At 59.9% G+C, this 57,671-nt stretch carries 49 protein-coding genes, 4 tRNA genes and 2 pseudogenes (1 of these 55 running past the window's edge); 43 read left to right on the top strand and 12 right to left on the bottom strand.

Annotation, left to right across the window (positions count from 1 at the left end):
* Positions 1 to 13: 13 nt before the first annotated feature.
* Positions 14 to 796, top strand: coding sequence for a precorrin-6A synthase (deacetylating) (gene cobF, locus FYJ43_RS08795; RefSeq protein ID WP_326833507.1), 783 nt, complete (start codon positions 14 to 16; stop codon positions 794 to 796).
* A gap of 24 nt (positions 797 to 820) precedes the next feature.
* Entirely contained in the window at positions 821 to 1,690 is an 870-nt protein-coding gene (locus FYJ43_RS08790) for an HpcH/HpaI aldolase/citrate lyase family protein (protein WP_268234110.1), read from the top strand.
* Positions 1,691 to 1,843: 153 nt separating this feature from the next.
* On the opposite strand, the gene FYJ43_RS08785 is transcribed toward FYJ43_RS08790, so the two are convergent.
* From FYJ43_RS08785 to FYJ43_RS08770, 4 genes are all read right to left on the bottom strand, one after another.
* Entirely contained in the window at positions 1,844 to 2,149 is a 306-nt protein-coding gene (locus FYJ43_RS08785) for a hypothetical protein (RefSeq protein ID WP_154563980.1), read from the bottom strand.
* Entirely contained in the window at positions 2,146 to 3,540 is a 1,395-nt protein-coding gene (locus FYJ43_RS08780) for an ABC transporter permease (protein WP_326833552.1), read from the bottom strand. The genes FYJ43_RS08785 and FYJ43_RS08780 overlap by 4 nt, the downstream gene beginning before the upstream one ends.
* Positions 3,541 to 3,637: 97 nt before the next feature.
* Complete coding sequence (locus FYJ43_RS08775) at positions 3,638 to 4,480, bottom strand: ATP-binding cassette domain-containing protein (protein WP_154563976.1); 843 nt, start codon at positions 4,478 to 4,480, stop codon at positions 3,638 to 3,640.
* Complete coding sequence (locus FYJ43_RS08770) at positions 4,480 to 4,722, bottom strand: hypothetical protein (RefSeq protein WP_154563974.1); 243 nt, start codon at positions 4,720 to 4,722, stop codon at positions 4,480 to 4,482. The genes FYJ43_RS08775 and FYJ43_RS08770 overlap by 1 nt, the downstream gene beginning before the upstream one ends.
* 162 nt (positions 4,723 to 4,884) lie before the next feature.
* On the opposite strand from FYJ43_RS08770, the gene FYJ43_RS08765 reads away from it, so the two are divergent.
* The 3 genes and pseudogenes from FYJ43_RS08765 to FYJ43_RS08755 all read left to right on the top strand — a co-directional run bounded on the left by FYJ43_RS08765 (position 4,885) and on the right by FYJ43_RS08755 (position 7,657).
* Complete coding sequence (locus FYJ43_RS08765; RefSeq protein WP_154563972.1) at positions 4,885 to 5,817, top strand: hypothetical protein; 933 nt, start codon at positions 4,885 to 4,887, stop codon at positions 5,815 to 5,817.
* 1 nt (position 5,818) lies between these two features.
* Positions 5,819 to 6,440, top strand: a pseudogene (locus FYJ43_RS08760) (ABC transporter ATP-binding protein).
* A complete protein-coding gene (locus tag FYJ43_RS08755) occupies positions 6,437 to 7,657 on the top strand; it encodes an ABC transporter permease family protein (protein WP_154563970.1) in 1,221 nt (406 codons plus the stop codon). Before FYJ43_RS08760 ends, FYJ43_RS08755 begins: the two are co-directional and overlap by 4 nt.
* A gap of 57 nt (positions 7,658 to 7,714) precedes the next feature.
* Here the strand turns inward: FYJ43_RS08755 and FYJ43_RS08750 are convergent, their stop codons facing one another.
* The 3 genes from FYJ43_RS08750 to FYJ43_RS08740 form a co-directional block, all read right to left on the bottom strand.
* The gene (locus FYJ43_RS08750) at positions 7,715 to 9,697 is read right to left on the bottom strand and encodes a M13 family metallopeptidase (RefSeq protein WP_154563968.1); all 1,983 of its coding nucleotides are present in this window, start codon (positions 9,695 to 9,697) and stop codon (positions 7,715 to 7,717) included.
* A 154-nt stretch (positions 9,698 to 9,851) separates the two neighbouring features.
* Positions 9,852 to 10,937 carry a 2-oxoacid:ferredoxin oxidoreductase subunit beta gene (locus FYJ43_RS08745; protein WP_154563966.1) on the bottom strand — a complete coding sequence of 362 codons (1,086 nt, stop codon included), beginning with the start codon at positions 10,935 to 10,937 and terminating at the stop codon, positions 9,852 to 9,854.
* A gap of 1 nt (position 10,938) precedes the next feature.
* Positions 10,939 to 12,891, bottom strand: coding sequence for a 2-oxoacid:acceptor oxidoreductase subunit alpha (locus tag FYJ43_RS08740; RefSeq protein WP_154563964.1), 1,953 nt, complete (start codon positions 12,889 to 12,891; stop codon positions 10,939 to 10,941).
* Between the two features lie 159 nt (positions 12,892 to 13,050).
* Here FYJ43_RS08740 and FYJ43_RS08735 point away from each other — a divergent pair, with 159 nt between their 5' ends.
* The 5 genes from FYJ43_RS08735 (at position 13,051) to FYJ43_RS08715 (ending at position 16,917) form a co-directional block, all read left to right on the top strand.
* Positions 13,051 to 13,449 carry an NADH-quinone oxidoreductase subunit B family protein gene (locus tag FYJ43_RS08735; RefSeq protein ID WP_326833506.1) on the top strand — a complete coding sequence of 133 codons (399 nt, stop codon included), beginning with the start codon at positions 13,051 to 13,053 and terminating at the stop codon, positions 13,447 to 13,449.
* Positions 13,446 to 14,021 carry an NADH-quinone oxidoreductase subunit C gene (locus FYJ43_RS08730; RefSeq protein WP_154563962.1) on the top strand — a complete coding sequence of 192 codons (576 nt, stop codon included), beginning with the start codon at positions 13,446 to 13,448 and terminating at the stop codon, positions 14,019 to 14,021. Before FYJ43_RS08735 ends, FYJ43_RS08730 begins: the two co-directional genes overlap by 4 nt.
* A 2-nt stretch (positions 14,022 to 14,023) precedes the next feature.
* Entirely contained in the window at positions 14,024 to 14,332 is a 309-nt protein-coding gene (locus tag FYJ43_RS08725) for a 4Fe-4S binding protein (protein ID WP_154563960.1), read from the top strand.
* Complete coding sequence (gene mptB / locus FYJ43_RS08720; RefSeq protein WP_326833505.1) at positions 14,329 to 15,912, top strand: polyprenol phosphomannose-dependent alpha 1,6 mannosyltransferase MptB; 1,584 nt, start codon at positions 14,329 to 14,331, stop codon at positions 15,910 to 15,912. Before FYJ43_RS08725 ends, mptB begins: the two co-directional genes overlap by 4 nt.
* 69 nt (positions 15,913 to 15,981) lie before the next feature.
* The gene (locus tag FYJ43_RS08715) at positions 15,982 to 16,917 is read left to right on the top strand and encodes an enoyl-CoA hydratase/isomerase family protein (protein WP_154563958.1); all 936 of its coding nucleotides are present in this window, start codon (positions 15,982 to 15,984) and stop codon (positions 16,915 to 16,917) included.
* Between the two features lies 1 nt (position 16,918).
* Here the strand turns inward: FYJ43_RS08715 and FYJ43_RS08710 are convergent, their stop codons facing one another.
* Positions 16,919 to 17,806 carry an exodeoxyribonuclease III gene (locus FYJ43_RS08710; RefSeq protein ID WP_154563956.1) on the bottom strand — a complete coding sequence of 296 codons (888 nt, stop codon included), beginning with the start codon at positions 17,804 to 17,806 and terminating at the stop codon, positions 16,919 to 16,921.
* A gap of 241 nt (positions 17,807 to 18,047) precedes the next feature.
* Between FYJ43_RS08710 and FYJ43_RS08705 the strand changes: the two genes are divergently transcribed.
* The 24 genes from FYJ43_RS08705 to tuf all read left to right on the top strand — a co-directional run bounded on the left by FYJ43_RS08705 (position 18,048) and on the right by tuf (position 43,445).
* A tRNA-Tyr gene (locus tag FYJ43_RS08705) sits at positions 18,048 to 18,128 on the top strand.
* 199 nt (positions 18,129 to 18,327) lie between these two features.
* Positions 18,328 to 18,400: transfer RNA gene (locus tag FYJ43_RS08700), tRNA-Thr, on the top strand.
* Positions 18,401 to 18,465: 65 nt separating this feature from the next.
* Positions 18,466 to 18,540, top strand: a tRNA-Met gene (locus tag FYJ43_RS08695).
* Positions 18,541 to 18,594: 54 nt separating this feature from the next.
* A complete protein-coding gene (gene rpmG / locus FYJ43_RS08690) occupies positions 18,595 to 18,765 on the top strand; it encodes a 50S ribosomal protein L33 (RefSeq protein ID WP_154563954.1) in 171 nt (56 codons plus the stop codon).
* Between the two features lie 259 nt (positions 18,766 to 19,024).
* Positions 19,025 to 19,453 (top strand): FAS1-like dehydratase domain-containing protein, encoded by a 429-nt coding sequence (locus FYJ43_RS08685; RefSeq protein WP_154563952.1) that lies wholly within the window; start codon positions 19,025 to 19,027, stop codon positions 19,451 to 19,453.
* Positions 19,450 to 19,866 carry a MaoC family dehydratase gene (locus tag FYJ43_RS08680; protein ID WP_326833504.1) on the top strand — a complete coding sequence of 139 codons (417 nt, stop codon included), beginning with the start codon at positions 19,450 to 19,452 and terminating at the stop codon, positions 19,864 to 19,866. The genes FYJ43_RS08685 and FYJ43_RS08680 overlap by 4 nt, the downstream gene beginning before the upstream one ends.
* Complete coding sequence (locus FYJ43_RS08675) at positions 19,863 to 20,993, top strand: UDP-N-acetylmuramate dehydrogenase (protein WP_326833503.1); 1,131 nt, start codon at positions 19,863 to 19,865, stop codon at positions 20,991 to 20,993. Before FYJ43_RS08680 ends, FYJ43_RS08675 begins: the two co-directional genes overlap by 4 nt.
* An 80-nt stretch (positions 20,994 to 21,073) precedes the next feature.
* The gene (locus FYJ43_RS08670) at positions 21,074 to 22,339 is read left to right on the top strand and encodes an aminotransferase class I/II-fold pyridoxal phosphate-dependent enzyme (RefSeq protein WP_154563950.1); all 1,266 of its coding nucleotides are present in this window, start codon (positions 21,074 to 21,076) and stop codon (positions 22,337 to 22,339) included.
* A 146-nt stretch (positions 22,340 to 22,485) separates the two neighbouring features.
* Complete coding sequence (locus tag FYJ43_RS08665; RefSeq protein ID WP_326833502.1) at positions 22,486 to 23,640, top strand: LCP family protein; 1,155 nt, start codon at positions 22,486 to 22,488, stop codon at positions 23,638 to 23,640.
* A gap of 108 nt (positions 23,641 to 23,748) precedes the next feature.
* Positions 23,749 to 23,821 (top strand) — tRNA-Trp (locus tag FYJ43_RS08660).
* A gap of 93 nt (positions 23,822 to 23,914) precedes the next feature.
* Positions 23,915 to 24,559, top strand: a complete 645-nt coding sequence (gene secE / locus FYJ43_RS08655; protein ID WP_326833501.1) for a preprotein translocase subunit SecE — start codon at positions 23,915 to 23,917, stop codon at positions 24,557 to 24,559.
* 23 nt (positions 24,560 to 24,582) lie between these two features.
* Positions 24,583 to 25,485, top strand: coding sequence for a transcription termination/antitermination protein NusG (gene nusG / locus FYJ43_RS08650; protein ID WP_326833500.1), 903 nt, complete (start codon positions 24,583 to 24,585; stop codon positions 25,483 to 25,485).
* A gap of 130 nt (positions 25,486 to 25,615) precedes the next feature.
* Complete coding sequence (gene rplK / locus FYJ43_RS08645; RefSeq protein WP_154563946.1) at positions 25,616 to 26,047, top strand: 50S ribosomal protein L11; 432 nt, start codon at positions 25,616 to 25,618, stop codon at positions 26,045 to 26,047.
* A gap of 89 nt (positions 26,048 to 26,136) precedes the next feature.
* Entirely contained in the window at positions 26,137 to 26,835 is a 699-nt protein-coding gene (rplA, locus tag FYJ43_RS08640) for a 50S ribosomal protein L1 (protein ID WP_154563944.1), read from the top strand.
* A 348-nt stretch (positions 26,836 to 27,183) separates the two neighbouring features.
* The gene (gene rplJ / locus FYJ43_RS08635; protein WP_015582149.1) at positions 27,184 to 27,798 is read left to right on the top strand and encodes a 50S ribosomal protein L10; all 615 of its coding nucleotides are present in this window, start codon (positions 27,184 to 27,186) and stop codon (positions 27,796 to 27,798) included.
* Positions 27,799 to 27,811: 13 nt separating this feature from the next.
* Complete coding sequence (rplL, locus tag FYJ43_RS08630) at positions 27,812 to 28,207, top strand: 50S ribosomal protein L7/L12 (RefSeq protein WP_154563942.1); 396 nt, start codon at positions 27,812 to 27,814, stop codon at positions 28,205 to 28,207.
* Positions 28,208 to 28,537: 330 nt separating this feature from the next.
* Positions 28,538 to 32,017 (top strand): DNA-directed RNA polymerase subunit beta, encoded by a 3,480-nt coding sequence (gene rpoB / locus FYJ43_RS08625; RefSeq protein ID WP_154563940.1) that lies wholly within the window; start codon positions 28,538 to 28,540, stop codon positions 32,015 to 32,017.
* Positions 32,018 to 32,185: 168 nt separating this feature from the next.
* Positions 32,186 to 36,067, top strand: a complete 3,882-nt coding sequence (locus FYJ43_RS08620; RefSeq protein WP_326833499.1) for a DNA-directed RNA polymerase subunit beta' — start codon at positions 32,186 to 32,188, stop codon at positions 36,065 to 36,067.
* A 216-nt stretch (positions 36,068 to 36,283) separates the two neighbouring features.
* The gene (locus tag FYJ43_RS08615) at positions 36,284 to 37,795 is read left to right on the top strand and encodes a choice-of-anchor M domain-containing protein (RefSeq protein WP_326833551.1); all 1,512 of its coding nucleotides are present in this window, start codon (positions 36,284 to 36,286) and stop codon (positions 37,793 to 37,795) included.
* 374 nt (positions 37,796 to 38,169) lie between these two features.
* On the top strand, positions 38,170 to 38,508 hold the full coding sequence (locus FYJ43_RS12070; protein WP_326833550.1) for a hypothetical protein: 339 nt from the start codon (positions 38,170 to 38,172) through the stop codon (positions 38,506 to 38,508).
* Between the two features lie 299 nt (positions 38,509 to 38,807).
* Positions 38,808 to 39,179 carry a 30S ribosomal protein S12 gene (rpsL, locus tag FYJ43_RS08605; protein ID WP_002514884.1) on the top strand — a complete coding sequence of 124 codons (372 nt, stop codon included), beginning with the start codon at positions 38,808 to 38,810 and terminating at the stop codon, positions 39,177 to 39,179.
* Between the two features lie 3 nt (positions 39,180 to 39,182).
* The gene (gene rpsG, locus FYJ43_RS08600; RefSeq protein WP_004809065.1) at positions 39,183 to 39,653 is read left to right on the top strand and encodes a 30S ribosomal protein S7; all 471 of its coding nucleotides are present in this window, start codon (positions 39,183 to 39,185) and stop codon (positions 39,651 to 39,653) included.
* A gap of 133 nt (positions 39,654 to 39,786) precedes the next feature.
* Complete coding sequence (fusA, locus tag FYJ43_RS08595) at positions 39,787 to 41,880, top strand: elongation factor G (RefSeq protein ID WP_326833498.1); 2,094 nt, start codon at positions 39,787 to 39,789, stop codon at positions 41,878 to 41,880.
* Positions 41,881 to 42,251: 371 nt separating this feature from the next.
* Positions 42,252 to 43,445 (top strand): elongation factor Tu, encoded by a 1,194-nt coding sequence (gene tuf / locus FYJ43_RS08590; protein WP_326833497.1) that lies wholly within the window; start codon positions 42,252 to 42,254, stop codon positions 43,443 to 43,445.
* 168 nt (positions 43,446 to 43,613) lie between these two features.
* On the opposite strand, the gene FYJ43_RS08585 is transcribed toward tuf, so the two are convergent.
* The 3 genes from FYJ43_RS08585 to FYJ43_RS08575 all read right to left on the bottom strand — a co-directional run bounded on the left by FYJ43_RS08585 (position 43,614) and on the right by FYJ43_RS08575 (position 49,230).
* Entirely contained in the window at positions 43,614 to 45,275 is a 1,662-nt protein-coding gene (locus FYJ43_RS08585; protein WP_456064354.1) for an alpha/beta hydrolase, read from the bottom strand.
* A 204-nt stretch (positions 45,276 to 45,479) separates the two neighbouring features.
* The gene (locus FYJ43_RS08580; protein WP_154563934.1) at positions 45,480 to 47,453 is read right to left on the bottom strand and encodes a bifunctional metallophosphatase/5'-nucleotidase; all 1,974 of its coding nucleotides are present in this window, start codon (positions 47,451 to 47,453) and stop codon (positions 45,480 to 45,482) included.
* 85 nt (positions 47,454 to 47,538) lie between these two features.
* Positions 47,539 to 49,230 carry a glutamine--tRNA ligase/YqeY domain fusion protein gene (locus FYJ43_RS08575; protein WP_154563932.1) on the bottom strand — a complete coding sequence of 564 codons (1,692 nt, stop codon included), beginning with the start codon at positions 49,228 to 49,230 and terminating at the stop codon, positions 47,539 to 47,541.
* Between the two features lie 53 nt (positions 49,231 to 49,283).
* Here FYJ43_RS08575 and gltX point away from each other — a divergent pair, with 53 nt between their 5' ends.
* Both gltX and FYJ43_RS08565 read left to right on the top strand, forming a co-directional pair.
* Entirely contained in the window at positions 49,284 to 50,780 is a 1,497-nt protein-coding gene (gene gltX / locus FYJ43_RS08570; protein ID WP_154563930.1) for a glutamate--tRNA ligase, read from the top strand.
* A gap of 219 nt (positions 50,781 to 50,999) precedes the next feature.
* Positions 51,000 to 51,736: pseudogene (locus FYJ43_RS08565) on the top strand (hypothetical protein); the annotation flags it as partial.
* On the opposite strand, the gene FYJ43_RS08560 reads toward FYJ43_RS08565, so the two are convergent.
* Positions 51,723 to 53,627 (bottom strand): 6-carboxyhexanoate--CoA ligase, encoded by a 1,905-nt coding sequence (locus FYJ43_RS08560; protein WP_154564431.1) that lies wholly within the window; start codon positions 53,625 to 53,627, stop codon positions 51,723 to 51,725. The pseudogene FYJ43_RS08565 and the gene FYJ43_RS08560 overlap by 14 nt on opposite strands.
* A gap of 600 nt (positions 53,628 to 54,227) precedes the next feature.
* Between FYJ43_RS08560 and rpsJ the strand changes: the two genes are divergently transcribed.
* The 7 genes in view from rpsJ to rplV are tightly spaced (at most 26 nt apart) and all read left to right on the top strand, a layout consistent with a single transcriptional unit that may run on beyond the window.
* Entirely contained in the window at positions 54,228 to 54,539 is a 312-nt protein-coding gene (gene rpsJ / locus FYJ43_RS08555; RefSeq protein ID WP_002514870.1) for a 30S ribosomal protein S10, read from the top strand.
* 11 nt (positions 54,540 to 54,550) lie between these two features.
* Positions 54,551 to 55,222, top strand: coding sequence for a 50S ribosomal protein L3 (rplC, locus tag FYJ43_RS08550; RefSeq protein ID WP_154563926.1), 672 nt, complete (start codon positions 54,551 to 54,553; stop codon positions 55,220 to 55,222).
* On the top strand, positions 55,219 to 56,124 hold the full coding sequence (rplD, locus tag FYJ43_RS08545) for a 50S ribosomal protein L4, sunset domain variant (protein WP_154563924.1): 906 nt from the start codon (positions 55,219 to 55,221) through the stop codon (positions 56,122 to 56,124). Before rplC ends, rplD begins: the two co-directional genes overlap by 4 nt.
* Positions 56,121 to 56,429, top strand: coding sequence for a 50S ribosomal protein L23 (gene rplW, locus FYJ43_RS08540; protein ID WP_326833496.1), 309 nt, complete (start codon positions 56,121 to 56,123; stop codon positions 56,427 to 56,429). The genes rplD and rplW overlap by 4 nt, the downstream gene beginning before the upstream one ends.
* Before the next feature lie 26 nt (positions 56,430 to 56,455).
* A complete protein-coding gene (gene rplB / locus FYJ43_RS08535) occupies positions 56,456 to 57,292 on the top strand; it encodes a 50S ribosomal protein L2 (RefSeq protein ID WP_154563922.1) in 837 nt (278 codons plus the stop codon).
* A gap of 15 nt (positions 57,293 to 57,307) precedes the next feature.
* Positions 57,308 to 57,589, top strand: coding sequence for a 30S ribosomal protein S19 (gene rpsS / locus FYJ43_RS08530; RefSeq protein ID WP_002516048.1), 282 nt, complete (start codon positions 57,308 to 57,310; stop codon positions 57,587 to 57,589).
* Positions 57,590 to 57,606: 17 nt separating this feature from the next.
* On the top strand, positions 57,607 to 57,671 hold the start of the coding sequence (rplV, locus tag FYJ43_RS08525; RefSeq protein WP_154563921.1) for a 50S ribosomal protein L22. The gene runs 397 nt beyond the window's last position; 65 of the gene's 462 nt are visible here — the first part of the coding sequence; its start codon is at positions 57,607 to 57,609; the stop codon falls past the right edge of the window.

The following is a 57,671-nucleotide window of genomic DNA, read 5'->3' as shown; positions in this document are numbered from 1 at the left end:
CCTAGGAGGCATCGTGTCCCGTCATCTTGATCTCATCGGCATTGGGCCCGGCAACCCGGACTGGCTGACGCTGGCCGCCGTCGACGCCATTGAGCACCTTGACGTGCTGTTCGTGGTCCTCAAGGAGCATGACGTCGACGATCTCGTTGAGTTCCGCCGCGAACTGCTGCGTCGTCATCGCCCTGGCGCCGAGGCGGAGGGTATGCGCATTGTCGAGTTGCAGGATGCGCCGCGCCCCTGGAAAACCGCTGACAACTACAAGGAGGCCGTCGCCACGTGGCGTCGCCAGCGACTCGACCAGTGGACCCACGCTGTGGCTGACAACCTTGCTGACGGCCAACGCGGTGGATTCCTGGTGTGGGGTGACCCGGGCCTATTTGAGTCGACGTTGGCAATTGTGAAAAAGCTTATCGCTGCCGTTGACGTTGACGGTGGCGTACCGATCGAACTCAACGTGATACCTGGTATATCGAGTTCGCTGTCGCTAGCATCGCGTCACCAGATTCCGCTCAATCGGCAGGGCCGCGCGCTGCAGATCTCGCCGGCCCGGTTGCTGGCCGACGGGATGCCGGAGGGGGTTGACGACGTCATCGTTATGCTTGACGGGCGTCAGACTTTTAGCCTTATTGACCCCACTGGCATTGATATTTACTGGGCGGCCTATATCGGTACGCCTGACGAAATTCTTATCAGTGGGGATCTCGCCGAGGTCCGTGATGAGATACTGAGCGCCCGTGCTGACGCCGAGAAGCGTTTGGGATGGGTGTTTGACACCTATCTGTTGCGTCGTCGCTGACACCAGTGCGGCACAATTGGGGGCATGGATTCTTTGCGCCCTCGTCGTTCTGTTTTATTCATGCCCGGCGCTAATGCCAGGGCGCTGGAGAAGGCCCGCAGCATTGACTGCGACGGCATCATTATTGATTTAGAAGACGCGGTGGCCCCCGATCTCAAGGTTGAAGCCCGTGAGCGCGCGGCTGGCGTTGTGAAAGAGCATCCGTACGGTTACCGGGAGGTTGCCATCCGTGTCAACGGGATGGACACCCAGTGGTATCGCGATGACCTGGCTGCCGCAGTTGCCGCTGGCCCGGATGCTATCGCGGTGCCCAAGGTTGGCTCTGCTGAGCAGGTTCGTTCCATCGTCTCCGACATGGAGGCGGCTGGGGCCGATGAGAGTGTCAAGCTGTGGGCGATGATCGAGACTCCACAGGCGGTGCTGGATTGCCGTGACATCGCGGTGGCTTCCGACCGGTTGACGGTGCTCATCATGGGCACCAACGACCTCACCAAAGAACTGCGCGCATCCCATGTACCGGGTCGCGCGCCGGTGACGACGGCCCTGCAGATGTGCCTGTTGGCTGCTCGGGCGGCCGATGTCGTCATCCTTGACGGGGTCTATAACGATGTTCGTGACGTCGAGGGATTCACCGCCCAGTGCCGTGAAGCCCAGCTCATGGGATTCGACGGCAAGACGCTCATTCACCCAGGCCAGGTCGGCCCGGCCAACGAGGTTTTCGCACCCGACGCTGAACAGGTCGCGGAGGCCCGCGGCATCATCGACGCCTGGGAGAGCGGGAATGGCTCGGGTGTTGTTACCTACCATGGCCGCATGATTGAGAACCTTCACGTCGATACTGCCCGACGAGCCCTGGCGATGGCAGAGGCGATCGAGTCACGCGGACAGGAGTGAGCGTGGGGTACCCGATGTGAGCCGTTCGCGCCGTGGGCAGCACAAAATGCCCATCCGAAGGCGAGGATGGCCCCAGGCGCGAATCCTATGAAAACGAGGTGTCTGGCTAACGGCTGCAAGCTGAGATCCCGCGGGTGTTGCCACACCGCACGATTATTGGATGAGTGATGCACGGTAGGCCTTGAGCCGAAAATAGATAGCTGAGACGAGGAGGGTGAAGGCAAATATCGCGGCTGCGACGATGCCTAGCCGTGGCAGCGACGCGACACCCATCGTCGCGTCGATATTGCCTTGGGGGTTGGGTGCGGCCCGGAAATATACCGACCCGAAGAGACCAGTTCGGTAAGCCGACTCGTCGTGCACCGAAAACATCAGGATCAAGATGGTTCCGGTGGCCAGTGTTAGTGTCGCAATGATCGCGATGATTAGGCTTGTCAGGTAGACTTTAGGGTTCTTCATCGGGCTGCCTTCCGTTGATCCGAAATGGTGACGATGCTGTAGGTGATGAGTAAGGCTGCGCAGGCGATACCAAGGCCGATAGATGCTGCGGCAGGAAGATGGAGGATTCCGCAGAATACGACGAGCGCCATTCCGATGGTCAGCACAATCGCGCAACCCAGCAGGATCGACAGGGGATTGTCGTCGCGAGCAGGGACAAAAATCCCGACACCAATGGTGATAAGGGCTGATCCGCATACTCCGGCGGTAGCGAGGATGGTGGAATGTGCCGGGTGATTGGTGAAGATGTCGATCAACACTGCCACGACAAGCATCGGGGCGACGAGGGCGTATTGTGCGGCGAGCAGCCGAAGGTAGAAGCGCGATGCTGGTAGCCGCGGTTCAAAGATGCGGAAGCTCGGTGCGAGGGTGGCGTATTGGAAGAATCCACCGATGGTCAGGGGTTCCACCCCCCATACTGATGACGGGCCTGCGACACGGGTGGCCAAAAGCGCGACGAATCCCGCTGAGAGCAGAGCCGCCTGCAGGGTGTACCGGCTGCGGAAGAGAGCCCGGAACTGGGGCGCCGTATCGAAGAAGGACGCATTGAGGCCGACGACGGGAAGCATGACGAAGCGGTGCCGTATGTCTAACGGCGATGTCGGCAAGACCATGACCGGCAGGAAACTCACCACGATCAGAGCGAGGAAACAACCTGTGGTTGCTGGAGAGCCGTAATACAGATTGATGTCGTGGAAGACGAGGGGCCAGACGGTGAACGGTTCTGGGGAGGAGGTGATGGCAGCTAGCATGGTGGGCATCGACTGCCACAGTGCGAGGACGATGAGGAAGAACATCACTGCAAGGATTGGTTGACGGGCGCGACGAAACGGGGTTCGGGCGAGCGCGAGGTCACAACACCGGTGGGATAGTTCCAGGGTCGCATAGGTGGCGGTTGCTGGCATGACGACGCATGTGATTAATCCTGGGACGGCTGAGATGCCGAAATTCACGAGAGACGAGACGCTGGTGGTGAACATGCCGATGATCACGATGATCAGAGTGGCTAATGCGTCGAGGACCCCCACGGCACGCTGACGCTCTCGGTTCGTGATCGGAAGATGGTGGGTGATAGCCATCATAGTGCCGGCGTCAGCCATAAGTATCTTGACGATGAGGAAGGCGACTGCTGTCCACACCACGGAAGACAGGGAGTTGATGGTCAGGACAAGGTCACGGATCGTTGCCCCATTCGCCACGTCTCGGGTCAGAATAATCGCAAGAACAGTCGCGATGAGAAGAAAGAGCACCAAGCAAGCGAAGACGCCGAGGCGGATAGCACGTGATTTGAGGACTCCTTTTCCAATGACAACGCGGATCAGATACGCCCCCATTAGGCGCATTACAATGATGGTTCGCGAAACGGTTTCGCCGAGCTGACGTCGAGGTGTGGGTGCGACGGTGATTCGGGTCAGAATGAGTGGATCGCCATTGGCTACCCGGGAGGTTTCAGTCTCGTCCATTGGTGTCATCGTTTAGTCCCATATACCCAACAATGAGATCACGGATAGTGGCACGGTTGGCGCGCAATTCGTCGACACTCGAGAATTCAACGAGATTCCCGTAATCGAGCATCGCGATGTGGGTCGCGCAGCGGTCTAGCATGGCGAAATCGTGGCTGCAGATGATCTGCGTACCGCCTTGCCGGATGTGGCTGAAAAGGGCGTCCTCGATTGCCATCTGGGCCTCGATGTCGATGCCGTTAAGCGCCTCGTCGATGATGATGACGGGCGAGTGGGCGAGCAGGGCAGCCGCGATCTGAGTCTTCTTGAGCATGCCATGGGAGTAGGTCTCCATGAGCTCGTCCTGGCGGCCGGCCATTCCTAAACGTTCAAAGATGTCAGCTGTAGCACCACGAAGACGCGGTTTCTTGACACGCGATGGGCACCTGAGGGACAGGGTATAAGAGATGAATTCTGCCCCGGTGAGGAATTGCGGCAGGTGGTCGTTGTCGGCGCAGTAGGAGATCGCCCTGCACGCTACTCGGGAACCGCAGGGGTAGCCGAGAACAGTGGTCGTCGCCGTCTTCGGGGCAGCGAGGATGCCCTGCACGATCTTGCACAGGGTGGACTTTCCCGATCCATTGGGACCGATGAGTGCAAGACAGGATCCTTGGGCAATTGACAGAGTGACATCGTTGAGGATCGGGGAATCAGAGTATTGAAAATTTAAATGCTCGATCTCGACGACAGGTTTGTGGTGAGGACATGGGTCTTCCAGCATCGATGTGTCTGAGGGAGCTGGCCCCTCTCGCGGGGAGGTGGGCCAGCCAACGCCATGGGGTGGACGCATTAGCGTGCACACTCCATAGAAACGGAGATGCCGTACTTGACCCATTTCCAGTGGCCGGTGAACTTCCCGTGCTGGTTGACGACGCACCAGATAGCCATAGCAGCAAGGATGGAAGCGCCCAGCCCGATGAGCACTGCGATGAACACGAGCCACCAAGCGTCGTGACGAAGGAGAGCTGAATCGAACTTGTTCTTGAAGATTTCGCTGGTTGACTGCAAGGCAAAGGCTTGTGATTCGGGCATGACGTGATCTTCCCTGATACCGAATATCGTGTTGCGCGGTTTTGCCGTGGCCGCAGCTGACCGCAGGATAACTCCTCAACGGGTCACAGTCTGCGGGGTGTCGATTTTTCTGTTGACCTCGACACATCGGGACACAGTTGTGAGCCCAGTGTCAACGTCGGCATGACAAGTTCGTTCACCGGTGACGCTGTCGCGATCGTCGGGGTAAGCCTGTTGCGTCATAGTGTTTGCGGTATGTCGTTTCAACGATTCTTGGCGGGGGTGGCAGCCATCTTGCTTCTCCTGCCTACTGCGTGCTCTGATGATGCACAGGCACCCGTTGTCGATAACCTCGGGACGGTCCTCAGCCCCTCCAACTCCCTCATTCGCGAGCCGGCGAATTCGTCAGTCAATGGGACACTCAAGAGCACATATGAGTACCTCCGGCTCATCGACGGTCACGATCTACCCGACGACGATGGCTACGCTCATGATCATCTGGTCGCGGCTTTGCGCCCGTATTTGGTGAATGGTGGAGACAGTCGGCAGGCCCACGTCAACCAACTCATGGCGGCGTCATCCCTGAAAACCCTCAACACGTTGTCCGACAAGGAGAGATCAGAGGTCGACAAACGTACCCGCCCGCCGAAGGGCTGCATCACGAGAAAGACGGTGATGACGGATCTGCCCATCGCGGCGATGAGGCGGGAGATCGGCCTGTCCAACGACGGGTTGTGCCTCACACCGTGGAAGGTCAAGACGACTTCTTCCGAGGAGGCTCGGTGGGCGATGCAGGCGCTGGCCAGTGCCGACCTATTCAGCAATGCTAAGGACGCCGAGAAATGGGGGTGGGAGTCGATCTCGGACGGGTATTTGCGCCATCTCGAGACCTACAGTGGCCCGAGTACGACTATCGCGATGGCCTTGTCGGCGGCGAATACCGTCTCTACATTGTCTCGTTCCCAGTTGCAACGCATCGGCGACAGTCTCGCGGATGCGCCATGTCCGAGGAAGGACCTTGGTCCGGTGCTCATTCGCAATGGAAAGCCGGTCAAGGACAAGTGCAGTATCGAATCGGCGTACCTGTTGAGGTATTCCGGGAATTGGGCGTGGTGACATGACGGTTTCTTGGCAAGGTGTGACCAAGACATTCCCCTCGGGCGATTCCGCGCGTGGGGGTTGCACGATTCATTGCGCCGATGCGACTGTTGACGCAGGTCAGGCATGTCTCATCAAGGGAGCATCCGGTCAGGGTAAGTCGACCATGATGGCCATGATCGGTGGCCTGCTTCCAGTGACGAGCGGGCACATCACCATTGCTCATGGTCATGGCGACCGTGATCCTGAGCAGGCTCGCCGTGAGGGGGCTGGTTGCCTACGCCTTCCAGTACCCATTCCTCACCCCGTACTTCACTGTCTGGGAGAACGCCGCTCTGTGCGCCGAAGCCGAGATCGCGTATCAGTTGCTGGCCTCTTGCGGCATGGCTGACCTGGCCAATCAGCAGGCCAGCACGTTGTCCGGTGGGCAGCAGCAGCGGGTGGCCGTCGTCCGGGCTGTGGCGTCGCGGCCCGCAGTCTTGCTGGCAGATGAGCCGACGGCATCCCTTGACGACGACAATCGGTGGGCCGTGGAGAAACTGCTTCAGGACTACTTGGATGACGGAGGAACGATCATCATGGCATCGCACCAACCGATCGACCTTCCACATCTGAGCGTCACGGTGGAGGCGACACGATGAGCATGTCAGCATCGCGTCACGCCTGGGTGTCCTTGCGACGCTCCAGCTTGCCCCGACAGCGCTGGTTCATCATCGTCCTGGCCTTGCTGGGAGGATGCGCTCTAGCGATGAACACCATCGTCGCAGGCCATGTTCGTGACCAGATTGACGCCGCTGACGCGGGCAAGAGACTCAACTATGTTGTTGTTGACAGTACGGGGCGTGGGTCTAGTGGCCCGATTAACGCGGCAGCTCGCCGGCAGATGATGGGCATGGACCATGTGGCGAAGGTCTACGAGTGGTCGCAGGCGGGACTGCTCTGCGACGACGACAATGGGCTTCCGCAGATCGTATGGGCCACGGCACAGATTCCCGATGTTCCTCCCGCCACGGTGGCCTTTGACGGCCCCACCAGGCCAGTGCGGCCAGGGGAAATCATCGTGCCAGATGCGGTAAACGGTCATGATCTCAACGCTTTGCTGGGGACGACGATCAATGTGTCGTATCAGCGCAAGACGAAGGCATCTGAAGCTGAGGCTGTCCCGACGAAGCTCAAGGTTGTTGGCCTTTACGACTCCAGCCGTCCGAACAATGACGGTCCCGATACGGTCTACGTTCATGTCGACGACGCCAAGAATTGGGAGGCTGCCAACGCAGGGATGTCCCCTCAAGCGTTTGATAAGCAGGGCGTGTCGAGGGCCTATGTCGAGGCTGATTCGCGCGCCCACGTCGCTGACGTCCATCGGCAGCTAAGCCAGGCAGGATTTTCGGCAACCAGCCAGGCTGATGTGGTCGGATACGCCGATCAGATGACCTCCGATGTCCAGCGGATGCAGACGATCCTCATCGTCGTCATCTGTGTAGCGGCATTGGTGCTTGGGGTCAGTGTTGGCTCGACGATCTCGCGTCAGCGGGGGTCTCAGATTGCAGTATTTAAGGCTTTCGGCCGCTCGGGGGAGTGGATTCTCGGTTGCCTAGAAATGGAGGCCTTTCTCATTGGTGTGGTGATGGCGCTGGGAATCGTTGTTGTTGGGCTGGTGCTGTGTGGTGTAGCGATGGCGTTGACGGCTGCTGGGGTGGGTCCGGTGGCGATGTCCCCGGTGCCGCTGGCCGATGTGCTGGAACAAGGAGCATGGTTCCCCCTGCTCCTTCTTGCTGCCGTGCCGCTGGGGTGCTTGCCGCGCACTATTGCTTCGGTGAAGTCTCACAAGCCTTACGAGTTGCTGCGCGAACAATGACACTGACGATGCGACCTGAGCATGAGAAATGCCCCCGGGTTAGCGGGGGCATTATCATCACCAGATGGTGACCCGCTTCTCGGGGGCCAGCCACATCGGGTCGTTTTCGGTGACGTCGAAGGCGTCATAGAAGGCGTCGATGTTGCGGACGATCTGGTTACTGCGGAACTCGGTGGGTGAGTGCGGGTCCGTCGCAATCTGTGTACGCAGGGATTCGTCGCGCTGCTTTTCCCGCCAGATCCGGGCGTAAGACAGGAAGAAACGCTGCTGCCACGGCAGGCCGTCGATCGGTTCGGGTTCGGCTCCCGCAAAAGAAATCTGCAGGGCCTTGAAGGCGATTCCTGCCCCGCCGAGGTCGCCGATATTTTCGCCGATGGTCAGGGATCCGTTGACGTGAGGGCCGTCTGGCTGTAGCTGCAGCGGCACAAGGGCGTCATACTGGTCGATGAGACCCTTGGTGCGCTCCTCGAAGGCGGAACGGTCCTCAGCGGTCCACCAGTCGCGTAGCCTTCCAGCCCCATCGCAGGTCGAGCCCTGGTCGTCGAAACCGTGACCGATCTCGTGGCCGATGACGGCCCCTATCCCGCCGTAGTTGACGGCGTCGTCGGCCTCGACGTCGAAGAATGGCGGTTGCAGGATGGCCGCGGGGAAGACGATCTCGTTGCGCAATGGGTGATAGTAGGCGTTGACCGTTTGAGGGAACATCAGCCACTCGTCAGGATCCATCGGCCCCGAGAGTTTCTCGATGGTGTAGTCGAGCTGGAATGAGCTGCACGCCATTGCGGCGTCAACGAGGTTACCGTGCGGTAACTGGAATGCCGAGAAGTCCCGCCAGCGTTCTGGGTAGCCGATCTTCGGGCGGAAGGCTGAGAGCTTGTCAAGGGCTTCAGCTCGGGTTGACTCGCTCATCCATGTCAGTGTCGAGATGGACTGACGGTATGCCGCCAATAAGTTGGCGACGAGGTTGTCCATCCGCTCTTTGGCTGCTGGAGGGAAATGCCTAGCGACATAGAGTTTGCCGACGGCCTCGCCCATGGTCGATTCAACGAACGAGACGCCGCGCTTCCATCGAGCCTTGAGCGCAGGGGTGCCGCTAAGGACGCGACCGTAAAAATCGAAGTCTTCATTGACGAAGGCTGAGCTGAGGTAAGGGGCCAGGGAAGAGATGGCGTGCCAGCGAGCCCACGCCTTCCACTGGTCAAGGCGTCGGTCAATCAGCATCGGCTCAACCTCGTCGAAGAACGACGGCTGGTTGTCGACGATGGTAGCCAGCACGTCGACGGGGATGCGCGCACCCTCACGCCACAGATCGAGGTGGAGACCCGGATGGGTGCTCGATAGCTCGCTAAAGGTCTTGGGATTGAAGGCTGCCTTCATATCCCGGCAGCGGACCTGATCCCAGTGATGGGATGCGATTTCGGTTTCGAGATCCATGACGGCCCGCGCCTGGTCGGCGGCATTGTCCAGCCCAGCCAAGGTGAACATCCGAGTGACGTGGCCCACATACGCCTCGCGAACCTCGGCCTTGTCATCGTCACGGTAGTAGGCCTCGTCAGGTAGGCCTAACCCAGCTTGCCCCATCCAGGGCACATAACGAGTGGGGTCGGCGGGGTCGGATTCCTCAGTGAGGTAAAACAGGGCACCGAGGGATTCGCGGTAATGCTGGCCCAACAACGTCATGAATTCAGGTGTCGTTGTTACGCGGTCGATGCGCGCCAAGATCGGCGTCAAGGGGGTTGTGCCGGCGGCTTCGACAGCGGCAGAGTCCATGAATCGGCGGTATAGCTCTGCCATAAGGTCGACTTCGTGGTCAGTTGACGCGCTGGCTACCTGCCGCAACTCGTGGGCATCGCCAGACGTCAACTCCTCAAGAATGTCGTGAACGGCGGCTTCGGAGTTGTCACGCAATACCCGGAACGATCCGGTGCTTGCCTGATCGTCAGGGATAGTCGTTGTTGACAGCCACGACCCGTTGACGTGGCGGAAAAGGTCATCAGCTGGGCGGACGTCGGAGTCCCGGTCCTGGAAGGATGCGGTCATGAGGTCCAGCCTATCCGCCGGATGCGCCGTGCATTCTGCCTGTCATAACTTCGGCCACTATTCGGCCAGACATGGCCGAGAACCTTGCCAGCGTCCTGGCCACAAGTCGCTATGTGCGCGCCGGGGCCACGTCCGACCGTGGCCCCGGGGGCCGTCAGCCCTGAACCTGCCAGGTATCGCTGCCGAGCAGCAGCTGCTGTAAGGCGCGGTCACGAGAATCAGGATCGGTGGCATCGCCAGCAGCTAGCTTCAGCTGGGCACGGGCCTGGTCGTCATAGGTAGGGAGGTCCACGTCACGGAAGACACCGACCGGCGTCTGGGTGACGATGGTGCCGTCATCCAAGTGCGCCAACTCAAAAGCTAACGATGGATCGGCGCGATGAGAGTCGTGAACAAGCACGTGGTCCATGCCCACCTCGGCGACGTCAGCTACCGTCAATTCGCCGCTGACAGGGTCTCGCACCACGCCACGGGAACCGTCAGCACCGACGAGCACCGGCTGTCCGTCAACGAGCCGGATGAGGTGCTGGGCGGCCTCGGGCCCCTTGTAGTCATCGAACGCCCCATCGTTGAAGATCGGGCAGTTCTGGTACATCTCGACAAACGAGGTGCCGCGGTGCTTGGCGGCGGCGGTGAGTACCTGAGCAAGATGCTTACGATCGGAATCGACGGCACGAGCTACGAAAGAGCAGCCCGCCCCCAATGCCACTGCCAACGGGTTGAACGGCGCGTCGATCGATCCCATCGGGGAGGACTTCGTCACCTTGCCAGCCTCCGAGGTGGGGGAGTACTGGCCTTTCGTCAGACCGTAAATCCTGTTGTTGAACATGAGGATCGTCAGGTTGACGTTGCGCCTCATGGCGTGGATGAGGTGATTACCGCCGATAGACAGGGCGTCGCCGTCGCCGGTGATGACGAACACGGCCAAGTCTGGTCGGGATACCGCCACCCCCGTCGCGATGGCCGGAGCGCGACCGTGAATGGAGTGCATACCGTAGGTATTCATGTAATACGGGAAGCGTGAGGAACAGCCGATACCCGAGATGACGACGGCGTTTTCCTTAGCGATACCCAAATCGGGCAGCACACCCTGGAAGGTAGACAGGATGGCGTAATCCCCGCAGCCGGGGCACCAGCGCACCTCCTGGTCGGAGGCGAAGTCCCGACGCTTGAGCGGCTCGATCGCCAGCGGCACGCCTGTCAGACCGGTGGGACGATCCTCGGTGGTGATGTCAGTCATCTCAGGCCTCCTTGGTCTCGTCGTTGCAGTACTGGCACAGTTCCTCGCATAGGTCGACCGGCGAGATCGGCAGCCCGCGCACCCGCGAGATCGTCTTCACGTCCACGAGGTACTTCGAGCGCAACAGCATGGCGAACTGGCCGGTATTCATTTCGGGAACGATAACCCGGCGGTATCGGTGCAGGACGTCACCGAGGTCCTTCGGTAGCGGGTTGAGGTGGCGCACGTGGGCCTGGGCGATCGACAGACCGCGGGCACGCACTCGGCGTACGGCGGCGGTGATTGGCCCATACGTGGAGCCCCAACCGAGTACGAGAACATCGGCGTCACCGGAAGGATCGTCGACGGCAGTAGGAGGAATACTATTCGCGATGCCCGCAACCTTGGCGGCTCGGGTGGCCACCATCTCCTCGTGATTGGCTGGGTCGTACGAAATAGCGCCGGTACGTGCCGACTTCTCCAGTCCACCGATGCGGTGCTCTAGACCCTTGGTGCCCGGTAGCGCCCACGGACGTGCCAGGGTTTCAGGGTCACGGTGGTATGGCATGAATCTGGGCGCGCCGTCGGCGGCAGTGGCGTTTGGTTCGGTCGCGAAGTTGGGGTCAATGCGCGGGATCTCGGCTAGATCGGGCACCTTCCACGGCTCCGCACCGTTGCCGAGGTAGCCGTCAGACAACATGATGACCGGGGTGCGGTAGGTGACCGCGATCCGGCAAGCCTCCAGCGCGGTGTCAAAGCAGTCCGACGGAGACTTCGCAGCGAGTACGGGGACGGGGGATTCGCCATTGCGTCCAAACATTGCCTGCAACAAATCGGCTTGTTCTGGCTTGGTCGGCATACCGGTGGACGGGCCGGCGCGCTGCACATCGACGACCACTAGCGGCAGTTCCGTCATGACGGCCAGGCCAATAGCCTCGGACTTGAGGCTCATGCCGGGGCCCGACGTCGTCGTGGCACCCAGCGACCCGGAGAAGGAAGCACCGATGGCTGAGCTGACTCCAGCGATCTCGTCCTCGGCCTGGAAGGTGACGACGTTGTGAGCCTTGCGTCGAGATAACTCATGCAGAATGTCAGAAGCCGGGGTGATGGGGTACGACCCCAAGAACAACTGCAACCCGGCCCGATTAGCGCCAGTGATGAGGCCGTAAGCGGTAGCGAGGTTACCGGTAATCTGGCGATATGTGCCTTGAGGCATCGGTGCCGGGGCTACTTCGTAGCGCACCCGGAATAGCTCGCAGGTTTCCCCGTAGGCATGTCCGGCTTTGAGTGCGGCAAGGTTGGCGTCCCGAATGTCGGGTTTAGACGCAAACTTACTAGCCAGGAACTTCTCCGAAGGGCCAAGGGGACGTCCATATAGCCAGGTCAGCAGCCCGAGGGCGAACATGTTTTTGGCGCGCTCGGAGTTCTTACGGCCAAGGCCAAAGGGCTCGACGGCGGCTACTGCCAGGCCGGTAAGGTCGAGTTCGACGATCTGGTAGGACTCCAGCGTGCCGTCTTTGCGTGGATCCTCGCTGTAGCCGACCTTCTTGAGGTTCTTCTCCGTGAACTCGGCGGAATCCACAATGATGAGTCCACCACGGCGGATATCGCTGAGATTCGCGGCTAAAGCAGCGGGATTCATAGCGACTAGAACGTCCGGCTCATCGCCGGGTGTGGCAATGTCGTAGTTGGCGAAGTGCACCTGGAAACTGGAGACGCCGGGGATGGTGCCTTGGGGGGCGCGGATTTCGGCAGGGAAGTTCGGCAGTGTTGAAATGTCATTGCCATGAATGGCGGATTCAGCGGTGAAGCGGTCGCCAGTTAACTGCATGCCGTCGCCGGAATCGCCGGCGAATCGAATGACGACTCGGTCGAGGGATTGGACCTCTCGCTCGTCAGTGGTGTGATGTGCCGTGTCGGTGGAAGGCACTCTGACCTCTTTTCTCGTCGCGGGATTCCGTTGTTGACGCGTCATGGGAGTGTCGGATGGCCGCGCCCGCAGCGAGCATCTGGATGCTCCGGAATCGGCTACTAACGCTACCATCGAGGCTCCGCTTATCGAACTATTGCGTTGCTGTGAGCGCTCGCCTAGCGCGAATCTCGCAGTGAAGACCATCCTCGGTAGGATGGCCGGGTGAAGTTCATTGACTGGTTCGCCAACGGATCGGTGTATGTTGTCGACCTTGCGTTGGCCTGCTGCGGGATCGAAAGCGGGGCAGCCATGCCAGTCAACGCTCCAGTGCGTGCGGCGATCCCAGACGGTACCCCGATTGTCGTGATCGTCTCAGGGACGGTGACTACCCGGCTGGCCCCCGTGGTGCGCGAGGCTATCAATGAGCTCAAGCGCAACCATCCGGTTGACGTCGTGGCTTTCGGGGCGTGCGCCTGCGCAGGCGGCCCCTACTGGGACTCCGCCAGCGTGGTCTGTGGACTTCATGGCCTAGGAATTGACGCCGACCACTGGATTCCCGGCTGTCCTCCCGGGCCTGACGCACTCACTGAGGTTGTGTCGTCCTCTCGGGAGGCGGCATGACCACAAATACTGTTCCTGCAACCGCCTGGCACGACGCTGTTGCCGAAGCGGTGTCCACCCATCCATGGTTGGCTTATGTGGGTGCCATTGACGGAGCCGGGGAGCGCGGCCAGGATCCCGACATCATCGTGGTTTGCCGTGTGGAAAATCATGACGGCGACGACAGTACAATCTCGACTCGCGTGCCTCGTGATCACGGGACTCTGGACTCGGTTGTCGACGTCCTTGCCGGGGCATCGTGGTATGAGCGAGAGATTCACGACTTTTTTGGGGTGAGGTTCGTCGGCCCCGGTGCGGATCATCGTCCCCTCCTTATTCACGAGGCACCGAAACCGCCTTTGCGTAAGGACGTCGTGTTGGCTCAGCGAGCTGACACGATATGGCCTGGCGCAGCTGATCGGGCTGCGTCGACGTCCAGACGTCTGCCAGCTGGTGTTCCCGATCCTGCGACGTGGCAGCGGATCAAGGATGGCGAGAACGTCGCGGATACTGAGGTCATCGCGGCCATGACCGGTCGGCGTCCGAGGGGCAGGCGGGCGGCATCCACGTCGAGAACCGCGTCGCGGAGGTGAGCATGAGGCATACCGCAATCGACCTGGATGTCGACGCATGTACGTCCTGCGTTATTTGCGCCCGGGAGTGCCCATCCTGGTGCATTACTATCAACGCTCACCACGAATCGGTTCCCGATTCCGATGCCCGTCGTCCTCGCACGGTAGCCGTTCTCGATGAGTTCACTCTCGACTGGGGGTTGTGCATGTACTGCGGCATGTGCATTGAGTCCTGCCCATTCGACGCCCTGTCCTGGAGCGACAAGCGTGTTGCGGATTCAACGTCGCGAACTGATCTGGTTAGCGCATGGGGATCGGACGGTGATCGGTGAATCAGCCTGTTGGCTGGCAGCGACGGATCCGTCTGACATGGCTTGCCTATCTGCGCGCCTGGCAGTCCCGGTCGGTTCTCGAAGGGCTGGTCGGGACGATTCTCATCACGGCTGGATCACTGACCCCGGCCTATCTGCCGTTGAACTCGCCATGGTGGTCTCGGCTGGACGAGGCTGGATTGCGCGGATCAACGTGGCGCATTGTAGGGACGATCCTCGTCCTCGTCGGCGTCGGTCTGCTCGTTGACTCCTGGTTGCGGTTGCGGCCAGGCCGCGAGCCGCGTGATCTCGATGCGGAACCGCTCCCAAGGCGTGTGCGTAAGTACATCCACCACCGCCCGGGTATTCGTGCTGGGCTGCACCCGTGGGCTGTGCTCGGCGTATGGGGATTGCCATTCCTGTTAGCCCCACCCATCTTCAGCCATGACGCCTATTCGTATGCAGCCCAGGGTTGGCTGCTTGAAAACGGCATCAGCCCATATGAAGGGTATCCGGGCTTGTTGCCTGGGGCGTTCGCCGATCAGGTTGCCCAGGAATGGCGCTACACCAAGACGCCGTACGGGCCCTTAGCCCTCGTCGTTCAACATTGGATTGTTCACCTGACTGGTGATAATCCATATTGGTCGTCGGTTTTTATGCGCGTTCCTGCCCTTGTGGGCGTCGTCGCAATAGGGTTGTTGCTGTCCCGGGTGGCGCGCCGAGTTGGTCGAGATCCGCACTTCGCGGCATGGTTTTCCACCCTCAACCCCATCCTCGTGGTGGATTTCATCGGCGGGGCTCACAATGACGCTCTCATGATGGGGCTAGTCGTCACCGGGTTATGGGTCGCCTGTATGACGAGCTGGTCGTGGACGATTGGTGCAGTACTCGTCGGTGGTGCGGCTGCCGTGAAGCAGCCGGCATTTATGGTTGCAGTAGCTTTGCCATTGATTCGCCACCCTATGCCGTCGTGGCATCCGCGTCACCTTTTTGGGGCCCTAAGGCGGGCAGTAGGATCGTTGGTTATTTCAGTAGCAGTATTTGCAGGTATTTCCTGGGCTTCGGGACTAGGATTTGGTTGGTATCACGCTGTTGATGTACCCGGTATGGTTTTGACTGTGTCGCCTTTTACCCTCATCGGAATGGGTGTGCGTATGGTGCTCGGCGTCTTCGGCGCGCATCAGGCGGCGGCAGCTGTTATCCCAATCGTTCAGGCTATTGGTGTGCTCGTTGGCGCGTTACTGTTGGTGGTGATGGCTATTCGGTTGTTGCCGCGAAAGCCACTTTCCTTTTTAGCTCTGGGCTTTCTTGCGGTTGCTTTCTGCGCCCCAGCCCTGCACTCGTGGTACGTGCTGTGGGGGGCTCTGCTGCTGCCACTGATCGACGAGGCTGCCCGCTTCGTCCGCCCGGCGGTGTGGACTACCGTCATCCTGCTGTCCTTCGATGCCGTCAACTTGTCCTGGCGCAATAGCGCCGCAGCTCTCGGCGTTGCGTTGGTTTTAGTCTTGGTGGCTCGCCTGGTATGGCACGAGCGCAGTCTTGGGCAAGGGTGGACGCATAAGGACGTTCACGTTCCGCATAGAGTTCGTCGGCAGTCGTAGTCACGCTGGGTGCACGGCTGCTCGCCGGGTGTGTGACGCCGTTAACCCCCGGCGTGGCAGGCTGTGGATATGGATGAGGTGAAGATCAGCGGTACCGATGACGTCACGATCACCTTGAACCGCCCCCGAGCGATCAATTCGTTGTCCGGTGACATGCTGAGGACTATTGGTAAGGCTGTCGCATTGTCGCCACGCCGCGTCAACTTATCTGGGGTAGGGGAGCGCGGTTACTGCTCGGGAGCTGACATTCGCGAGCTCAGATCGTTGGCGTTGACCGATCCCGAGGCGGCCGCGGATTGGTTAGATGATGAATACGACGTCGACGCCGCCATCGCCAAGGTTTCCTCCGGAACCGCCCATCTGCACGGGATCTCCATGGGGGGCGGTCTTGGGCTAGCGCTGCGGCTCACGCAGGTTGAGGCCCGCGACGATCTCGTCCTCGCGATGCCGGAAACAGGTATTGGCCTGTGGCCCGACGTCGGCGTCTGTTTCGAGCTATCTCGTGCTCCGCGGCTTGTCGGACGCCATTTGGCCATGACGGGGGCCTCCATCGACGCTGCTTCGGCGCTTTGGGCTGGTTTGGTGGATAACGTCGTTGACGCTGACGGTGAGCCTGTTGACGTCGATCCGGATACCTCACAGCTGGCGCGCGATGCGGTGTGGATTCAGGAATGCTACAACAGCGACGATCCCGTTGAGGTGTGCCGTCGATTGGCTGACCGCCCCGAAGAAGCTGCGCGCAAGACGGCTGAACACATTGCGACGCGGTGCCCACTGTCTGTAGGAGTCGCTTTAGCGGCTGTTATCAAGGCAGAATCAGCGTCAGACCTCGATGACGTGTTGAAGACCGATCGTGCCCTAGGGCGGTCTTTCATGCGCAATTCGGACTTCTGTGAAGGAGTGCGGGCCCAGCTGGTTGACAAGGACCGCGATCCACATTGGTCCCACACAAGCGTGGCTGACGTGTCGGCCCGTCAGGTTGACAAGATGTTCGATCCGTCGTGACCTACAGGTTGTAGTCGACGACAACTGCTGCGTGGTCGGACGTGCGTTCCTCGTACGAGGGGTCCCGATCGATGACGGCTGCGACGGCCTTGTTCGCTAGCGCTGGTGACGCTAGGTGGTAGTCAATGCGCCAGCCGGCATCGTTGACGAAGGCCTTGCCGCGCCAGCTCCACCACGAGTAAGGCCCGTTGGCGTCGGGATATTGGGCCCGCACGACGTCAACAAGGGTCTCGGGCGAGAGGATGGTGTCGAACCATTGTCTCTCCTCGGGTAGGAACCCTTCGTTGCGCTGGTTGGCTTTCCAGTTCTTGAGGTCAGCGTTTTCGTGGGCGATATTGAAGTCGCCCATGACAAGGAAGTGGCGGCCCTGGGCCTCGCACTCCTGACGTCGTCGAGCAAGGTGGTCGGCGAACCCGGTGAGGAAAGTCATTTTGCGTTCCTGCTTGGCGATGGACTTCTCATTGGCAGGGTCCGGGGTGGCTCCCTTTGGTAGGTAGAGACAGGCGACGGTGAGCGGAGTATCGGCAAGGTCGGTCTCGATGTAACGCCCCTCGTCAGCGAAAGGCAGCAACTCGGTAGGGAGGCCGTCGGTGGTGCCTGTTTCATGTGGTTCGGGGGCCTGGCCGGGGGCCATGACGATATGCATTCCCCAACAGCGAACCTCGGCCGGGGCGGTGCGGGTGAGTAGGGCGACGCCGTTGCGTCCAGCGAGGGATCCGGGCGCCCATGCGACGTGGTAGCTACCGAAGGCGCCTTCGGGTAGGTCCGCAGGGCGGCAGCGCACCTCTTGCAGCCCGATGACGTCACAGTCGCGTGCGTCTACCCAGTCGGCGAATCCCCTTTTCAAGGCTGCCCGAATACCGTTGATGTTGAAACTGGCGATGCGCATGTCCGTGAGTCTGTCACAACAGCGGTGTGTTGAGGTGGTCGTTGTGGCCGTCGGCTATCGAGGTAGCTAACGGAGGCGATGAATAGCGCTGTGGCGCAGCCAATGCCACGTCTACGAGGCTGATTGCTACAGGGGCGGATACCGCACTATGGTCACCGAGCCAATGCCACGTCTACGAGGCTGATTGGTCATGACCGCAACCTGCCTGCTAGTATCGTCGATCGCTGGCTGGTGCCAGCACGGCAGGTTGCCCGAGTGGCCAAAGGGAGCGGTCTGTAAAACCGTCGGTTCGCCTACGTTGGTTCGAATCCAACACCTGCCACGCAACCCCCGAATCGGATGGATTCGGGGGTTGGTTTCGCCATAACCGGGTCTCACGCTGACATTGCTCGTTGCGGGACGCGATTAAGGCGGGACGGCTCGGTTTAACAAAGAATCATGTCGGGGTTTAGCCCGAATATTCAGCAGATCCGAGTCTGATTTGCCAACGGTCGAAAGCTCGTGTAGTTTTCTCATCCGTTGCCCCTATAGCTCAGTAGGCAGAGCGTCTCCATGGTAAGGAGAAGGTCAGCAGTTCGATTCTGCTTGGGGGCTCTGGGTGTGAATCGGCCCCACTCACCCGGTGGGCCGGGCCAACACATGGTGCCGAGGATCACATTGGCGGGGTAGCTCAGGGGTAGAGCAAGCGGCTCATAATCGCTGTGTCGCGGGTTCGATTCCCGCCCCCGCTACCAAGTTAACCGGGGAATCCGGGAGCGCACACTCCACACGGCTCGAAAGTAGGAAAGATGGCCAAGAAGTCCGGCGACGTTCGCCCGAAGATCACGCTCGCCTGCACCGAGTGCAAGGAGCGTAATTACATCACCAAGAAGAACCGCCGTAACAATCCTGATCGCATGGAGATGGCGAAGTACTGCCCGCGCTGCCGCAAGCACACCGCGCACCGCGAGACCCGCTGATACCGGAGTCGAGATCAAGACCTTTCATGAGGGGCCGCTTTTGAGGCGGCCCCTCATGTTGTGTGCGCATGACGGATAGGGCTCGGCTAGCTGTTAGCAGGTGGTTAACGGGTCGCTTCCTGGCTACGAATGATGCTGGTACGAATGATGCTGGTAGGGGGTAGCGCCACCGTCGATCTGGGCGATGTCGCTCGCATCTCAGTCTTTGTTCCGTTCCGAAGCCTGCTGTTGCGTCGGGAGTCTGGGATAGCCTGGCAATATGCCGATTAGTCCTGATGACGTTGGGCGCACGTACCCGACGACAGAACCTTATCTCGTTACCGCGGAAAAGATCCGGGAACTTGCCACTGCTTTAGGCGACACTGCCCCGGCGTACCGAGGCGACGATCCCATCGCCCCACCCACATTCGCGATGGTGCTGGCGTCTCGTGCGTGGGAGGCGTTGTTCGACGATGAGCAACTTGACCTGCGCCTAGAACACATGATCCACACCGACCAGGCCTTCAACTGGATCCGTCCGCTTCACAAGGGCGACGAGGTGACGGCCACGCTCACGATCACGTCGGTGCGTCATCGGCGTAATACCGACATTATCGGCATTGACGTTTCTTTGGACCATGTCAACGGCGAGCACTTGGGTAACGCCACCTCAACGTTGTGGCACACCCGTCCGGAGGGGCAGGCGTGAGCGTGAAGCTGATAGAGGGCCAAACTTTCGGGCCGCGAACCATCAGCGTGACTCGGACCACTCTGGTCCGCTACGCCGGCGCGTCTGGCGATTTTAACCCCATCCATTACAGTGATCGTGCCGCTCGTGAGGCCGGAATGGACGGGGTTATCGCCCACGGCATGTGGACGATGGGTGCCGCCCTTGGAGCCGTCATCGAATGGGTTGGTGGTCCTGAACGGGTGATCTCGCAGCGGGCCCGCTTCACCCGACCGGTCCAGGTGCCGGACACCCCGGAGGGTGCCGCGATCGAGGTCGCTGCAACTGTGCGCAAGGTCAGCGACGATGCGGCAACCCTGTCTGTTGACGCGAAGTGCAATGACCAGTCGGTCCTCGGACGCGTCGAGGTCGTTGTCAGGCAGGGTGAACAGTGAGCACGACAATCATCGGCCCCTACGAAGACGACGATCCGACGGAGGCATGCAGCACAATCCATCATGAGGCCATTGGCACCATGACTACGCTGTCTGGCGGTGATGACGTACCGCTAGCCTCCCTGACAACCCTCAGGGTGGGCGGTCCGGCCCGTCATCTCGTCATTGCCAGGACTAACGACGAGTTGTTGGGGACCGTTCGTGACTGCGATCGCCGTGGAGAACCATGTGTAGTGCTCGGCGGTGGTTCAAATGTTCTCGTCGGTGACGATGGATTTGACGGCACGGTTGTCCGTGTCGCTACGGCGGGGCTGTCTGCTGAGGTGTCGTCGTGTGGCGGTGCCTTAGTGACGGTTGCTGCGGGGCAGGTCTGGGACGATTTTGTTGTCCACGCTATTGACCAGGAATGGATCGGTCCGGAGTTCCTTTCTGGTATTCCTGGTCTCGTCGGATCAACGCCCATCCAGAATGTCGGTGCATACGGTGTCGAGGTGGGGGAGTTCATTGCGCGGGTGCGTACATGGGATCGCGTCGACGACACCCAACGCACGTTTACCGCTGACCAGTGTGGTTTCGGTTATCGCTTTAGCCGCTTCAAGGCCGAGCCCGATCGCTACGTGGTTCTTGACGTCACCATGCAATTCAATCTCGGTACCCGCTCCCTGCCGGTCCGTTACTCTGAGCTTGCGCGACGCCTAGGCGTTGAGCCGGGGGAACGAGCCAATACATCCACGGTACGCCAGACAGTGCTGGCAGTCCGCAACGGTAAGGGGATGGTCCTTAATCCCGACGACCACGACACTTGGAGTGCCGGATCCTTCTTCACCAACCCGCTGGTGACTCCCGACCAGGTGCCCGACGGCGCCCCGGCTTTTGCTCAGCCTGACGGTCGAGTCAAGACGAGCGCGGCGTGGCTTATCGACCACGCGGGATACGGTAAAGGATTTAAAGTGGCTGAGGATGCTCCGGCGTGTCTGTCGACCAAGCACGTGCTAGCTCTAACCAACCGTGGTAGCGCTAAATCGAGCGACCTTACCTGCCTGGCGCGCACTGTCATCGACGGAGTCCGTGAGGCCTATGGGATCACGTTGGTGCCGGAGCCGCGTCTCATTGGCTGCGCGATCTGATGGGGTCCGCGCTGCTCTAAGCCGCGCCACAGCGGAGGGTCGCTTGGTGCCAGGAGTCGGTGAGGGGACACAATTGGGCCATGACCACCTCGTTGACTGACCTGTCTCATGATGACCTGTCCGCTCTGCATCAGCAGTTGAGCAGCGAGCATGCCAAGCTTGCCGCCAGCGGCGTCTGTCTCAATATCACTCGTGGCAAGCCGTCCCCAGATCAGCTCGATCTCAACGCCGATCTGTTGACGATCGACGTCCCCTCCCATGCCGAGGATGGTCAAGACGTCCGAAACTACGGCGGTAACCGGGGCCTGCCCGAGATTCGCCGTATTTTTGGTGAGCTTTTGGGCGTGGACGTCGACCACATCATTGCTGCCGACAACTCCAGTCTGTCGATCATGCACGATCTGGCGATGTTTGCCGTCGTTTATGGCATCGCCGGGCAGCAGCCCTGGTTTGGGCGCAACGTCAAGTTCATTGCCCCGGTTCCCGGTTACGACCGCCACTTTTCCATTTGCGAGCACCTGGGCATCGACATGATTCCTGTGGAGCTGGGGGAGCATGGCCCCGATGTCGATGAGGTTGCCAAGCTTGCGTCTGATCCTTCGGTCAAAGGCATGTGGGTCGTGCCGATGTACGCTAATCCGAACGGCGTCGTCTATGACGAACAGACTGTCCGGGCTCTGGTTTCCATGCCAGCGGCGCCAGATTTCCGCATTTGGTGGGATAACGCGTACACGTTGCACCATCTTACGGACACCGAGCGTCCCGCGCTGCCGGTGCTGCAATGGGCTGAGGAGGCAGGCAACCCCGATCGTGTTTTCGAGCTGGCCTCAACCTCCAAGATCACCTTTGCTGGCGACGGGGTCTCCTTCCTGGCCTCGTCCAAGGCGAATCTCGACTGGTACCTGGAGCACGCGGCGGTTCGCTCAATCGGCCCTGACAAGGTGAATCAGCTGCGCCACGCACAGTATCTGCGCGATGCAGACGGGGTTCGTAACCTTATGCGTGCCCATCGAGAGATTCTTGCCCCGAAGTTCGCTGTTGTTGATGAGATCCTTACTCGTCGTTTAGGCGGACGTGGCGTCGCGACGTGGACTCACCCGACCGGCGGATATTTCATTACCCTCGACGTCATGGACGGCACCGCGTCTCGTGTTGTTGCGCTGGCTAAGGAGGCTGGCATTGCCCTGACGCCGGCTGGGGCTTCGCACCCGCTACACCATGATCCTCACGATCGGACGATTCGGCTGGCGCCGTCGTTTCCGAGCCTGGATGAGCTGAGAGACGCCATGGAGGGCGTTTCAACCTGTGTTTTGCTTGCAGCTAGTGAGAAGTTGCTGCAGGGCTGACTCACAGGCTAAAACTCGCTCGACCGCGAAGAGGGTCACGCTGCAGACCAGCTGACATGTGACCGTTGATGCGGATCGGGTTGTCATTGTTGCATATTGTAATGCTCAACGACTCCGCTGGATTATCAGCAGAAAGGGGCACGCTCGTGGCTGACGACGATGGACTTGATCTGTTCGACGATCCAGACGAGGAGGGCGAGGGCACGCCCCCGCGGCGTCGCGCTGACACTGCTGCGTCGGCCCCAGGGCGGCGCGGTTACGACCCGGATGAGGAAGATGCCAGCGTTGATGAGCTCTTTGACGGTCGCTCCGACGACGATACGGCTGGCGTGACGACATCTAAGCGGAAGCGTCGCTGGCCGTTGGTGTTCCTCGCTATTGTCCTGGCCCTTCTGCTCGCGGTTGTCGGTGCCATCGCGTACTACATCAAGTCGATCAATGTCGGCATGGATAACGTGGATCGTGCCCAGATCGTGGTGCAAGGTACCCGTCCGCCGTCAGTCGAGACTGGTGCTCAGACGTTCGTTCTCGTCGGTTCGGACTCTCGTGGTTGGGACCGGGGCCGTTCCGATACCCTCATGGTCGCCTACCTTCCAGCTAACCGGGAGAAGCTGTACCTCATCAGTTTCTTGCGCGACATGTGGGTGACGATTCCTGCCAATGACGTTGTCAAGAGAGATTCGAAGGCCAAGATCAACGCTGCATATTCGTGGGGCGGGATGCCTCTGACGATCAAGGTGTTGGAGGGGCTCACTGACGTCAAGATGGATCACGGAGTCGTCATTGACTTCAACGGCTTCAAGAAGCTCAGTAGTGACCTTGGCGGCATTCAGGTGTACAACCCGCAAGAGTTCGACAGCCTCGGGCACCACTTCGACAAGGGGAACGTCACCCTGGAAGGAGATACTGCGCTCGCCTACGTTCACGAACGTAAAACTCTGCGGCGTGGCGATCTCGATCGTGCCGCGAACGAACGGGCTGTCCTCTCGGCCATGATCGACAAGATTTTCTCCAAGGGAACGTTGGCGAATCCTAGCAAGTTTTCCAACGTCATGTCTGACGTCGGTTCCACGATGACTGTTGACGATGCGCTGACGAATAAGGAGGTGCGCAAACTCGCGACAAGCCTTAAGTTTGATTCTGGCGAGGACATCGTGCCCCTTCAGGCCCCCATTAAGGGTTTTGATACATCGAAGGACGGTCAGCAGTACGACGTTGTTGACGAAGCCGGGATGCAAGAGTTGGCGCAGGCGATGCGTACTGACACGATGGATGAGTACGCGGCTAACCACCCGGCCTAATGGATGGTTGGCAGGGAGTTTTGCAGGTTTTCACCGTGCCTGATTCGACGCGGGACCAACTTCTCTCCTATACTCCCTGTGCTGGTGTTGTCACCCAGACGGCACCGAAGGGCACTAGCTCAATTGGCAGAGCAGCGGTCTCCAAAACCGCAGGTTGGGGGTTCAAGTCCCTCGTGCCCTGCGAGACGCATATGCGGGGCGTATCCCTGGTGCGCAGTCGTGGCGAAGTCCTGGTCCACGGCACCAACCGTCAGGCAGGACCCGAAGGAATAGCGTGACCGACGAGAAGCGAAACCTTAATGACGGAGACGATCCCTCCGTCGAGGGGGAGCTGTCTCCACGGGGCGAGGATCTCGCATCCAACAACCTTCCGGAGACTGGCGAGTACGACGTCGTTGACCCTGAGGCTGAGGAGCTGACGACGCCAGACGATGTCGTCGATAAGACTCCGGATAAGGCCGATCCTGAAGACATGGTCATTGACGATCCCGACCAGCTTGAGGAAGCCGAACATGCCGCCGCATCGGCTCGCTCTACTCGGCCGGTCCGAAAGAAGGATTCAGCCAGCAAACCGGCTCGCCGTGGCAAGCCTGTGCGCAAACAAGGTGATGCGGCAAGCCAGAAGTCCGATACCGCGTCTGAGTCTGCTAATACCAAGCCGAAGCGTGAATTGACGAAGGCTCCGGTTCGCAAGGCAAAATCTCAACACAAACCCGTTGACCAAGGTAAGCGCCACGTTGGCCCGGTGACTTTTACCAAGCAGTCAGTTGCTGAGCTGCGTAAGGTCAAGTGGCCTACGGGTGATGAGTTGGGTCAGTACTTCCTCGTCGTGCTCGTTTTTGTTCTGCTCATCATCGCCTACGTCAGTGGCTTGGACGTCGTCTTCGGATGGCTCGTCATCAAACTCTTTGGCAACTGACGATCACATTGGAGAATTGACCTGTGACTGACAGCCCCCATTTCAGCGAGAACGACGACGTCGAGATCAATCTCGACGCTTTGGCCCCTGACACCGTCGAGGAGACCGACGACGAGGTCGAGATTGACCTTGGAGACCTTAGCGAGGAGACCTCCTCTCAGGAGCCTGAGATCACCCTTGATCTTGGCGATGACGAGCCCACTGAGGCTTCGGACGACGACATCGCCCGCAATCTTGGTATCGGTCAGGCCGCTGACGATGAGGACGACGCTGACGGGGATGAGCCTGCCGAGACTGGCAACCAGGACTTCATTGACGCAGCTATTGAAGAATTGCGCGATGAGCTGTCCTCGAAGTTCGGCGAGTGGTATGTGCTGCACACCTACTCTGGCATGGAGAACAAGGTGAAGCAGAACCTTGACGCTCGGGTACAGAACTTCAATATGGAGGACTACATCTTCGAGACGGTCGTGCCCACAGAAGAGGTCGTCGAGATTCGTAACGGTACCCGCCGCACGATTACCAGGGTGTACCTACCGGGGTACGTGTTGGTGCGGATGGACCTGACCGATGACTCATGGGGCATCGTGCGCCACACCCCGTCGGTGACAGGGTTCGTTGGGCAATCGACGACTCCTATCCCGTTGACTTTCGACGAGGTTGTCAAGATGCTGACGCCGTCGGTTGTTGCCAGAGTTAGCCATGAGAACGCCGACAAAGCTCCCTCGCCGAAGGCCAAGCCGAAGGTTGAGGTCGCTGATTACGAGGTCGGTGAGTCGGTGCAGATCACCGATGGGCCGTTCGCCGGCGTCCCAGCCCAGATTACTGAGATCAACACCAATAACCAGCGTGTTAAGGCTCTGGTTGAGATTCTTGGTCGCTCGACCCCAGTGGACCTCGAGTTCAACCAGATCGAGAAGATCTGAACCTGATTTTGGCCCCACCGGTCGAGTTGCTTAGACTTGGCCGGTGCGTCTGTGTCCGGATGATCGTCACATTCGGATTCGCACTGGCGGCACCGACCGGTGTCGTCACCACCGGAAGAAGGACCCAACAATGCCTGCTAAAAAGAAAGTAGCGGCTCTCGTCAAGGTCGCACTGCAAGCGGGACAGGCCACCCCGGCCCCGCCTGTGGGAACCGCCCTCGGCCCCCATGGTGTCAACATCATGGAGTTCTGCAAGGCGTACAACGCCCAGACTGAGGGACAGCGCGGAAACGTCGTCCCGGTCGAGATCACCATTTACGAGGACCGCAGCTTTAGCTTTGTCCTCAAGACCCCGCCGGCTGCCGAGCTCATCAAGAAGGCGGCTGGAATTAAGAAGGGTACGGAGAACCCCCTGACCCACAAGGTTGGCAAGATCTCCAAGGATCAGGTCCGCGAGATCGCAGAGACCAAGATGCCTGATCTCAATGCCAATGACGTCGAGGCCGCCATGAAGATCGTGGCCGGTACTGCTCGTTCCATGGGCGTCGAGGTTGAGGCCTGAGGCAGCTAATCCTTAGGCAGTTTCCCAACAATAGTTTTCTGTGGAGGGGCACGCGCTGCCCTCACCACACCTGGTGAAAGGAACCAGATATGAAGCGCAGCAAGGCATATCGCGCAGCCGCTGAGAAGGTGAACTTCGATCAGCTCTACTCTCCGGAGGAGGGTCTGACTCTGGTGGCTTCCGGTGCGTCGGCCAAGTTCGACGAGACCGTCGACGTGGCCATCCGCCTCGGCGTCGACCCGAAGAAGGCCGACCAGATGGTTCGCGGTACCGTCAACCTTCCTAACGGCACTGGCAAGACGGCACGGGTCCTCGTCTTCGCCACTGGTGAGAAGGCCGAGGCTGCTCGCGAGGCGGGCGCCGACGAGGTCGGTGACGACGATCTCATCGCTAAGGTCCAGGGCGGATACCTGGACTTCGACTCCGTGGTTGCTACCCCGGACATGATGGGCAAGGTTGGCCGTCTGGGTCGCGTGCTTGGTCCGCGTGGTCTTATGCCGAACCCCAAGACAGGCACCGTCACGATGGATGTCGCTAAGGCTGTCTCTGACATTAAGGGCGGCAAGATCGAGTTTCGTACCGATCGTTACGCCAATCTTCACTTCCTTATCGGAAAAGTATCCTTCGGGCCGGAGAAGTTGATTGAGAACTACTTCGCGGCTCTCGACGAGATCTTGCGTCTCAAGCCGAGCGCCGCCAAGGGCCGGTATCTGCGCAAGATCACCGTCTCCTCGACGATGGGTCCCGGTGTGCAGATTGATCCTGCCGCTGCTCGTGACGCAGAGTGACACATATTGGCGATGAGACGGCCCCCGCAATTGTTGCGGGGGCCGTTTTCGTCGGTATGGCATCGTGGCGACGATCCTGAGTGCACATGTCAGGCCGTCTGTGTGTAGCCCCAATTTGATGCTGTGCACGAAGTCTGATATTCTATACAGGTTGCCGTAGACCGCTGGTCGGGGATGTCCCGCCAAGCATCCGGAGTGACGGATGGCCCGCGCAGGTGGACGCCGAGATGACTGTGTTACCCCGTCGTGTGCCTGCACACCGGGGTTTTCTTTTTGTCCTCCCGCTACGGCTCCGGTGCTAGCAGTCCAACTGTCAGCGCAACGTACGAGAAGTGGGAAGGAGACCCAATGGCTAGGCCTGACAAGGTCGCCGCGGTCGCCGAGCTGAAGGAGAAGTTCTCCTCGGCCGACGCCACCGTGTTGACCGAGTACCGCGGTCTCTCCGTGTCGGCGCTTAAGGACCTGCGCCGTTCGCTGGGGAGTGACGCCACCTATGCCGTTGCGAAGAACACCCTCACCCGCATCGCCGCCAAGGAGGCGGGTATTGAGGGACTTGACGAGCAGCTCGTCGGCCCCACCGCCCTCGCCTTCATCAACGGTGACGTGGCCTCCGTGGCCAAGGGTTTGAAGAACTTCGCAAAGGACAACCCGCTCCTGGTCATCAAGGGCGGTGTCATGGACGGTAACGTCCTCGACGCCGACCAGGTCAAGAAGCTCGCCGATCTTGAGTCCCGCGAGGTGCTCCTCGCCAAGCTCGCCGGTGGCCTCAAGGCCAATCTCACGAAGGCCGCTGTGGTCTTCAATGCCCTGCCGTCTAAGGCTGCTCGCGGCCTGGGTGCTTTGCAGGAGAAGGCTGCCGCCGATCCCTCTGTGATCGGTGGAGCTGGAGAGGCTTCCGACCAGGAGCCCAAGACAACCGAGACCCCTGAGGCGTCCGCCGCCCAGGACAACACCAACGAGTGAAAGGACGCCCATCATGGCGAAGCTCAGCAACGAAGAGCTCCTTGACGCTTTCAAGGAGATGACCCTTATCGAGCTCTCCGAGTTCGTGAAGCAGTTTGAGGAGACCTTCGACGTCTCCGCCGCCGCTCCGGTGGCTGTTGCCGCTGCTGCCGGTGCCCCGGCTGCCGGTGGCGAGGCCGCTGCTGCCGAGGAGGAGAAGGACGAGTTTGACGTCATCCTCGAGTCGGCCGGCGACAAGAAGATCCAGGTCATCAAGGAGGTTCGTGGCCTCACCAGCCTGGGCCTGAAGGATGCCAAGGATCTCGTCGAGAGCGCTCCGAAGCCTGTCCTCGAGAAGGCCAAGAAGGAAGATGCCGAGAAGGCCAAGGAAGCCCTCGAGGCTGCCGGTGCCACCGTCACCCTCAAGTGACCTGGTGAGGGTCGCCCGAAGCGGCGACTGACAACGCTTTGCGCCGCCCCGTTGTGGGGCGGCGCAACTTGTATTTTAGACTCCCCACCCATCGAGATGAAACCGGTCGATCCGTTGCTCTTCGAGTTGTGGCGGGAACTTGTTGGGTGAGTCCTGATGTCCGCCCCGAAAGCTGGGCCCTGCCGATTGCGGTTGCATTGTCTGCGACGATGCCGTAAACTAATAAATTGCACTATTGACTGAGAATCGCCCGTGCTTGACATGGGCGGTTCGTCATGCCCCCAGACCGGCCGACGGGTCGGTTGTAGGAGTTCTCGGAAGGACCGCACATTGGCCGCCACGCGTACTGCGTCGAAGAACACCAACGCCATTTCGCCCCAGTCGGGACGAATTTCATTTGCCAAGATTCACGAGCCGTTGGAAGTTCCCAACCTTCTCGACCTACAGGTTGAGTCGTTTAACTGGCTCGTTGGCAACGAGATATGGCAGTCCCATGTGGACGCCGCCCTTGCAGAGGGGCGTACCGACATCAACACTAAGTCCGGTCTTGAGGAGATTTTTGAGGAAATCTCCCCGATCGAGGACTATTCCCAGACGATGTCTCTGTCGTTCCGGGATCACCGCTTTGAAGATCCTAAGCATAGCGTCGACGAGTGTAAGGATCGCGACACCACATATGCGGCCCCACTGTTCGTGACCGCAGAGTTCATGAATAACGAGACCGAGGAGATCAAGTCCCAGACGGTCTTTATCGGTGACTTCCCGCTCATGACCTCGAAGGGCACCTTCATTATCAACGGCACTGAGCGTGTCGTCGTCTCCCAGCTGGTGCGTTCCCCTGGCGTTTATTTTGAGAAGACCGCCGATAAGACCTCCGACAAGGACATCTTCACCTGCAAGGTGATCCCGTCGCGTGGAGCTTGGCTCGAATTCGAGATCGACAAGCGCGACACCGTCGGTGTGCGCCTGGACCGTAAGCGCAAGCAAAACGTCACCGTCTTCTTGAAGGCTCTCGGGTGGACTGCCGATCGCATTCTCGAAGAGTTTGGTGATCACGAGTCGATTCGCCAGACTCTCGAAAAGGACCACGGCGTCGAGACTCAGGATCAGGCGCTGCTTGATATTTACAAGAAGCTGCGCCCCGGTGAGCCGCCGTCCCGCGACGCTGCACAGCAGCTGCTTGAGAACTACTACTTCAATCCGAAGCGCTACGACTTGGCTAAAGTCGGTCGGTACAAGATCAACAAGAAGCTTGGTCTGGACCTTCCCTTTGACCAACAGGTGCTGACGATTGATGACATCGTCGCCGCTATCCATTTCGTGTGCGCTCTGCATGAGGGAACCGAGGTTTTGCCGCGTGAAGGGCGCGACGACATCGTTGTTGAGCCAGACGACATTGACCACTTCGGTAACCGTCGTCTGCGCACCGTTGGCGAGCTGATTCAGAACCAGCTGCGTACCGGCCTGGGGCGTATGGAGCGTGTCGTGCGTGACCGCATGACCACCCAGGACATCGAGGCCATCACTCCGCAGACCTTGATCAATATCCGTCCAGTCACGGCGGCTATCAAGGAGTTCTTCGGTACCTCCCAGCTCTCACAGTTCATGGACCAGAACAACCCGTTGGCTGAGATGACCCACAAGCGCCGTCTGTCGGCGTTGGGGCCTGGCGGTCTGTCGCGTGATCGTGCTGGCATGGAGGTTCGTGACGTTCACCCGTCGCACTACGGCCGCATGTGCCCGATTGAGACCCCTGAGGGTCCGAACATCGGTTTGATTGGTTCGCTGGCCTCTTTTGCTCGCGTCAACGCTTTCGGATTCATCGAGACCCCCTACCGCAAGGTCATTGACGGACACGTCACGGATGAGGTCGTCTACCTGACTGCGGATGAAGAGGATCGTCACGTCATTGCTCAGGCCAACGCCAAGCTCGACGGCGAGGGCAATTTCGTCAACGACCGCGTCTTGGTCCGGCAACGTCACGGCGAGGCTGATGAGGTTCCGAACTCTGACGTTGATTACATGGACGTGTCGCCGCGCCAGATGGTGTCGGTGGCTTCCGCTCTCATCCCGTTCCTTGAGCATGATGATGCGTCTCGAGCCCTTATGGGTGCGAACATGCAGCGTCAGGCCGTGCCGCTCGTGCGAACTGAGGCTCCGTTCGTCGGAACTGGCATGGAATACCGTTGCGCGGTCGACGTCGGTGACGTCACCCTCGCTGAGAAGGCCGGTTCTGTCCTGTCGGTCAGTGCTGACCTCATCGACATCGCCTGTGATGATGGCACCTACCAGACGTACAAGCTAGAGAAGTTCCGTCGCTCGAATGCCGGTACCTGCATTAACCAGCGTCCGCTCGTTAAGGTGGGGCAGCGCGTCGAGGTTGGCACTCCACTGGCCGATGGTCCGTCGACAGACAAGGGCGAGCTGGCTCTGGGGCGTAACATGCTGGCCGCATTCATGCCATGGCAGGGCCTTAACTATGAGGACGCCATCATCTTGTCCCAGCGGATCGTCTCCGACGACGTCCTTACCTCGATCCACATCGAGGAACATGAGGTTGACGCCCGCGACACCAAGCTGGGTGCCGAGGAAATTACTCGGGATATTCCCAATGTTTCCGAGGACATGCTCGCCAACCTTGACGAGAACGGCATCGTGCGCATCGGTGCCGAGGTCGGTACCGGCGATATTTTGGTCGGTAAGGTCACCCCGAAGGGCGAGACGGAGCTGACTCCTGAGGAGCGCCTGCTGCGTGCGATCTTCGGTGAAAAGGCCCGTGAGGTTCGCGACACCTCCCTCAAGGTTCCTCACGGCGAGGAAGGCACTGTCATCGGTGTGCGCATCTTCGACGCCGAGAACGGCGACGAACTTGCCCCTGGCGTCAACCAGATGGTTCGCGTTTACGTCGCCCAGAAGCGCAAGATTTCCATTGGCGACAAACTGGCTGGACGCCACGGTAACAAGGGCGTCATTTCGAAGATCTTGCCTGTCGAGGACATGCCGTTCTTGCCAGACGGCACTCCCGTTGACATCATCCTCAACCCGTTGGGTGTGCCTTCTCGAATGAACGTCGGTCAGGTCCTTGAGATGCACCTGGGCTGGATAGCCCACTCGGGCTGGGATATCACCCAAGCCGAGGGAGATTGGGCCGAGCGACTGCGTGAAGTCGGCCTTGTCGACGTTCCTGAGGAATCCCGTTTGGCTACCCCGGTCTTCGACGGTGCCACCGAGGAAGAAATTACCGGTCTGCTGGAATACGGTCACCCCACCCGCGATGGTGAGAGGCTCGTTGACGCCGACGGTAAGGCAACTCTGTTCGATGGCCGTACTGGTGAGCCGTTCCCCTCGAAGGTGGGTGTCGGCTACATGTACATGCTGAAGTTGCACCACCTGGTCGATGACAAGATCCACGCCCGCTCGACCGGCCCGTACTCCATGATCACCCAGCAGCCGCTCGGCGGAAAGGCGCAGTTCGGTGGCCAGCGGTTCGGTGAGATGGAGGTGTGGGCCATGGAGGCCTACGGCGCTGCCTGGGCCCTCCAGGAGCTGCTGACCATCAAGTCCGATGACGTTCCGGGCCGAGTCAAGGTCTATGAGGCGATCGTCAAGGGCGAGAACATTCCTGAGCCGGGTATCCCTGAATCCTTTAAGGTGCTCGTCAAAGAGATGAAGTCGCTCTGTCTGAACGTGGAGGTGCTCAACTCGGAGGGCCAGGAGATCGACCTGCGAGGCTCTGAGGATGACACGCGGTCTGGTCTGGGTATCGACATTGGGCGTCGTCCCGGTGCCGACAACGCTATGGCCGACTGATCTGCCTGTACGTCGGGGGCGCTGACGGCGTCCCCGACCCCTGAACACAGTCCGTTTGACGGGGGTGGGGACGGGCCCGGACAACCCGACTCACACAAATACCCCGACTGGAACCCCTCCTGACGAGGAGGGGCCACCACCCACCCGAGTGGGGGAAAGAGAACAATCGTGCTGGACACCAATTACTACGATCGGTTGCAGATCGGCCTGGCCACAGCCGACCAGATCCGTGCCTGGAGCCACGGTGAGGTCAAGAAGCCCGAGACTATTAATTACCGCACCCTGAAGCCTGAGCGTGACGGCCTTTTCTGCGAAAAGATTTTCGGCCCGACTAGGGACTGGGAGTGCTACTGCGGCAAGTACAAGCGCGTCCGTTTTAAGGGCATCATCTGTGAGCGCTGCGGCGTCGAGGTGACCCGTTCCAACGTGCGTCGCGAGCGCATGGGACATATTGAGCTGGTCGCACCGGTCACGCATATCTGGTATTTCAAGGGAGTCCCGTCCCGGCTGGGCTACTTGCTGGATATTGCTCCGAAAGATCTTGAGAAGGTCATCTACTTCGCGGCGTACATGATTACAGCCGTCGACGATGAAGCCCGCCATCGTGACCTTCCGTCGCTGGAGGCCAAGGTACAAACTGAGCGATCGCGGCTGGAGCAGCGCCGTGACTCCGAGCTAGAGGCTCGTCGGGTCAAGCTTGAGGAGGACATGGCTCAGCTTGAGGCCGACGGTGCCAAGGCTGACGTTCGACGCAAGGTCAAGGACGGTGCTGAGAAGGAGCTCAAGCACATTGAGACTCGTGCTCAGCGCCAGATTGATCGACTGGACGCCGTGTGGGATCGCTTTAAGAACCTCAAGGTTCAAGATCTCGAGGGTGACGAGATTCTCTACCGTGAGATGAAGTCGCGTTTCGGTAAGTACTTTGAAGGCTCGATGGGTGCCGAGGCGATCAAGCGTCGTCTCCACGATTTTGACCTCAAGGGCGAGTCTGAGAAGTTGCGCGAGATCATCAAGACCGGTCGTGGCCAGAAGAAGACGCGCGCCCTTAAACGCCTCAAGGTTGTGCAGGCCTTCCTCGACTCCGGCAATTCCCCAGAGGGCATGGTGTTGGACTGCGTCCCGGTTATCCCACCGGACCTGCGCCCGATGGTGCAGCTTGACGGCGGTCGCTTCGCTACCTCCGATCTCAACGATCTTTACCGCCGCGTCATTAACCGCAACAACCGACTCAAGAGGTTGGTTGATCTTGGCGCACCTGAGATCATCGTCAACAATGAGAAGCGGATGCTTCAGGAGGCCGTCGACTCGCTGTTCGACAATGGTCGTCGTGGGCGTCCAGTGAGCGGTCCTGGTAACCGCCCGTTGAAGTCGTTGTCCGACATGCTTAAGGGCAAGCAGGGCCGTTTCCGTCAGAACTTGCTCGGTAAGCGCGTCGACTACTCTGGCCGCTCGGTCATCGTCGTCGGCCCGCAGCTCAAGATGCATCAGTGCGGTTTGCCGAAGACGATGGCCTTGGAGCTGTTCAAGCCCTTCGTCATGAAGCGTTTGGCTGACCTTGAGCACGCTCAAAATGTGAAGTCCGCAAAGCGGATGGTGGAGCGTCAGCGCCCAGTGGTGTGGGACGTCCTTGAAGAGGTTATTAAGGAGCACCCGGTTCTGCTGAACCGCGCACCGACGCTGCACCGCTTGGGTATCCAGGCCTTCGAGCCTCAGCTCATTGAGGGCAAGGCTATCCAGTTGCATCCGCTGGTGTGTTCGGCCTTTAACGCCGACTTCGATGGTGACCAGATGGCTGTGCATCTGCCGCTGAGCCCTGAAGCTCAGGCCGAGGCTCGCGTCCTCATGTTGTCGACAAACAACATCCTCAAGCCGGCTGACGGCCGCCCAGTCGCGCTGCCGTCCCACGAGATGATCATCGGCGCCTACTACCTGACCATGGCCCTTGACGGCCTCAAGGGCGAGGGGCGCGCGTTTGCGTCATTGGCTGAGGCGATCATGGCTCACGATCTTGGCGAACTCGAGATTGGTGCCAAGATCAAACTGCGCCTCAAGGGCGTTGTGCCGCCGCATGGGGAGACGGTTCGCGCTGACGGCTCGGTCATCCTCAATACCACCCTTGGACAGGCTTTGTTCAACGAGGTGCTTCCCGATGACTACCCCTATGTTGACTACTTGGTCGGCAAGAAACAGATCGGCAAGATCGTCAATGACCTCAGTGAGCGCATGACCCAGCTTGAGGTAGCCCACGTTCTCGATAACCTCAAAGACATTGGCTACAAGTGGGGCTCGTTGTCCGGTGTGACCGTCTCCATTGGTGACGTCCAGACTCCGCCATCCAAGCCAGAGATTTTGGCCGGGTATGAGGCGCGCGCTGCCAAGGTCGACCGTGAGTATGACCGTGGTGCGGTGACCGAGGAGGAGCGTCGCCAGGATCTGATCCAGATCTGGACGGAAGCGACTGCCGAGTTGACCGCCGCTATGGAGGCCAACTTCACCCAGACCAACCCGATTCACATGATGGTGGATTCGGGCGCTCGAGGCAGCATGACCCAGATGCGCCAGATTGCTGCTATGCGCGGTCTGGTGGCAGATCCGAAGGGCGACATCATTCCTCGCCCGATCAAGTCGAACTTCCGTGAAGGCTTGACGGTTCTGGAGTACTTCATCTCGACCCACGGTGGTCGTAAGGGGCAGGCTGATACCGCTCTGCGTACCGCTGACTCGGGTTACTTGACTCGTCGTCTGGTCGACGTTTCTCAGGACGTCATCGTCCGGGAGAAGGATTGCGGTACGACCCGCGGTATGCCTAAGACCATTGCTGTCGACGACGGCAACGGTAACCTGGTGCGTGCTGAGGGACTTGACACTGCAGTGTACGCCCGCTGCCTGGCCGCTGACGCGGTTGATGCCAACGGCAACGTTGTGGTGGAAGCCAATTCCGATCTCGGTGACGAAGAGATTTCCAAACTCATCGCTGCTGGCATTTCGCACATCAAGGTGCGCTCGGTGCTCACCTGTGCTGCTGCTCAGGGCTGCTGCGCTCGCTGCTACGGACGCTCACTATCGACCGGCCACCTGGTTGACGTTGGTGAAGCCGTTGGCATTATTGCTGCCCAGTCGATCGGTGAGCCTGGAACTCAGCTGACGATGCGTACCTTCCATACCGGCGGTGTGGCTGGTGATGACATCACTCAGGGTCTTCCCCGTGTCGTCGAGCTTTTCGAAGCTCGTAGCCCAAAGGGCAAGTCGCCACTGGCTGAAGCCGCCGGTGTTATTCGCATCGACGAGTCGGATAATCGTCGCAAGCTCGTGCTGGTGCGTGACGACGGCGAAGAGGATGTTGAGTATGTCATCCCGCGTCGTGCCCGTCTTGAGTTCGACCTCGACGGTACTCACCGCGTCATCCGTGACGGTGTGCGAGTTGCCGCCGGCGAGCAGCTCATGGGTGGTACCGCTGATCCACAGGACGTGCTGCGTATCTCCGGTGTTCGTCGGGTTCAGGAGTACCTCGTCAAAGAGGTGCAGAAGGTCTATAACACTCAGGGTGCCGGTATCCACGAGAAGCACATCGAGATTGTCATTCGTCAGATGCTGCGGCGCATTACCGTCATTGAGTCTGGTGACACTCAGATGATGCCGGGCGAGCTCGTCGACCGCAGTGCCTACGAAGCTGCCAACCGTAAGGCGGTTTCTGAAGGGGGTCGCCCGGCTGAGGGCCGACCGGTCCTGATGGGTATCACCAAGGCGTCGTTGGCCACCGAATCGTGGCTATCGGCCGCCTCCTTCCAGGAGACGACCAAGGTTCTCACCGACGCTGCGATTAACGGCAAGACTGACACCTTGGTTGGCCTCAAAGAGAACGTCATTCTCGGTAAGCTCATCCCGGCCGGTACTGGTCTGGAAGTGTACCGAAATATGCGTGTCGAGCCGACTGCGGAAGCCAAGGCTGCTGCGTTCACAATGAACTACGACCCGTTTGATTACGACTTCGGTTCGGGATCGGGTGCGGCTGTGCCGCTGGACGATCTCGACCTGGGTGATCTGGGCTGAGGCTAGAGCCTGCACTGCGGGCCCCTCCTTCCCGTTGTGGGGAGGAGGGGCCCGTTGTCTGTCGAGGGGTAGAGAAGCCACTGTGCAGCTCGCCGGGCGACCCGAAGGCATTAATGGGAATGACTCGCAATATCATGTAATATGGTGACGACTCCTAACCGGGAGTATGTGGCGGTGACCGCCCACCATGTGTCAGTCGGGCTGGAAAGAAGTGGTATGCAGGCTAAGAACAACGTACAAAGGCCGGTGGTGCTGGCCGTCCTCATGACCATCGTCATGTCGATGTTTGCGCCGGTAGCGTGGGCCGCAGACGCCAAGGTTGTCTTGAGTAAAGGCCACACGGACGCGTTCTATATCACCACTGACGGCGGCGTTCCTGTCGTGAAGGTCGACAATGGGCTCGGCTCGCGGATGTACGATCCGAACAATGTCGAATTCCAAATCCGGTCGAGTACGTACGGAAAGTACACGCTCACCGGAGTAAGTGAGTCGCCTCTTGAGGGCTATTACACCGGCAGCGAGGAGAGCGACGAATGGTTCGAGCCTGGCTGGAATGCCCCGGGATTCACAAAGAACGGATTTGACGCATTGCGCGTTGACTTCACGGCGATAACAGGTTCAGGCAAGATATACATCCTTGGCAATTCACCCGAGGAAGACGAGAACGGCAGGCTCGGTGCATTCCTTACTGGTGGCACATATCAGGTTGTCAAAGGGGCATCGCTACCGATCAAGGGTCATCAGCACGCCCACTGGCTCTTCACTCGAGCTGGTAAATACACCATGAGTGGGGTAGTCGTCGGCAAGAAAGCTGACGGTAGGGACGTCACGTCGCAACCATTTACTCTTTCGTGGGACGTCGTGAAATCTGACAACGACAACCGCAGGGACGATGTGGTTGGGCCGTCAGAAGGGGACGATCCCTCTGCTGAGCCATCCAGCGAGCCGGCAGCTGTGAAGATTGACGACACCAACATCGACATCTCCCAAGGTCATCTTGACGTATTCGCAGGTATCGCTCGCAATGAAAAGCTGTTGATGGCTATCAAGGACGATCGCAATGGCGTGGCTGTTTACCGAGCTCCTGAGGCTGTAACTCTGCGCGTTGGTGAGAACACCTACCGGAAACTACCTCAAAATATGCACGACCGCTTTGCACCGCAGGGATATGTTCTGGCCCAGAATGGAGAAAATCAGCAGGAGGCGTTGTTCCCTGGCTGGGATACCTACGGCGTCGCGCCCGATTTCCAGGCCGTTGACTTCGAGTTCGTCGATGTGAAGGGTCCGGGGAAGGTGTACATGTTCATGCAAGGGATCGGCAAGCTGCGTTCGGCGCTGACATCCGGCTCATGGGTGTTGGCCGCGGGGGAGTCCATCTCGCAGAAGAAACCTGGCCATGTCCACACCAACTGGTTATTTGAGAAGCCGGGTACATACACGATGAAGGTTCGTCTCAAGGGAGTCCCGGTCAAAGCGCCTCATGGCAAAGCTGTCGCCTCTGAGCCTGTGACGTACACGTGGGTTGTTGGTGACCGACGCGGTAGCTACCTGTCGGAGTCGGCAAAGTCCCCGAATGGGGCTGCGTCGTCCACGTCGAGCGTGGCTGAGAGCGCCGGTGGGCGTGCGCTACCGACTAGTGCGGCTACGACTCCGATGCCACCACAGACCGGCAATGGTCGCGCGCAGGGGATCGCGCGGCACCATGGGTTGCCGCGTACCGGCGTCTGAAAGGCGTATCCGTCACGTTGACGCTGTAGGCCTAGCGCCGTCCGACTGCCACGCTCGCGGCGGTCGGACGTGCGCACCGGCTGCTCCACGCAGATGTGGCGAGGTAGGGTCGAAGGCGTAAAGTACATCGCATCATTTGTCGAAGTGCTTGCTGTATTACGGGGGATAACGGGATGAAGCGAACAGTTCGTACTGGTGCAGCAGTGGCGTGCCTGGGAATGGTTGCCTTGGTAGCGACAGCTCCCAGTGCCAGAGCTGAGACTGCTCCGGCTCCGGTGCCGACGTCGCAGGCAAATGGGAAGTCCGTGCAGCTTGTTCGCCCGTCAGTGCATGTCAGTATTGGCATTACACGGTCTCCTCGGCATCACGTCGTTGTGCCGCCGGAGATTCACGGGGGCACCATATCGCTGCCCAATATCAGCGGCGGGCCGATCATCCTTCCGACCGTCAAAGGTGGGACGGTCACTCTCCCTAATGTCAAAGGTGGCACGGTCACCCTCCCTGACATCAGTGGGGGTCCCATTGTCCTTCCCAAGTTCCAGGGTGGGGTGGTGAGCATTCCGCCGATCGCGTTGCCGTCGCTGCGTGCTACGGGGGATATCAGAGCAAACGGTGCCCTCCGTGGCCAGATCGGTCGGGGGAACTTCCTTGCCGCTGGGGGCGTAGGTGTTCCCGAGGATCGTCCGGTGGCCCTTCCTAAGACCGGTGCCTGAATGTTCCTGCTCTGACGAAGTGCGCGAGGCGTCCGTATTGGTGTCACGATGCCGCCAAGTTTGACCCTCGCAATGTGGGGGGATACCCTGTTAAGGCATGTCCGGTTCGTCCGGACGCTTGTGCGTGCCCTGGCACGGCGATTTACGACCGCTTGAGTTGCTGCGAGAAGGTCTGCCCGTGCGGAGTTCGCACGGTACTCCCAATCTGCAGCGAGGGGCAGCGGTGATCCCGACGCAGCGATGGTGGAGTGCAAAGCCAGGGAATTCCGAACACACCAGACGGAAAGAGATACCAGCCGGTGCCTACAATCCAGCAGCTGGTCCGCAAGGGCCGCACTGACAAGATCAGCAAGAACAAGACGCCTGCCCTCAAAGGCTCGCCGCAGCGCCGTGGCGTGTGCACTCGTGTGTACACCACGACGCCGAAGAAGCCGAACTCGGCGCTGCGAAAGGTCGCCCGTGTGCGCCTGTCGTCGGGCATTGAGGTCACGGCCTATATCCCCGGTGTCGGACACAACCTCCAGGAGCACTCTATGGTGCTTGTGCGTGGCGGTCGTGTGAAGGACCTCCCGGGTGTGCGTTACAAGATTGTCCGCGGCTCCCTTGACACCCAGGGTGTTAAGGGTCGCAAGCAGGCCCGTAGCCGTTACGGTGCCAAGAAGGAGAAGTGATTCATGCCTCGTAAGGGACCCGCGCCGAAGCGCCCAGTGATGGTCGATCCCGTCTATGGATCTCCTCTCGTCTCCCAGCTCGTGAGCAAGATCCTTCTCGACGGCAAAAAGACTGTCGCCCAGAACATCGTCTATACCGCCCTCGAAGGCTGCCGCGCCAAGACCAACACTGACCCGGTTCAGACCCTCAAGCGCGCGCTTGACAACATCAAGCCGTCGTTGGAGGTCAAGTCCCGCCGTGTTGGTGGTGCCACCTATCAGGTGCCGGTTGAGGTTAAGCCTGCCCGTCAGACCACTCTGGCGATGCGTTGGCTGGTCGCTTTCTCTCGTGAGCGTCGTGAGAAGACCATGGCTGAGCGCCTCATGAATGAGATCCTCGACGCCTCCAATGGTCTCGGTGCTTCGGTGAAGCGCCGCGAGGATACTCACAAGATGGCCGAGGCCAACCGCGCATTCGCCCATTACCGCTGGTGATCGTGAGCCCCCTTCCCACTTCGGGGAGGGGGCACAGTCACGTCCAGCCCCCAATATCTGCGGTTCACCGCAGGTTCATCTGCGTCGAGCATCATACGAAGACCACTTACTCCAAGATTCGAGGTCAAGCACAGTGGCCAAAACTGACCTGAGCAAGGTTCGCAATATCGGCATCATGGCCCACATCGATGCCGGCAAGACGACGACGACCGAGCGCATCCTCTACTACACCGGTAAGTCGTACAAGATCGGTGAAGTCCACGACGGCGCCGCCACCATGGACTGGATGGAACAGGAGCAGGAGCGCGGCATCACCATCACGTCCGCCGCGACCACCACCTTCTGGCATGACACCCAGATCAACATCATCGACACACCCGGGCACGTGGACTTCACTGTTGAGGTGGAGCGCTCGTTGCGTGTTCTCGACGGTGCCGTCGCCGTGTTTGACGGCGTGGCCGGCGTCGAGCCACAGTCGATGACGGTTTGGCGTCAGGCTGCTAAGTACGGCGTGCCACGTATTTGTTACATCAACAAGTTGGACCGTACTGGCGCATCCTTTGACCATTGCGTCAATACCATCAAGGAGCGTCTGCACGCTATCCCGGTTCTGCTGCAGCTGCCGATCGGTGCCGAGGACCAGTTCGTGGGCATCGTCGACCTCGTTGCGATGAACGCGAAGACGTGGCGTGGCGAGACTGAACTCGGTGCTCACTACGAGACTGAGGACATCCCGGCCGACATGAAAGACGAGGCCGAGGCTGCTCGCGCAGAGATGCTCGAGACTGTCGCCGAAAACGACGAAGAGTTCATGGAGCTCTACCTCGAGGATCCCGATGCCGTGACTGTCGATCAGGTCAAGGCTGCTATCCGTCGCGGTGTGCTGGCTTCCGCTTTTACTGCCGTCACTTGTGGTACTTCCTTCAAGAACAAGGGCGTGCAGCCGCTCCTCGACGCTATCGTCGACTACCTGCCGTCGCCGATCGACGTCCCCGCCATCTCCGGTTTCAAGCCTGGTGACGAGTCCGTCGAGCTCGAGCGTCACCCCTCTGACGACGAGCCGCTGTCGATCTTGGCTTTCAAGATTGCCTCCGATCCTCACCTTGGCAAGCTGACCTTCGTGCGCATCTACTCCGGTGTGTTGCATGCTGGTGACCAGGTGCTCAACGCCACCAAGGGCAAGAAGGAGCGCATCGGAAAGATCTACCAGATGCACGCCAATAAGCGTGAGGAGATCGAAAGCATCGGGGCTGGCATGATCTGCGCGGTTATGGGTCTTAAGGACACCACGACTGGCGAGACTCTGTGTGACCCTGCCAACCCCATCATCCTTGAGTCGATGACCTTCCCCGCTCCCGTGATCGAGCAGGCCATCGAGCCAAAGTCGAAGGCCGATCAGGAGAAGCTCTCGAACGCCATTCAGCGTCTCGTCGAGGAGGATCCAACCTTCCGCGTTCATACCGACGAGGAGACTGGTCAGACGATCGTCGCCGGTATGGGTGAGCTCCATCTCGATGTCTTCATCGACCGCATGAAGCGCGAGTTCCACGTCGAGGCCAACATCGGTAAGCCGCAGGTCGCCTACCGTGAGACGCTGCGCAAACCGGTCGAGAAGTACGAGTACACGCACAAGAAGCAGACTGGTGGTTCTGGTCAGTTCGCTCGTGTCGTCATCGCGGTTGAGCCAAAGGAGCCCGGATTCGGCTACGAGTTCGCTAACGCCGTCACCGGTGGTCGCGTCCCCAAGGAATACATCCCGTCGGTTGACGCTGGCGTCCAGGAGTCCATGCAGTTTGGTGTTCTGGCCGGCTACCCGGTTGAGGACGTCAAGGTCACCCTGCTCGACGGTGCCTACCACGAGGTCGACTCCTCCGAGATGGCGTTTAAGATTGCGGGCTCGATGGCTTTCAAGGAGGCTGCTCGTAAGGCCAATCCGGGTCTGCTTGAGCCGCTCATGGCCGTCGAAGTAACGACCCCGGAGGATTACCTCGGTACCGTCATTGGCGACCTCAACTCTCGCCGTGGCCAGATTCAGGAAATGGTTGAGGAACACGGAAACAAGGTCGTGCGTGCGTTGGTTCCGCTGTCTGAGATGTTCGGATACGTCGGTGACCTGCGTTCCAAGACCTCCGGACAGGCTTCGTACTCTATGGAGTTCGATTCCTACGGGGAGTGTCCGTCCACCGTTGCTGAAGAAATCATCGCCAAGGCTAACGGAGGCAAGTGAGCCATCAGCTGTAGCTGATTGACCTTGTGGCCCAGTCTCACCGGGGTGAGGCTGGGCCAATTTTTTATATTGGACGTGGACATGTCGAAGCGTCGGTTACCTCGACCTGAACCGGGTTATTGCGATGCCGGCCGGGTTGTCAGCATAACGGCAATGGCAAGGTTGCCGACCGCGCAGTAATCTGTGCGCTGATGAGAAGATTTGCGTCCTGCATCCCGCTAGTTTGACTATCGCGGCCTGGTGCAGAACAATAAGAAAAGTTCCCTGACCTCTGGTCGGGGGCCCGTCCAGAAACGTTCCTGGGAACCTCCCAGGAATATCCACATGACGCGTCCCGTGCACAAGCGGGCGACATTCCAGAAGGAGCCCCAGTGGCAAAGGCCAAGTTCGAGCGGACCAAGCCGCACTGCAACATCGGCACCATCGGACACATCGACCACGGCAAGACGACCCTCACCGCGGCGATCTCCAAGGTGCTGCACGACAAGTACCCGGAGCTGAACGAGGAGTCGCCGTTCGACCAGATCGATAAGGCTCCTGAGGAGCGTCAGCGCGGCATTACCATCTCGATCGCCCACATCGAGTACCAGACTGAGAAGCGTCACTACGCTCACGTCGACTGCCCTGGGCACGCTGACTACGTCAAGAACATGATCACCGGTGCTGCCCAGATGGATGGTGCCATTCTCGTCGTTGCCGCTACCGACGGCCCAATGCCGCAGACTCGCGAGCACGTGCTGCTCGCCCGTCAGGTGGGTGTGCCGGCCATCGTCGTGGCCCTGAACAAGTGCGACATGGTTGACGATGAGGAGCTCATCGAGCTCGTCGAGATGGAGGTCCGCGAGCTGCTGACCTCGCAGGAGTTTGACGGCGATAACTGCCCTGTCGTCCGCATCTCCGCCTTCCAGGCCCTCCAGGGTGACGAGAAGTGGACTCAGTCGATCGTCGACCTCATGGATGCCGTGGACGAGTACATTCCTCAGCCTGAGCGCGATCTCGACAAGCCCTTCCTGATGCCGATTGAGGATGTCTTCACCATCACCGGTCGTGGCACCGTTGTCACCGGCCGTGTTGAGCGTGGCGTCGTCGCCACCGGTGAAGAGGTCGAGATTGTCGGTATCCACGACAAGATCCAGAAGACCACCGTTACCGGTGTCGAGATGTTCCGCAAGATCCTTGATGAGGGTCGTGCTGGTGAGAATGTCGGTGTTCTGCTCCGTGGCACCAAGAAGGAGGACGTCGTTCGCGGCATGGTCCTCTGCAAGCCCGGTTCCACCACCCCGCACACCGACTTCGAGGGCCAGGTCTACGTCCTTAAGAAGGATGAGGGCGGACGTCACAAGCCGTTCTTCTCCCACTACAGCCCACAGTTCTACTTCCGTACCACGGATGTGACTGGCACTGTGGAGCTCCCTGAGGGCACCGAGATGGTTATGCCGGGCGACAACACCGACATGACCGTGCACCTGATTCATCCGATCGCCATGGAGGAGCAGCTCAAGTTTGCTATCCGTGAGGGTGGCCGCACCGTTGGTGCTGGTCGAGTCACCAAGATCATCAAGTGATGTAATCTGAGCTCGTAAACGAGCCCGCCCCCATTGGGGGCGGGCTCGTTTACATATGGGATTAAGTGCGCCGTGGGGCCGCGCTGGCATTAAGGTGCGTGGGGACCGCGCTGGGATTAACGCGCCGGGGGAGGACGTTGCCACCAGTGGTAGGACGCGATAGTGCTGCTACCGAGGTGCGGATGTTTTGGGGATGGCGGTAGTGAGAGCGGCCACGGTGTTGTCGTCGCAGTGGATCCCTAATACGGCAGCCCAGATGGGGATGAGTTCACTATGGTAATTGTGTCCATGGCCACCTGGGGGAGTCGTCGACAAGGCCATATCGGCTGTCACTTGCCAAAAACTTGACCACGGAGTCCACTGGATGTGAGGATTGACGTCACTGCCCGCTCTTTCGCGCATCCAGTCCGGTTCAGCCCAAATCATCTCGGGAGACCACCATGTGACCGGGTCTGAAGGGTGCTGGACATAGGCAATGCGAGTGTGCGAGTTCCATGATGGATACGGGGCTCCCCAATGATCGTGGGTGATTTCGCTAGGATTTCCGATGAATCGCACAACTCGGCCATTATTAATGACCGGGACGATCTCGGGAGATCCGTCACGCCGATTCTTTTCGAGGTTTTTCCAAATCGGCGTGAAACCGGGAGTGCCGACCCATACCGCACCGTCGACCTTTGACACCATGTCGTCGATCGACGAAAAGGCAGCCTGTCCACCGAAGGATCCCAGGGATACGCCGCTGCTGTACAGCTTGGGGCGGGTATGGGGGTCCAGTGTGGTCCAGTAGTCGTAGATGACGGTGAAGAGTGCGCGGGCACCTTGCTTAGGCGATTCACGGTCGAGGAGGAAAGCCCCGACGCTACCTAGGTACGAATACTGCATGGTCGCCGTGGCGCAGTCGCCGAGTGTCAGGTACTCGACTGCGGACATGGACCACTCTTCGACCCATCCAGAACCTGTGCCGTTCTGGATGACGAGAACTTTGCGGTGAAACGCTCCGGTGCGAATGAGCTCAGCGAGCACACCGTTAGCCTCTGCGATGTAATCACGCTGAGCGTTTAGCCCGGCGTACACGCGTATTGGCTCTTTCGCCGGTTTTCCCATGACGTCGCTAATCATGGCGGCATGAGGGCCATCAGTGACGACGTCTTTTCCTTCCCTGCCCAGGCTGTCCCAGGTCTGAAGGGAGTCTGGTGAGCCTGACCTCAGCGAAGACGTCGGCGGGGTACGCCCGGCCGCTGTCTGGGCATTTGTGCGTGCCATAACGTGAGCGACACCATTGGCGGTGGTTCTCACGATGACGTTGTTGGTCGCCCACAGAAGCAGGGCGATGCTTATGGTGACGACGACGACTGCGAGAACCGGTTGGGCAATGAGACGGTGCACACCGGTGTAGAGAGTTCGGATGCCGTGGGCGATAAGACGCACTAATAGCACGGTTGTGATGAAGAGAAGCAGGCCGGTCAGCATCCCGACTGTCTGCGCAAGCCACACCTTACGCGGCAGCCCAACAGCCTCGGATACCGCGCGTTGCTGCCGGGTGCACCATATGAACATCCCGAGTGATATGAGGGTGAGGAGGGCGTACCAGCTACGTCGTATCCCCCGCACAGCGTTCGTCGACACCGTCACCTGTAATCGGCTGATCTCTGCCAACCACCGGGAAATACGGCCGATGAACCCGCCGATCCCATATGCGACGAGAGTTGATAACCACACGTTGATAGCAACCATCCACCACGTTCGGGGAACGAGCGACGGGGTCAAAGCAGTCCACAGGCCAAAGAGGGCGAAAATGAGGCCCGCGATACTGGCACGGCGCAGCACTTTTGCTGGCCAACGCCTCGTGGCCAGCCGCGCCGGGAGTTCATGCTTTGGATCCCGTGGAACGATTTGAGTTGTCAGCGCAGCATCCTTCCAACATCGAGGGCACAACCGTCACCTATCATGATCACACGTTTCACGGTGCCCTGACTAAATGAGCCTCGGCTCACCACACGTCGTGGGCCGAGGCTCACACAATCGTTCCTGTCAGAGGCCGGTGCGCGGCAGGCGCACCGGATGGCTGTCAGAGCTAGCTTCCGGTGGAGTGCTACGGTCACCGGACCGAGGTCCGGGCCTGAGCTTACCTGTGGTGGTGCGATGCCTATCGTTACCGGATTTACCATCGGCTGGCCACGTCTGGCCAGTCGTGGTGAGGAACCAGTTGCGATCGAAGAAACTCTTCGGATCAATTGTTTTCATTGCGGTGGCAGTGTCGATGAGCAGTTGACGAATTTCGAGAATTTCGTTCCACACGACCGGGGCTTCGGTGACGTGTGGGTAGTTACCGCCACCACTCATGCGGTAATTATTGATGGCCAGTACGAACTTCTGGTCATCTGTAACCGGCTTACCGTGCCACGACAAACCTAAGATGCGGTTGCCGACCGGTCGAGAAATGTCGATGGAGTACTTGACTTCAGTAACGACGTCGTAGTTGTAATCCCACACCGGTTTGCCTTGGTAATCGGCCTGCGTGTCGCCGCCTTCGCTGGCCGGAGCAGGATTGATGGTGGCGCCCTTCGTGACGCGCTTAAAGTACTTCGCCGAGTATTCCAAGTAGTCCTTGAGTTGTTTTCCCGTGAGCAGGACGCCGGCCAGGGTGTTATCGAATAGATACAACCCGGCAATATCCTTAATCTTGACGTCGCCCTTCGGGAAGGCGGCGGTGCGGGAAAATGGTGATACTTGGGCGATGACAGGGATACCGTCATACCTGCCACCCGCGATTGCCTTGGCGACGGTGTCGGCTTCGATCGCACCGATGAAGTCGAGTATCGGGGTGTCTTCGACCATCGAACGCTCGGTCGTCAGCCTCATCGCTGAGGTAGCGACGACCGAATTAACATACGAGATGGTCGCCTTGTGGTCGGCCTGAAGCTGGGAGTCAGAAGCGAACTCGCCGTCTTCCTCAACGTCGCGAGTGTAACGCGGTGTGACGGTGATGTCGTCGTGCTTGATCGTAACTTTATTGTGAGAGAAATCCAGCGGAATTGTCACCTGGGATACCGAACGGGCCCAGTAATCGGGCTGGGTGAGAACAACCTTATGTCCCGAGGCGCCGTCAACGATCTTGAATGGGTCATCCTGATGGGTATGGCCAATGACAACTAAGTCGACGTCGGGAACAGATTGTGCCAAAGTGGTGGCATCATTCTCTGGCAGGCCGTTGTACACCGGCGTAGCCTGATTTTCGGATAGCCCGGCATGGACGAGCACGATAACGACGTCAGCACCATTCTTTCGTAGGTGTACCGAGTGTTTTGCGGCGGCCTTGACGGGGTCAATTATGTCGATTTTGCCAGCCAGATTGGCCTTGTCCCACACCATTGATCCAGGAGTAGTTACTGCAACCACACCGACCTTGACGCTGTGACCGGCAACGGTCTTACTGAGCATGATGCTGCCCTGCGTGAGCGGTTTGCCACTGTCCATAACATTCGCGCACAGCAACGGCGCATTGAGATCCCTGCGATAGCGGAGGAGCTCGTCGATTCCGTAATTGAATTCGTGATTGCCGATATTGACAGCGTCATAACCGACCACATTGAAGGCGCGGGCCATAACTTCATCGCCACCGAGTTTTTCGGGTTGTTTCGCTGAAAGGTAGGTCAGCGGGGTGCCCTGGATAGTGTCCCCATTGTCGAGGACGACGACGGACTCAGAACCCACGTCGGCGCGCACCTGTTTCGCAATCGTGGCTACGCGGCTGACACCCAGGGGTGCCGAGGAGAAGCTCTTGCTCGAGGGCGTAAATGGGGCGTCGGCGAAGTAATCCCAGTCAAAAATGTGGCCGTGGATATCTGTGGTCGCCAACACGGTCAGCGCAGTGGGGCCGGCTGCAGCCGGGGAAGCCGCAGCGACCGTCGACGCCGATGCGAAGGAGGCTGCCGCAGCGGCCCCTAGTGAGCTGACCAACATGGCACGACGAGACATGTCTGTAGCGAGGAGGTTGTCATACATGGATAGTGTCCTTCCAGCCGACGGGGAGCGACACCATCGTTGCCTACAGAGGTGACGCATCGGTGGATTGCTCGCCATGCTTGAGTCAGGCCTTGCGCTTCTGTAGTTGGGTCCATTCGTCGCGCAGACCGACAGTGCGATGGAACACCGAGGTGTCACAATCGGCGGCGAAGTATCCCAGCCTCTCGAACTGCACGACCTCGCCCGGTGCCACGCCGGCTAAGGCTGGCTCGGCCATAACCCCGGTGAGAGTCTCGCGCGACTGTGGGTTGAGATCATCCAGGGCTTCCCCAGTCTGAGACCCGGGAATTTCGGCGCTAAAGAGCCGGTCGTACAGGTTGGCCGTGACGTCAATGGCATGGGCGGCTGAAACCCAGTGCATCGTCGATTTCACCTTGCGACCGTCAGGGGCTGTCCCGCCTCGCGATTGCGGGTCGTAGCTAGCGTGGACCTCAGCGATGGTGCCGTCGGGATTCTTGACGACGTCAGTAGCCGTCACCAGGTAGGCACCCCGCAAGCGTACTTCGTGGCCGGGGGAGAGGCGGAAGAACTTGCGGGGAGGATCCTCGCGAAAATCGTCGGATTCAATCCAGAGTTCACCAGTGAAGGGAACGCGACGGGTGCCGTCGTCAGGATTCTCCGGATTGTTGACGAGTTCAAACCACTCCACTACCGGGTTGCCGTCGTCGTCAGTTGGCCAACCATCAAGGATGAGCTTGAGGGGGTGCAACACTGCCATGCGTCGCTGGGCGGTGGCGTTGAGCTCGCGGCGCACAAATGACTCGAACTCCTCGATGGCCTTCACCGAGTTGTTCTTGGTGGTGCCGACGGCCTGGCAGAAGGCCCGGATCGCGGCAGCCGGGTATCCACGGCGACGCATACCGCGCAGGGTGGGCATGCGCGGGTCGTCCCACCCGTCGACGACACCGTCGGTTACAAGGGACTTGAGTCTGCGCTTAGAGGTGATGGTGTGCGTTAATTCGAGACGGGCGAATTCGCGCTGCTTAGGGGCGGGACCATCGAGCGGCAGATGGGCGAGGAACCAGTCATAGAGCGGACGGTGGCTGTTGAATTCCAGAGAACACAGCGAGTGGGTCACTCCCTCAATGGCATCAGACTGCCCATGCGCCCAGTCGTAGGTGGGATAGATGCACCACGTGGTGCCGGTGGAATGGTGGGCTTGGTGGCGGATGCGGTACATGACGGGGTCGCGCAGCCACATATTTTCGGCTTGCATGTCGATGCGAGCGCGTAGACAGCGGGAACCGTCGGGGAACTCCCCGATGCGCATCCGCTCCAGCAGGTCGAGGGACTCGGCGGCAGGACGATTGCGATAGGGGCTCTCAATGCCCGGCTTGCCGTAGCCGCCTCGTTGCTCGCGAATAGTTTCGGGAGACTGATCGTCAACGTAGGCTAACCCTTCACGCACCAGGTATTTCGCCCACTCGTAGAGCTGTCCAAAATAATCGGAGGCATGGACGACGTGGGCAGGGGAGTAGCCCAGCCACTCAATGTCGGCAATGATCGACTCGACATATTCGGTTTCCTCAGTGCCGGGGTTGGTGTCGTCGAGCCTCAAGTTGCAGATGCCGCCATAGTCCTCGGCAATGCCGAAATCGGTGACAATGGCCTTGGCGTGGCCGATGTGGAGATAGCCGTTGGGCTCGGGTGGGAACCGGGTCTGGACTCGACCGCCGTACGTATCCTGGTGGATGTCCGCACGAACAACTTGATGAATGAAGTCCGACGCGGCTGGGGTTCCAGTAGGTTCTGCCATGGCGGGAACCTTACCGGAGTCTGTCAGTGGATCTCGATAGACTTCGTGCCATCATGACTGAATTGCATCCCGCGCGCACGCGCGTTGCCCCCTCGCCCACCGGTGATCCTCACGTCGGCACGGCTTACATGGCCTTGTTTGATAAGGCGTGGGCACGGCGTACTGGCGGTCAGTTTGTGCTGCGCATCGAGGATACCGATCGCCATCGGTTAGTTGCAGGCTCGGAGGATCAGATTTACCAGACGCTTGAGTGGCTGGGGTTGTCGCCTGACGAGTCGCCGGTCGTCGGTGGCCCCTATGAGCCGTATAAGCAATCCGAGCGTTTGGACACATATAAGCCGCTCGTTGACAAGCTCATCGAGTCCGGACATGCCTACCGTTGCTGGTGCTCCCAGGAGAGGCTCAAGCAGCTGCGTGACGAGCGTGCTGCAGCCAAGTCGTCTGAGACCGGCTACGACCGCATGTGTCTGGGGATGTCTAAGGAAGAGAGGGCCAAGCTGCCGGGCTTTACCGAAACCCCGGTGGTTCGGATGCTCATCCCTGAGGACGTCGATCTGGAATTTGACGACCTTATCCGGGGCAAGGTCCACGCCCCTCGCCCTGACGATCAGGTGATTCTCAAAGCCGACGGCTTCCCGACCTATCACCTGGCCGTCGTTGTTGACGATCATCTCATGGGGATAGATACCGTTGTGCGCGGTGAGGAATGGATTTCGTCAACCCCCAAGCATCTGCTGCTTTACAAGTGGCTGGGATGGGACGTTCCGAATTTCGCTCATATGCCACTTCTGCGCAACACCGACAAGTCGAAGATCTCTAAGCGCAAAAACCCGGCAGCCCGATTGATGTGGTTTCGGGAGCAGGGGTATCTGCCTGAGGCCTTGCGGAATTTCCTTCAGTTGCTGGCCTACCCGACGATTGCCGAGGGTCAAGAGATGGAGGATTTTGACTCCTTTGTGTCCCGGTTTGAGTGGCGCAATATCTCCACTGGCGGTCCTGTTTTCGATGTCACTAAGCTGGATTGGCTTAATGGCCAGTACATTCGCAGTCTTGAGGTAGAGGACCTCACTCGTCGCGTGCTCGAGTATGCCGACCGAAGGGGCCAAGCACAAGACGTGCTCGCTCGCGACCTCACTGACGAGGATCGTGTGGTTCTTCGCACCGCGATGCCGCTGGTTCGCGAGCGGTTGACGTTGTTGTCTGAGGCGTTACCCAAGCTGGCTTTCCTCCTTATCGACGATGAAGCCCTGGTATTTGATGAGGACTCTGTGGCCAAGCTCAAGGCAGGAGCTGACGAGGTCCAACATGCCGCTGTTGAGGTGCTCGAGGGGCTCGACGACTTCTCCGCTGACGCCATCCAAGCCGCTCTACGAGCCAAACTGTGTGACGACATGGGTGTTAAGCCGCGTCTAGCCTTTGCTCCGGTGCGGGTGGCTGTCACCGGTTCTCGGGTGTCTCCGCCGCTGTTTGAAGCGATGGAGATTCTGGGTAAAGAGTCGACGCTACGCCGTATGCGCAGGTTTGAGGCCGAGATAGGACGACAAGGGTGATCGAACGACACACAGGGATGCTGAAACGCCCCGTCGTGTGGTTTTAGGTTCTCGTCACATGTTATTGGGCGTTGGTGTGGTGAACACCCATTTGGGATATCGACGATTTGTATTTTGCCACTCGCTCTGGCGCTGTCGGCGGTCGTATCGGCTGGGCGGATTTTGCGCGGCTAACCAGATATGACCTGGTGGAACGCAATGGCCGTTTCTCGGACATGATGGTGCGGGCTTGTCATGGCTATGGGCGGCAGTCGTACTGTAGCGAGTATTCATCACGAATTGAATGCTCCAGGGATTATCGGTGCAATTGTTGCTATGGCCCTCATCACACCTGCCGACTATACGGTGAGCAGTGGCCTTGACGTGACGGTGGTTGGCGACGCCGCGAGAATGGGAATGCCGGGTTTCGTGGTCGTGATGGTGGTCCTCACTGTGATCGCTGCTCGGATGTCTGGATGCGGCATGGTAGGGGTCTCGACCGGCGCGGCGTGCGGTTACTACGCACTGCCGATGATTCAGGGCTCCCCAGGGGGACATACCTCTTTCCTTGGCCTGGTGGTTTTCACTGCGAGCGCGCTGGCGTGGGCTGCCGTCGGGTTGGTAGCCAACAATGTGACGCAGGACGGTGGTGTTCCAGATTCGGAACCTGTGACCCTGTGGTCGCAGGTTCGCGTGGGCGGGCGTCGACGTAGCGGCGGTTGCCTATGGTTCTGGCGATCGTCGCTACGGCATCGTGCTATCGGGCGGCAAGGAGCGTGGTGCATGCTCCAGGCAGCAACGGCAGTGTGTGGCGCACAGTCGATGCCCAAGCAGACGCGGCACGTTGTAGGGAGCGTAATGCGGTCGGTCTGAAGGCGCTGCCGTACCCGGAGCCCGACTATGCGGGTCCCCGTCGATCCACCGAGTACCGGCTCCATCAGTACTACGACCTGCCGGGCAACGTCATGCGTTGGTGACAGTCCCGTCGAGGACATCGCGGATCGCCGAGACGAGAACCCGAATGTGTTCTTCGGTGTGACGTGCTGTCAGGCAAATACGCAGAATTGCCCGGCCCCTCGCGACGGCTGGGTAGCGGATCGCACCGACTATGAGGCCCCGGCGAGCTAATTCGTCCTGGGCGGCGACGGCACGCGACTCCGATCCGACCGGCACTCGGATGATCGGGCCGAGGTCGTTGGCTGCTGGGCTTGCAATGAGACCTGCCTCGGCGAGAAGACAGCGTGCCTGGGCGACGGTGGTCTGAAGTCGTTGGACCTTACTGGTGTCAGCTCGAAGGTAACGCACAGACGCAGCTATCGCAGCCGCGACGGCGGGGGAGGAAGCACTGGAAAACGCATATCCCCGTGCGCAATTGCGTATCAGAGCCGCCACGGTCTCGTCGACGCAGACGAAACCGCCCTCGACTCCGAGCGCCTTGCTGGCCGTTCCCAGCACGATGTCGGGCCGTTGCGATGGCGGCAGCCCTTCAGTTACGCCGCGGCCAGTAGGCCCAACCGTGCCGATCCCATGAGCGTCATCAATGACAGCGAGAGCACCGTGGCGGTGGGCTATCTTTACGACCTCGGCGACGTCGGTGGCGTCGCCGCCCATGGAATAGACGCCTTCGACGAGGACGAGCGCCCTGTCAGTCGTGACGCGGTTGAGACAGGCTTCGATAGCGTCGAGGTCTGCATGTGGGACGACGACGGTGCGTGCTCGCGCCAAGCGACACCCGTCGATCAAACTGGCGTGGTTGTCGGCGTCGGAAATAACGGTGACGTCAGGGCTAGCGAGTAGCTGGAGGGTCGCAAGGTTGGCCTGGTATCCACTGGCCATCAATACGGCTTGCGGGTATCCCAACCACGAGGCAATCTCGTGTTCAGCTTGCTGGTGAGCGACAGAAGTCCCGGTCGTGAGGCGAGATCCGCCCGAGCTGCACCCGAGTTTTTCGGCAGCGGTAATCATGGCTTGCTGAATGCGAGGCTCGGTTGACAAGCCGAGATAGTCCGATGACGAGAACAGCAGGGCGGGACCTTCGGTTGTGACGGCATCAGCGCTTTGGGGAGAACAAAAGATGCGGGGGTTGCGGTCCAGACCGGCGTCGCGCCAGGCATTGAGGCGTTGGCAGATGTGATCGCGCCACGAGGTCGTCTCATGAGAATCGGCGGTAGGGCCGATAAGTACAGGCTGACGTTCAAGCCATTCGGTGGTGATCGTTGGGTCGGCGGATGCGGTGTCAATAAGGATGACGCGTCCGCCATTGCGGTCACCATCGGCTTTGACGTTAGTGACCGTCGTATAGATGCCGTCAACACACATGTAACCCCGGGTGTAATCGGGATCATCGGACATACAGAACTCGGCGAGCACTCCCGGTGCTGCTGCGACCTTGCTCGCTAACAAAACGGCTTCGTAATGATGCTTCTTGTGCGCCAACGACCCGGGGGTTGGCTCTGCCAGGTCACCGAACCTGGTGACCCGCACCCCACGAAGAGGGTCGGCCTCCAATCGTCGGCCAGTTCCGACCTCAACGAGAGCCGCGCCTCGCATGGTCGGTGCGTCGGTGAGGATGCGTAGCACGTCACCCGGATTGGGAATGAAGCGCGACAAGACGTCGAGGAAGTGCTGGCGAGCCGTCGCCGGATCAGGGCATTCCTTCAGGTGAGTAGGTAGAGCGGGAATGACGGCGGGCTCGGCGTCAATCTGATCCAGGCTGAGTCGCACGTGTCGGGGCTCGACGCTGTGTCCCGGTGCAAAGGCGCGTCGCGTCAGGCCTGCTATGGCCTGCTCGACCATGGCTGAGGCGACGAGGGATTCGGCTCCGCTGACGTGATAGGGCTCGCCGCCGAGGGTTCCGCTGGCCCTCATCCGAACGCTCCACCACGCCTTAGGTGCGGGATCTGACGGTGGCATCGGCGACTCCTGACTGGATGGGATACTTGACAGTGGTGGCAGCCGCAGTATGACGGCCACCGGACCTTAATTGAACACCATTCAATTCGCGAGCCGCGTTGGGGCCCGTGGACCCGATTTGCCTTGCCGGCATGTCGGTGAGAGACTGTACAAGTTGCTCCGAACGGGGCTGCGGTGCGTCACGCCCGGATCCACAGGGGTCGGGTGGGGCTACTGGAGTCCATCGGTAGTGGTGTCACCACCAAGGTGAGTCCACTACCTAGCCCACGGAAGCGGGTTTGTATCGGGCTGATCGCAGACAATTCCACAGTGTTCACGGGGTCCTCAACGGCTGGTGAGCGGTGGTGTGCTGCGGTTTCCGATGCGCGACACGCCCGAGCGCGTGGGTCGGGGAGGGGTGATGTGACCTTGCGGTTTGCGTGTTATTGACATGCGTAGAAATCGCGAGGTTGGGACCAATGAGGAGTTCGCTCCTCACGCCGGAACCCTCTGGGCGTACCGGACTCCCACGTCAGGGAATCTTGGACGCGGCAGAGACGAGTAGAAGGAACAACTGTGGCGGGACAAAAGATCCGCATCAGGCTGCGGGCCTACGACCACGAGGTCATCGACTCGTCGGCGCGCAAGATCGTCGACACGGTGACCCGCACGGGTGCCAAGGTCGCCGGCCCGGTGCCGCTGCCGACCGAGAAGAACGTGTTCTGTGTGATCCGTTCGCCCCACAAGTACAAGGACAGCCGCGAGCACTTTGAGATGCGCACCCACAAGCGGCTCATCGACATTCTCGAGCCGACCCCTAAGACGGTCGATTCGCTCATGCGTCTCGACCTGCCTGCTGGTGTCGACATCGAGATCAAGCTTCCGTGAGGTTGAGCACCATGACCAATGAACGCACTGTCAAGGGCGTGCTGGGCACCAAGCTCGGCATGACCCAGCTGTGGGACGAGCACAACAGGCTCGTTCCTGTGACCGTCATCCAGGCTGGCCCGTGTGTCGTCACTCAGGTGCGCACCCCCGAGACTGATGGCTACTCCGCTGTCCAGCTAGGCTTCGGGGCTGTTAAGGCTAAGAACGTCACCAAGCCTCAGGCTGGCCATTTTGAGAAGGCCGGTGTGACCCCTCGACGTCACCTTGTTGAGCTGCGCACCGCTGATGCCTCTGAGTACACCTTGGGCCAGGAGATCACCGCTAGCGTGTTTTCCGAGTCCGATTTCGTTGACGTGACCGGCACTAGCAAGGGCAAGGGCACTGCTGGTGTTATGAAGCGTCACGGCTTCGGTGGCCTGCGTGCCACGCACGGTGTGCACCGCAAGCACCGCTCGCCGGGCTCCATCGGCGGCTGCTCGACGCCAGGCAAGGTCATTAAGGGCCTCCGCATGGCTGGCCGCATGGGCTCTGAGCGAGTGACTGTCCAGAACCTGCAGGTTCACTCCGTCGACGCCGAGCGCGGGATCATGCTGGTCCGCGGCGCAGTTCCCGGCCCGAAGGGTTCCCTGCTCGTCGTCCGCAGCGCCGCCAAGAAGGCCGCCAAGAATGGGGATGCCGCATGAACGAGACCAAGACCATCGACGTCCTCGACGTCAAGGGTAAGAAGGCCGGATCGGCTGAGCTGCCTGGTGACGTCTTCGACGTGAATACCAACATTCCGCTGATCCATCAGGTCGTCGTCGCCCAACTCGCGGCTGCCCGCCAGGGTACCCACGCCACGAAGACTCGGGGCGAGGTTTCCGGTGGAGGCAAGAAGCCGTGGCGTCAGAAGGGCACCGGTCGTGCCCGTCAGGGTTCGACTCGTGCACCGCAGTGGGTCGGTGGCGGCACCGTCCACGGTCCGCAGCCGCGCTCCTACGCTCAGCGCACCCCCAAAAAGATGGTGGCTGCCGCACTGCGTGGCGCCCTGTCCGATATGGCTCGCGACAATCGCATTGTCGTCGTGACGTCACTGGTTGAGGGTGGCAAACCCTCGACGAAGCAGGCCAAGGCTGCGCTGTCCGGTCTCGCTGAGCTCAGCAAGGTGCTCGTCGTCCTGGCTCGCACCGATGAGGTTGACTGGCTGTCGGTGCGTAACCTCTCCGAGGTTCACGTCGTGGCCGCTGATCAGCTCAACACCTACGACGTCGTTAATGCCCGGACCATCGTGTTCAGCCAGGCTGGTCTCGACGCCTTCGTCGGAGCCCGCAGCGCTAGCGCTCAGGCCCTGACCGCTGAGCCCGAGGTTCCTGAGACGAATGTCGCCGACCAGCACCCCTACGGGGAAGATTCTTTCCGTGGCGACAACCCACCGGCTGGTTTCGACATCAAGGGCAACGAGGACTCCATGAAGTTCCACGAGCCGTCGTCGCCGTGGTACGGACGCACTATCGCTGAGGTGTGGTTCCGTTCCGCTGCAGCCGCTGAGGCCGCTGGCTTTGTCAACGCCGTTAAGTCCGACTCCACGAAGGAGGACGCCAAGTGAGCGAGCTGAAGATCCGAGATCCCCGGGACATCATTCTCGCCCCGGTCGTCTCCGAGAAGAGCTACAGCCTGCTCGACCAGAACACGTACACGTTCTTGGTCAAGCCGACTGCCAACAAGACCGAGATCAAAATTGCGATCGAGCAGATCTTCGGTGTGAAGGTCACCTCGGTGAACACGATGAACCGCAAGGGGAAGACGCGCCGTACCCGCACGGGCATCGGCAAGCGTCCCGACACCAAGCGCGCCATTGTGACTGTTGCCGAGGGTGATCGCATCGACATCTTCACCGGCCCGGTCGCCTGAGCCGCGAGAGAAGGAACGAAGTACCAATGGGTATCCGCAAGCACAAGCCCACCACTCCGGGCCGCCGCGGCTCGAGCGTGTCGGACTTCGTCGAGCTCACCCGCTCGACCCCTGAGAAGTCCCTGCTCGTTGCCAAGCCGAAGACCGGTGGACGCAACAACACAGGCCGTATCACTACCCGCCATATTGGTGGCGGGCACAAGCAGGCCTATCGCATCATTGATTTCAAGCGCTACGACAAGGACGGCGTGCCGGCTAAGGTCGCTCACATCGAGTACGACCCGAACCGCACCGCACGCATTGCTCTGCTCCACTACGCCGACGGTGAGAAGCGTTACATCATCGCTCCCGATGGTGTCGGCCAAGGTACCGTCGTGGTGTCTGGCCCAGAGGCTGACATCAAGCCAGGTAATAATCTGCCGCTGCGTAACATTCCGGTCGGTACCACGGTTCACGCTGTGGAACTGCGCCCAGGAGGCGGTGCCAAGATGGGTCGCTCTGCCGGTGCGTCGGTGCAGCTGGTCGCCCGCGAGGGCAAATACGCCACCCTGCGCCTCCCCTCCGGCGAGATGCGCATGGTCGACATTCGCTGCCGCGCCACCATTGGCGAGGTCGGTAACGCCGAGCAAATCAATATCAACTGGGGTAAGGCTGGCCGTAACCGCTGGAAGGGCATCCGCCCGACCGTTCGTGGTGTGGTCATGAACCCGATCGACCACCCGCACGGTGGTGGCGAGGGTCGTACCTCTGGTGGTCGTCACCCGGTGAGCCCATGGGGCAAGCCTGAGGGCCGCACCCGTAACAAGAAAAAGGCGAGCAGCCGTCTCATCGTGCGTCGCCGCAAGTCCGGCAAGAAGCGCTGATTGGGAGTCTGAGACATGCCACGCAGTCTGAAAAAGGGCCCCTTCGTCGACGAGCATCTGGCCAAGAAGGTCACTGCCCAGAACGAGGCGGGCACACACAACGTCATCAAGACCTGGTCGCGTCGCTCCATGGTCACCCCCGACATGATCGGGCACACCATCGGCGTGCATGACGGTCGCAAGCACGTCCCGGTTTTCGTGACCGAGTCGATGGTTGGGCACAAGCTCGGAGAGTTCGCCCCGACCAGGACCTTCAAAGGTCACGTGAAGGACGACAAGAAGGCGCGCAGGCGCTGACGAGAGGGATCTGATTCATGAGCAACACTGAGAGGCCCAGCCGTCGCGCCGCCCTGCTCGGCGATCGACCCGGCTCGTACGC

The organism is Cutibacterium porci, assembly GCF_009696315.1.
In the GTDB taxonomy this organism is placed as follows: Bacteria; Actinomycetota; Actinomycetes; order Propionibacteriales; family Propionibacteriaceae; genus Cutibacterium; species Cutibacterium porci.
The sequence above is the reverse complement of the archived record's forward strand: the minus strand, read 5'-3'. Positions and strand labels throughout refer to the sequence as shown.

Coding starts and splice junctions, on each gene's coding strand:
- FYJ43_RS08790 (WP_268234110.1), top strand. CDS start 821: ATGGATTCTTTGCGCCCTCGTCGTTCTGTTTTATTCATGCCCGGCGCT.
- FYJ43_RS08785 (WP_154563980.1), bottom strand. CDS start 2,149: ATGAAGAACCCTAAAGTCTACCTGACAAGCCTAATCATCGCGATCATT.
- FYJ43_RS08775 (WP_154563976.1), bottom strand. CDS start 4,480: ATGCGTCCACCCCATGGCGTTGGCTGGCCCACCTCCCCGCGAGAGGGG.
- FYJ43_RS08770 (WP_154563974.1), bottom strand. CDS start 4,722: ATGCCCGAATCACAAGCCTTTGCCTTGCAGTCAACCAGCGAAATCTTC.
- FYJ43_RS08765 (WP_154563972.1), top strand. CDS start 4,885: ATGACAAGTTCGTTCACCGGTGACGCTGTCGCGATCGTCGGGGTAAGC.
- FYJ43_RS08755 (WP_154563970.1), top strand. CDS start 6,437: ATGAGCATGTCAGCATCGCGTCACGCCTGGGTGTCCTTGCGACGCTCC.
- FYJ43_RS08750 (WP_154563968.1), bottom strand. CDS start 9,697: ATGACCGCATCCTTCCAGGACCGGGACTCCGACGTCCGCCCAGCTGAT.
- FYJ43_RS08745 (WP_154563966.1), bottom strand. CDS start 10,937: ATGACTGACATCACCACCGAGGATCGTCCCACCGGTCTGACAGGCGTG.
- FYJ43_RS08740 (WP_154563964.1), bottom strand. CDS start 12,891: ATGACGCGTCAACAACGGAATCCCGCGACGAGAAAAGAGGTCAGAGTG.
- FYJ43_RS08730 (WP_154563962.1), top strand. CDS start 13,446: ATGACCACAAATACTGTTCCTGCAACCGCCTGGCACGACGCTGTTGCC.
- FYJ43_RS08725 (WP_154563960.1), top strand. CDS start 14,024: ATGAGGCATACCGCAATCGACCTGGATGTCGACGCATGTACGTCCTGC.
- FYJ43_RS08715 (WP_154563958.1), top strand. CDS start 15,982: ATGGATGAGGTGAAGATCAGCGGTACCGATGACGTCACGATCACCTTG.
- FYJ43_RS08710 (WP_154563956.1), bottom strand. CDS start 17,806: ATGCGCATCGCCAGTTTCAACATCAACGGTATTCGGGCAGCCTTGAAA.
- rpmG (WP_154563954.1), top strand. CDS start 18,595: ATGGCCAAGAAGTCCGGCGACGTTCGCCCGAAGATCACGCTCGCCTGC.
- FYJ43_RS08685 (WP_154563952.1), top strand. CDS start 19,025: ATGCCGATTAGTCCTGATGACGTTGGGCGCACGTACCCGACGACAGAA.
- FYJ43_RS08670 (WP_154563950.1), top strand. CDS start 21,074: ATGACCACCTCGTTGACTGACCTGTCTCATGATGACCTGTCCGCTCTG.
- rplK (WP_154563946.1), top strand. CDS start 25,616: ATGCCTGCTAAAAAGAAAGTAGCGGCTCTCGTCAAGGTCGCACTGCAA.
- rplA (WP_154563944.1), top strand. CDS start 26,137: ATGAAGCGCAGCAAGGCATATCGCGCAGCCGCTGAGAAGGTGAACTTC.
- rplJ (WP_015582149.1), top strand. CDS start 27,184: ATGGCTAGGCCTGACAAGGTCGCCGCGGTCGCCGAGCTGAAGGAGAAG.
- rplL (WP_154563942.1), top strand. CDS start 27,812: ATGGCGAAGCTCAGCAACGAAGAGCTCCTTGACGCTTTCAAGGAGATG.
- FYJ43_RS08615 (WP_326833551.1), top strand. CDS start 36,284: ATGCAGGCTAAGAACAACGTACAAAGGCCGGTGGTGCTGGCCGTCCTC.
- rpsG (WP_004809065.1), top strand. CDS start 39,183: ATGCCTCGTAAGGGACCCGCGCCGAAGCGCCCAGTGATGGTCGATCCC.
- FYJ43_RS08580 (WP_154563934.1), bottom strand. CDS start 47,453: ATGTATGACAACCTCCTCGCTACAGACATGTCTCGTCGTGCCATGTTG.
- FYJ43_RS08575 (WP_154563932.1), bottom strand. CDS start 49,230: ATGGCAGAACCTACTGGAACCCCAGCCGCGTCGGACTTCATTCATCAA.
- gltX (WP_154563930.1), top strand. CDS start 49,284: ATGACTGAATTGCATCCCGCGCGCACGCGCGTTGCCCCCTCGCCCACC.
- FYJ43_RS08560 (WP_154564431.1), bottom strand. CDS start 53,627: ATGAGGGCCAGCGGAACCCTCGGCGGCGAGCCCTATCACGTCAGCGGA.
- rplC (WP_154563926.1), top strand. CDS start 54,551: ATGACCAATGAACGCACTGTCAAGGGCGTGCTGGGCACCAAGCTCGGC.
- rplD (WP_154563924.1), top strand. CDS start 55,219: ATGAACGAGACCAAGACCATCGACGTCCTCGACGTCAAGGGTAAGAAG.
- rplB (WP_154563922.1), top strand. CDS start 56,456: ATGGGTATCCGCAAGCACAAGCCCACCACTCCGGGCCGCCGCGGCTCG.
- rpsS (WP_002516048.1), top strand. CDS start 57,308: ATGCCACGCAGTCTGAAAAAGGGCCCCTTCGTCGACGAGCATCTGGCC.